The following is a 56410-nucleotide window of genomic DNA, read 5'->3' on the forward strand; positions in this document are numbered from 1 at the left end:
CGTCTTCGCTTGCCCATCAAACACCTCTCCTTAGCGAGTATTCTCGCCTAAATTGGTACCCGGATTCATTAAATCACTACAGAGGGGGCGTACGACCGGGTCGCTGCCTTTGTTCGCCAGTGGCGACCGGATCAACAGGATAGGGTCAACTTCGCAAGTAAAGAAACAGAAAAAGGCAACGCTGATGGAAGGGATTTTATAGTGTTCATGAACACTATAAGTGATCATGGATTCAATAAATCAATTAATTACAGGCACTTAGAAGTGCGAATGAACAAAATAAGTCGACATAACGGCGGGCTGCATCTATTGCTTCGCCCGGCCTTCCCATAGCTACCTGGGCTTGTCGCCCGGGCTGGATTTCGAGAGCCGGATCTTTGCCAAGGTGAACGCGCCGGAATTGCTGCTCAGGGAGCTGGCCAAACCTTCTTATGCCGCCGAGCCGATCGCGCTCGGCATCAATACCGACGCCTACCAGCCCTGCGAGCGCGACCTGAAGCTGACGCGGCGCATCCTGCAGGTGCTGTACGATTGCGAACACCCGCTGGCCCTGATCACCAAGTCGTCGCTGATCGAGCGCGATATCGACCTGCTGGCCGGCATGGCTGCCAAGCGGCAGGTGGTGGCGGCGGTCACCATCGCGACGCTGGACGCGACCATCGCCCGCACGCTGGAGCCGCGCGCGGCGACGCCGTCGCGGCGCCTGCGCACCATCCGCACGCTGGCGCAGGCGGGCATCCCGGTCAGCGTCAGCATTGCGCCGATGATCCCGTTTATCACCGAACCGGACCTGGAGCGCGTGATGGAAGCGGCAGCCGAGGCTGGCGCGGTGCGCGCCGGTTATACCGTATTGCGCCTGCCGTGGGAAGTGAATCCGCTGTTCCAGAACTGGCTGCAGGCGCATTTTCCGGAACGCGCCAACCGTGTGATGAACCGTATCCGCGAAATGCGCGGCGGCGCCGACTATGACGCCGATTTCGCCACCCGCATGCGCGGCGAGGGCGTATGGGCGGATCTGTTGCGGCAGCGTTTTGAAAAGGCCGTGCTCAGGTTCGGCCTGTGGCATGGCGGCTCGTTCGGGACCCTGGACGCCAGCCGTTTCCGGCGGCCGTACGTGCAGCCGGAAAAGGACCGGCTGTCAGGCCAGCTGGGCTTGTTTTAGCAGGCGCCGCAGATGGATCGTCATGCGGCGACCTGGCCCTTGAGCAGGACCAGCAAGGCGCCGGAACCGCCTTCGGCGGCGGTGGCCTGGCAGAAGGCCAGCACTTCTTCCTTCTGCACCAGCCAGTTGCGGACTTTGGATTTCAGCACCGGTTCCTTGTTGATGGAGCCCAGTCCCTTGCCGTGGATGATGCGCACGCAGCGCCAGCCGCGCTTGGCCGCCAGGCGCAGGAATTCGGCCAGGGCTTCGCGCGCTTCCTCGCGCCGCAAGCCATGCAGGTCGAGCTGCTGCTGGATGGTCCAGTGGCCGCGCCGCAGCTTGCGCATGACATCGGGGCCGATGCCGTTGCGGGCAAAGCTGAGCGTTTCATCGGTGTCGAGCAAGGTTTCGATGTTGAAATCGTCCGACAGCGATTCTTCCAGCGCGGCCTGTTCGTCGGCCAGGTGCTGGCGCGCGATCGGCAGCGGGCGCGGGATGGCCGGCGTGAATTTGGGCGGCACCGCCAGCGGCTTGACGTTGCCGATGCTGCTGCGGAAGATGTCGGCGTCGCGCCGCGCTTCCTGCTCGCGGCGTTTGGTTTCCGCTGCCGCGGCCTGGCGTGCTTCGTCCTGCGCCTTGATTTCCTTGCGCAGCGATTTGAGGGCGCTGAAGTCTTTGATCGGGCCGGCCATGATGTACGTATGTGCTAGGGATGAAGGGCGGCGCTGCGCGGCAGGCCGGCGGCCGCGGCGACAACGCTGCCGCCACGGCTGCCGGGCAGGGCCTTAGTCTTCCAGGAAGCGCTGGGCGTCGAGCGCCGCCATGCAGCCGGTGCCGGCGCTGGTGATGGCCTGGCGGTAGATATGGTCCTGGACGTCGCCGGCGGCGAACACGCCCGGCACGCTGGTGGCGGTAGCCATGCCTTCCAGCCCGGTCCGGGTCTTGATGTAGCCGTTGCGCATGTCCAGCTGGCCGTCGAAAATGCCGGTGTTGGGCTTGTGGCCGATGGCGATGAAGACGCCGTGCAGCGTGATCGGCGTGATGCTGCCGTCGGCCACCGACTTGATGTTGATGCCGGTGACGCCGCTGTCGTCGCCCGTGACTGCATCCAGCGTGTGGTTGTACTTGATGACGATCTTGCCTTCCGCCACCTTGGCGTTGAGGCGGTCCACCAGGATCGGCTCGGCGCGGAACTTGTCGCGGCGGTGGATCAGGGTCACCTTGCTGGCGATGTTGGACAGGTACAGCGCTTCTTCAACCGCCGTATTGCCGCCGCCGACCACCGCGACTTCCTGGCCGCGGTAGAAGAAACCGTCGCAGGTGGCGCAGGCCGAGACGCCTTTGCCCATGAACGCTTCTTCCGACGGCAAGCCCAGGTACTGGGCCGAGGCGCCGGTGGCGATGATCAGGGCGTCGCAAGTGTATTCGCCAGAATCGCCGATCAGGCGAAATGGTTTTTCAGACAACTTTGTGGTGTGGATATGGTCGAAAATGATTTCTGTGTTGAATTCTTCTGCGTGTTTGAGCAGGCGCTGCATCAGTTCCGGACCTTGCACGCCGTGCGGGTCGCCGGGCCAGTTCTCGACGTCGGTGGTGGTCATCAGCTGGCCGCCTTGCTCGACGCCGGTGATCAGGACCGGCTTCAGGTTGGCGCGGGCGGCGTAGACAGCGGCGCTGTAGCCGGCAGGCCCTGAGCCCAGGATCAGGACGTGGGCGTGCTTGGCGGGTTTGGTAGTGGTCATGTAAGCCTCAGGTAACAGATATCAAGCAACGATCATGAGTACGCGTCCATGGCCGCGGGCGGCCGGTGAACAGGCGGATAAATATTGTCAGGATCATCAAATTGCGCGTAAAAACTCGGTAAGATTATAGTCTACCCATGTGCGGCGCATCAGAACTCCGTGGCCGCCGCGCCGGGTTTTTTAGCAATGTTTCAAATGGAAACATCAAACACTGGTTATATATATAGGTATTGGGTGCATAATTTCAACTGTGAGAGCACTCTGGCCACCCTGTAAAGCAACAGCGAAGCAACACCAACCGGATTTATGACTAGAACAAGCCAAGCCTATACCCGCAACACCAAGCCGCAAGAGGCGCAGCCGCTGCCGAGCCGTCTGGTCCGGCTGCTGTATGAAGCGCGCTGGATCATCTATGCGGTCGTCACAGCCTACCTGATCATCATTTTCGCCAGCTACTCGAAATCCGATCCGGGCTGGTCGCACGCCAACGTGGTGCCGCACCTGCATAACTGGGGCGGCCGCATCGGCGCCTGGCTGTCCGACCTGATGCTGTTCGTATTCGGCGCCTCGGCCTGGTGGTGGTGCGCGTTGCTGCTGCGCACCTTGTGGCAGGGCTACCGGCGCATTTCCCAGCGTTTCCTGGTGGAAAAAACGGCCGAGCCCGAACATCACCAGGAAGGCCTGATCCGCGGCGCCGGCTTTGCCTTGATCCTGGTCGGCAGCATGGGCATCGAATACACCCGCATGTCGTCGCTGCACATGCAGCTGCCGCGCGCGCCCGGCGGCGTGCTGGGCCAGCTGATCGGCAGCAGTGCGCAAACCGCGCTCGGCTTCACCGGCTCCACCTTGTTCCTGCTGCTGCTGTTTGCGCTGGGCATCAGCCTGTTTTTCCACGTATCGTGGCTGACGGTGGCTGAGCGCATCGGCGCCGGCATCGAAAACGGGCTGCTGTGGCTGAAGAATTTCTATGTCGCCCGCGAAGACCGCAAGGCAGGGCAGGTGGCTGCGGTCAAGCGCGAAGAAGTGGTCGTGCAGGAGCGCGCCAAGATCGTGGTGGCGTCGCCGATCCGGATCGAGCCGCAAGTGGTGGCGGTGCCGAAATCGGAACGTGTCGAGAAAGAACGGCAAAGCACCTTGTTCACCGATTTGCCCGACACCAACCTGCCGCCGCTGTCGCTGCTGGACGAAGCGCCGCCGCAGCAGCAGACCGTGAGCGTCGAGACGCTGGAATTCACCAGCCGCCTGATCGAGAAAAAACTTTCCGATTTCGGCGTGCAGGTGAAGGTGGTGGCAGCTTATCCCGGTCCGGTGATCACCCGCTACGAAATCGAACCGGCGACCGGCGTCAAGGGCAGCCAGATCGTCGGCCTGGCGCGCGACCTGGCGCGTTCGCTGTCGCTGACTTCGATCCGCGTGGTGGAAGTAATTCCCGGCAAGATGTTCATGGGCCTGGAATTGCCGAATCCGAAACGACAGATTGTGCGCCTGACCGAGATCCTCGGCTCCAAGGTCTACAACGACGGCGTCTCCAGCCTCACCATCGCGCTCGGCAAGGACATCGCCGGCCATCCGGTGGTGGCCGACCTGGCGAAGATGCCGCACTTGCTGGTGGCCGGCACGACCGGCTCGGGCAAGTCGGTGGGCATCAACGCCACCATCCTGTCCCTGCTGTATAAATCCGATCCGAACCAGGTGCGCCTGATCCTGATCGATCCGAAAATGCTGGAACTGTCGATCTACGAAGGCATCCCGCACCTGCTGGCGCCGGTGGTCACCGACATGCGCCAGGCCGGCCATGCGCTGAACTGGGCGGTCAACGAAATGGAGCGCCGCTACAAGCTGATGTCGAAGATGGGCGTGCGCAACCTGACCGGCTACAACCAGAAGATCACCGAAGCCGACAAGCGCGAAGAGAAGATCCCGAATCCGTTCAGCCTGACGCCGGATGCGCCGGAGCCGCTGGAAAAGCTGCCGACCATCGTCGTCATCATCGACGAGCTGGCCGACCTGATGATGGTGGTCGGCAAGAAGGTGGAAGAACTGATCGCGCGCATCGCGCAAAAGGCGCGCGCGGCCGGCATCCACTTGATCCTGGCGACGCAGCGCCCATCTGTAGACGTGATCACCGGCCTGATCAAGGCCAACGTGCCGACCCGCATCGCATTCCAGGTCAGCAGCAAGATCGATTCGCGCACCATCCTCGACCAGATGGGAGCGGAAGCGCTGCTCGGCATGGGCGACATGCTGTACATGCCGCCCGGCACCGGCTTGCCGATCCGGGTCCACGGCGCGTTCGTCTCGGATGAGGAAGTGCACCGGGTGGTCGACTACCTGAAGGAACAAGGCGAGCCGAACTACATCGAAGGAATACTGGAAGGCGGCGTGCTGGAAGACGGCGCCGATGGCGCAGCGGGCGGCGGCGCTGCGGCCGGCGGCACCGAGGGCGACGAACTGTACGACCAGGCGGTGGCGGTGGTGCTGAAAAACCGGCGCGCCTCGATTTCGCTGGTGCAGCGCCATCTGCGCATCGGCTACAACCGCGCGGCACGCTTGCTGGAACAGATGGAAACAAGCGGGCTGGTTTCAACCATGCAATCCAACGGCAACCGGGAAATCCTGGTGCCGGCGGGAAATAGCAATACGGAGCAATAAGATATGCAAAAGAAAATCATCGCCAGCTTGACCGGCAAGAGCAACATGTTCGCCCAGTTCAAGTCGGGCCGCCTGATTGTCGGCCTGTCCCTGAGCATGGCGCTGTTGCCGTCGCTGGCCCATGCCAGCGCGCTGGAACAGTTCAAGTCCTTCGTCAGCAGCACGCAGTCGGCCAAGGGCGAGTTCTCGCAGCAGCTGGTGAAAATCGACGCCGGCAAGGCGCCCAAGGTAACCAGCACGTCCAGCGGCATCTTTATCTTTGCCCGGCCGGGCAAGTTCATCTGGACTTACCAGAAGCCGTACGAACAGGTGCTGCAAGCCGACGGCGACAGGCTGTACATCTACGACAAGGATTTGAACCAGGTGACCACCAAGAGCCTCGGCAACGCGCTGGGTTCTTCACCGGCGGCGATCCTGTTCGGCAGCAATGACCTGGAAAAGAATTTTATCCTGAAGGAAGGCCAGGCCAAGGATGGCATGGAATGGCTGGAAGCGACGCCGAAAGCCAAGGACACCACCTTCGACCATATCGGCATCGGCTTGAAGGATGGCTTGCCGCACGCGATGGAATTGCGCGATTCGTTCGGCCAGGTATCGCTGCTGACCTTCAAGAATTTCGTCAAGAATCCGCCGCTGTCGGCAGGACAGTTCCAGTTTGTCGTGCCCAAGGGCGCGGATGTGCTCAATCAGTAGTCGACACCGGACGGGGGGCGGGAACGATGCCGGGCGGCTAAGCCTGTTCCAGGAATTCCAGCTTGTTGGCGACGTCGCGCCAGGCCTCATGGCCGGGCAAGGGCGGCTGCGAGCGGGTGATCGGCTTCCAGTCCGGATGGGCGGCCAGGCGGGCGTTGATTTCGGCAAAGTGGCGTTGTTCGCCGGGCAGGTCGGTTTCGTTGTAGATCGCGCCGACCGGGCATTCCGGCACGCACATCGAGCAGTCTATGCAATCCTCCGGCGCGATCACCAGGAAATTCGGCCCTTGCCGGAAGCAATCCATAGGACAGACGTCGACGCAGTCGGTGTATTTGCAACGGATGCAGGAATCGGTGACGACAAAGGGCATGGCGGGCAGGATATGTGCGGGTCAAAATCGACTGGGATTCTCTCACAATCGCGGTTTTCGCGCAGGGCGCCGCCGCCGGCAGGTTTCCGTTCCCGCCGTTAAGATGCTGCATGACATTTGATTTTCCAGACAAAGACCATTTCCACTGAACCATGTCCGATCTCTTCAAAGTAGAACCTACACCGCCTTTAGCCGAAGCCCTGCGTCCGGCGACCCTGGACGAAGTGATCGGGCAGAGCCACCTGCTGGGGCCGGGCAAGCCGCTGCGGCTGGCGTTTGAGTCAGGCAAGCCGCATTCGATGATCCTGTGGGGCCCGCCCGGGGTCGGCAAGACCACGTTGGCGCGCTTGACCGCCAATGCCTTCGACTGTGAATTCATCCCGCTGTCGGCGGTGTTCTCCGGCGTCAAGGATATCCGGGCGGCGATGGAGCAGGCCCAGCAGAACCTGGCGCAAGGCAAGCATACGATCTTGTTCGTCGACGAAATCCATCGCTTCAACAAGTCGCAGCAGGACGCCTTGCTGCCGTATGCCGAATCGGGCCTGGTGACCTTCATCGGCGCGACCACTGAAAACCCCTCGTTTGAAGTCAATTCCGCTTTGCTGTCGCGGGCGCAGGTGTATGTGCTGCAAGCCCTGACCGAGGATGAACTGAAGCTGCTGCTGGCGCGCGCGCAGGAGCGGGTATTGTCGCACCTGCAGTTCGACGCCGCCGCGGTCGACACCCTGATCGGTTATGCCGACGGCGATGCGCGCCGGCTGCTCAACCTGCTGGAGCAAAGCGGCAGCGCCATCAAGGCTTCCGGCGTGACCCAGGTCACCAGCGAGTTCCTGCAAAATGCGCTGACCTTGAATGCGCGCCGCTTCGACAAGGGCGGCGACAATTTCTACGACCAGATTTCAGCCCTGCACAAATCGGTGCGCGGCTCCAGTCCGGACGGCGCGCTGTACTGGCTGTGCCGCATGCTGGACGGCGGCGCCGATCCCAGGTACCTGTCGCGCCGGATTGTGCGCATGGCCTGGGAAGACATCGGCCTGGCCGATCCGCGCGCGATGCAGGTCGCCAACGACGCCGCGGCCACCTATGAGCGGCTGGGTTCGCCGGAGGGCGAGCTGGCGCTGGGCCAGGCCGTCATCTACCTGGCGGTGGCGGCCAAGAGCAACGCCGGCTACAACGCGTTCAACCAGGCCATGGCGTTTGTCAGGAAAGACAAATCGCGGGAAGTGCCGGTACATCTCAGAAATGCACCGACCAAGCTGATGAAGGAACTCGGCTACGGCCACGAATACCGTTATGCGCACGACGAGCCGCATGCCTATGCGGCCGGCGAAACCTACCTGCCCGACGGCATAGGCGATCCCGGCTGGTACCGGCCGGTGCCGCGCGGCGTGGAGTCCAAGATCGGCGAGAAAATGCAGTTCCTGAAAAGCCTGGACGACCAGGCCAACGCCGATAAAGGCTAGGCGCGGAGTAAAAACAGGTAGGGAAGTCAGGCCGCCCGCACCGGCGCAAACAGCTTGGCGAAATCGACTTCCTTGGGCTGGCCGGTTTCGGTCAGCAGCGCCGAGGCATATTCGCCCAGGTGGTGCTCCATCAGCCTGGCCGCCCGCTCGGTATCGCCCTGTTCGATCGCATCCAGTATGCCGCTGTGCTCGTCGGCCGAACAGCTGTTGCGTTTCGGCGTTTCATACAAGCCTATCAGCAGGGAAGTGCGCGCTATCAGGGTGCGCAGGTAGGCGCTCACGATATTGTTCTGGTTGGCTTCGCTGAGCTTGATATGGAATTCGCCCGAGAGGCGTATCCATTCTCCCCAGTTGCCTTGCTCGCGCAATGCATGTTCTCTTGTCACCAGCGCCCGCAATTCCGGCAGGACCTTGCGTTTGGCGGCCAGGCTCTTGACCGAGCCGCCTTCGAGGATGGCGCGGGCCTCGAACACCTCGCGCGCCTCCTTCACGTCATGCATGGCGATCACGGCGCCGCGGTTCGGCTGCAGGTCGATCACGCGCTCATGCGCCAGTTTCACAAAGACCCGCCTTAAGGTGCCGCGCGTAACGCCGAACGCTTCGCACAGCGGCGCTTCGACCAGGCGTGTCCCGGGCGGCAGCTGGTGGTCGAGGATGGCGTCGATGATGGCGAGGTGGATGCGGGCATCGATTTCATCGTTGCTCAATTCGGCCGGGCTGCCTTTGGGAACTGCGCTCATACCGCGGCCCCCGCTGTCGATCCTGGCGCTGCCTGAAGGATGTCTTGTTTCGATATTGTGCACAATTTGTCCATGGATCGCTGCATCCTGCCAATGATATGGCGACAGTATAAGTCCGAAGCCTGCCGCTTGCACGCCTGGCTTGACTTGTCGTCGTCAGTCGTCCGTAAATTGCATCATTGCGAGGCGGGTGCACATAAATGGCGGGTTTTTGCACCAGTTTGTGCACGCTTGGAACACCCGTAACCATATTGCCGCAGCTTGTTTTTTAGTCAAAAAATCCCTCCGCTTTCGACTGTCGCGCCCCTGTCCGAGCTGTCCTGGGCGTCGCTTGGCACGATTCTGGCTTATGTGAAGATTACGATTGTGCGCAATCTTGCGCATGATTGTCGATGATTATTGCGATTTCAATATCGGCCGGTTTTGCCAATCAAAGCCAGACCCCGGCGATGCTCCGCCCGGTTTGATTTTCAACATCCTGGAATAGGAGTCACGATGGAACAGCACAATGCCATTATCAAGCCCTCGTACGACGACCGGCTGACCAACGACGACCTGGCGCCGCTGAAAAAACAGACCTGGGGCAGCTACAACATTTTTGCGTTCTGGATGTCGGATGTGCACAGCGTCGGCGGTTATGTCACCGCCGGCAGCCTGTTCGCGCTCGGCCTGGGCAGCTGGCAAGTGCTGGTGGCGCTGCTTGCCGGCATCACGATCGTGCAGTTCTTCGCCAACCTGGTGGCCAAGCCCAGCCAGCTCACAAGCGCGCCTTACCCAGTCATCTGCCGCACCACCTTCGGCGTGCTGGGCGCGAACATTCCGGCGATCATCCGCGGACTGATTGCCGTGGCCTGGTACGGCATCCAGACTTACCTGGCGTCCGGCGCCTTCCTCCTGATCGTACTGAAATTCTTCCCGCAGCTGGCGCTCTACGCAGACCTCAGGCAATACGGTTTTGCCGGCTTGTCTTACCTCGGCTGGCTGGGTTTCATGGTGATGTGGGTGCTGCAGGCGATCGTGTTCTGGACCGGCATGGACGCCATCCGCCGATTCATCGACTGGGCCGGGCCGGCGGTGTACGTGGTGATGTTCCTGCTGGCGGCCTGGCTGATCAGCAAAGCCGGCTGGAGCAATATCGACCTGAACCTGGGCGGCATCAAATACAGCGGCGCGGCGGCGATCCCGGTGATGGTCAACGCCACGGCGCTGGTGGTGTCCTACTTCTCGGGGCCGATGCTCAATTTCGGCGACTTTTCGCGCTACGGCAAGGATTTCAAATCGGTGAAGCGCGGGAATTTCTGGGGCTTGCCGGTCAATTTCCTCGGCTTCTCGTTGTTGACCGTAGTCTGCATCGCCGCCACCTTGCCGCTGTACGGCAAGCTGATCACCGATCCGGTGGAGATGGTGAGCCATATCGACAATACCTTCGCGGTGGTGCTGGGCGGCCTGACTTTCATGATCGCCACGGTCGGCATCAACATCGTCGCCAACTTCGTGTCGCCGGCTTTCGATTTTTCCAACGTGGCGCCGAAGCTGGTCAGCTGGCGCATGGGCGGCATGATCGCCGCGGTCGCCTCGATTTTCATCACACCCTGGAACCTGTTCAACAATCCGCATGTGATCCACTACACGCTCGATATCCTGGGTTCGTTCATCGGCCCCTTGTTCGGCATCCTGATCGCCGACTTCTACCTGGTGAAGAAGCAGCAGGTGATCGTCGACGACCTGTACACCATGGACCGCAAGGGCGCTTACTGGTACAGCAACGGCTATAACCCCAAGGCCATCATCGCGCTGGTTCCGGCGGCCGCGATTCCGGTCCTGTGCGTATTGCTGCCGTCCCTCGGCAGCCTGGCCAACTTCAGCTGGTTCATCGGCATGGCATGCGGCCTGGCGATCTACTGGACCATCAGCGATAAGCAGCCGGCGCCGAAGACGGCAGGAGCAGCGAGCGCCTGACCTTGAAAATCAAAATCATCAATCCCAACACGACCTGGAGCATGACCGAGAAGATCGGCCTTTGCGCGCGCCGGGTTGCGGCTGCCGGCACCGAGGTGATTGCGGTCAGTCCGGACATGGGGCCGGCGTCGATCGAGAGCCACTACGACGAAGCGCTGAGCGTGCCGGGCATCCTCGATGAAATCAGGAAGGGCGAGGCTGCCGGCGTCGATGCCTATGTGATCGCCTGTTTCGGCGACCCCGGCCTGTACGCCGCACGCGAAGCCGCACGCGGACCGGTGATCGGCATCGCCGAAGCGGCGATGCATGCAGCCAGCCTGGTCGGCGGCAGTTTCAGCGTGGTCACTACGCTGGCGCGGACCAGCGGCATCGCCTGGCACCTGGCGGAGAGGTACGGCATGCAGCGCTTTTGCCGCAAGGTGCGCGCCTGCGAACTGAACGTGCTGGACCTGGAACGGCCCGGCTCGGACGCCTACCGCACCATCCTCGCCGAATGCCGGCAGGCGATGGAGCAGGACAGGATCGACAGCATCGTGCTCGGCTGCGCCGGCATGAGCGACCTGTGCCAGGCGATTGCAGAGGAACTGGGCATCGCCGTGGTCGACGGCGTGGCGGTGGCGCTGAAGCTGGCCGAAAGCCTGGTGCAGCTGGGCCTGAAGACCGGCAAGCGCGGCGACCTGGCGTTTCCCCTGGCGAAGCCTTATACCGGTTCGCTGGAAAAGTTCGCCTGGGACCCGCGATAAGGCGCCGCCCGGGGACTGGGCTGCACGGGTAACAGTCGCTCGTCCTTGCGGGGCCGCATTTCCGCCGCGCACCCGCCGGCGAAGCAAACGCCGTGCGCGATGCACCGAACATGCGCTTGCGGTGAGCCAATCGCAATGATTGTTTAGCGAATTCTGTCAACTTCCGCCGGAGATTCCTCTTCGCACATTAAGGCTTGCTCATATGCGTTGCCACTTGAGACAAAAAAAAGTGCCATTATTTTTTTAAATTTCCATATTTATTTTTCGACCTGCAAACAGGAGCAATCGGCTGTATCTTGGCCTCGATATTGCTTCATCTGCGGGGAGGGCTGCGCCGCGCGCAATCCATGCGACGCATTTCTGTACAGATGCTTCCACCAGGCGCTGTGCGAATGTCCAATAAGTCGAAGGTAACAATCGGACGCCGCTGGTTAGAATCGCTGAACGCAAATGGAAAAATGCTCAAATAATTAAATGTTTAGTGATGATTGTGTTGTTTTGTCCCTGTCGTCTTGTTGACGATCAACGCACATTGGTCATACATTTTGGTCTTGGATTGAGTAGAGGAAAAGCGCAATGCACCCTTGCGATGTTTTTCTTTTGCGTGGAAAAGCGGCGGCCGGCAAAGGCTGGCCGCTTGCATGCAACTGTCAGCATCGCTGATTTTTTCTTGGCTTTGAAAGAAGCACATTGTTAGGAGAGCCGCTCATGCCCAAGGTGGAGGCCACGCCGATGCAGTCGCTGTACATTGATCACCACAACTGGCTGGTGGGATGGTTGCGCAGGCGCCTCGGCAATATCGACCACGCTGCGGATATCGCGCAAGACACTTTTGTACGGGTCTTGCTGAAGCCTGCGATCGAGGTGATCGAAGAGCCGCGTGCCTACCTGACGGTCATCGCCAAAGGCCTGGTGGCCAATGCCTACCGGCGCGAAGCGCTCGAGCGCGCCTACCTGGAAACGCTGGCCCTGTTGCCCGAAGCGCAGGCGCCATCGCAAGAATACCGCGCCATCCTGCTGGAAACCCTGTTTGAAATCGACGCCATGCTGGACCGCCTGCCGCCCAAGGCGCGCAGCACTTTCCTGCTGTCGCAGCTGGAGGGCCTGACTTACGCCGAGATCGCCGAGCAGCTCAATATTTCCGTCAGGACCGTGAAGCGCCACATGGTGCTGGGATTTGAACAGTGCCTGATGTTTTCCCTGCCATGACAGAGACCTCGATCAATCCGGCGATCATTCGCGAAGCCGCCACCTGGCTGATGAAACTGCACAGCGACGACGCCACCGAGGCCGACCAGCAAGCCTGGCAGCACTGGCGTTCGCGCAGCCCCGAGCACCAGCGCGCGTGGCAATGCGCGCAACGGCTTACCGATGCATTCAGCGACATTCCGCCCGAGCTGGGCATGCCGGTGCTCGACCGCCCCGTGGCATGCCCGCAGCGGCGCCGCGCGGCGCTCAAGGCCTTGGCCCTGCTGCTGACTACAGCGCCGGTGGCATGGCTGGCCGCCAAGCTGCCGTGGGAGGATTGGAGCGCGGACTACCAGACCGCAACCGGCGAGCGCAGCACGATTGCACTGGCGGACGGCACGCAGCTGGTCCTCAATACCGCCAGTTCGGTCGACGTCAGGTTCGACAGCCGCCAGCGGCTGGTCCAGCTTTACACCGGCGAAGTGCTGGTGACCACCGCCGCCGACAAGATGCTGCCGGCGCGCCCGTTCAGGGTGCAGACGCGGCATGGCATGCTGCGCGCGCTCGGCACGCGTTTCGATGTCAGGCACGAAGGCATGCGCAGCCATGTAGCGGTGTTTGAAGGAGCGGTCGAGCTGACGCCTTTGAAAGCGCCGGGCGTGGTGGTGCAAGCCGGCCAGCAGTGCAGCTTTACCGCGAACCGGGCCGGGCCGGTGCAGGCGGCCGACGACAGCCAGGCGCTATGGTCGCAAGGCGTGCTGTTTGCCGACAAGATGCGCCTGGCCGATTTTGTCGACGAACTCTCGCGTTACCGCCATGGCCGGCTCAGCTGCGATCCGGCGGTCGCGGACCAGCGCGTCTCGGGCGCTTTCCAGCTGAAGGATACCGACCAGGCGCTGCTCCTGCTTAGCAAGGTGCTGCCGGTGCGGATAGAGAGAATCACCCAGTACTGGGTCACTGTAAGGGCTGCCTAGGGTGCAAGGGTTCCTGGCAGGGACGGCTGCCGGCCCGGCGCCGGCGCGGTCGACCGAGAAAGCAATTCGCATGGCGCTGCACAACTCTCGGCGACGGATTTCCGCAACCACACTGCCGCTGTCGGCGGCAATCCGCATGCATGTCGCGTGCTGTTGCCTGGTCTCGGCCGGCGTGGCGGTCCCGCAGCCAGCCTTGGCGCAAGCGCTGCAGCCGGCAAAAGATTATTCGATCGCCGGCGGCAAGCTGAACCAGGCGCTGGCGGTGTTCGCCGTCAAGGCCGGCATTTCGCTGGCCTACGATGCGGCCCTGGTGCAAGACAAATACAGTCCGGGGCTGGCAGGACGTTATCCGGTCGCCGAAGCGCTGGCTCGCCTGCTGGACGGCACCGGGCTGGAAGCCGCCGCCAAGGCCGAGGGTGGATACCTGCTGCGAGCCGTGGCGCCGGCGCCGCCTGCGGTTCCTGCCGCCGCCGCGGTGGCAGCGGGAGCCGCGGCAAGGGAGGATGCGATCCTGATGGCAATGACGGTCACCGGGACTGCGGAGGCGCCCGGACCGGCGCAAGGATTTGCCGCCGCCGCCAGCAGCAGCGCGACGCGCAACGATGCGTCGCTGTCCGAGATTGCGCAATCGGTGCAGGTGGTGACCAAGGATGTCATGGCAAGCCAGCAGGCGCAGTCGCTGCTGGATGTCTTGCATGACGTCAGCGGCGTCAACATCTACAACCGCGGCGTGGATTCGGCAATCTATATCCGCGGGTTTGCCGCGCCGTCCCGCATCAACGGCCTGGAGCAGGGTCCTTCTCCCATCGACAACGCCAGCTCGCCGCTGCATACGCCGCTGGCAGCCATCGAGCGCATCGACGTGCTCAAGGGCGCCGATTCGATCATCGCCAACGGCCAGATGGAGCCGGGCGGCCTGGCGAATATCGTCACCAAGCGTCCGCAAGCCGAACCGGTGCGCGAGCTGACGCTGGAGGCCGGCAGCTATGGCCACCAGCGGATGACGCTCGACCTCGCCGGCGCGCTGTCGGACGATCAAGCGTGGACGCACCGGCTGGTCCTGTCCGGCAACCGCGATCCGAACGCAACCGGCCGATATGACAGCGCCCGCGAGGTGTATGCCGCGCCGTCGATCGGTTACCGCCACGGCGACACGACGGCGGTGGCCGGCCTGAGCTACCAGCGCAACCAGCATGCAAGCGGCGGCTTCGGTCCGTTAGGAACAGTTGACGGCGGCACCCGCAGCACCAGCGCCGGCGCCAACTACGACTGGCAGCAGAAACTGGGAGGCGGCTGGAGCTGGCAGAGCAAGGGCAACTACATGAGGACGCAGCTGTCCTTCCAGTCCTACTCTTGCTGGCAAAGCGGGGCCGACAGCGCAGGTGCGGCGATGCGAGGTTGCCAGCCGCAGGCGGGAGAGTCGACATCTTATGGCTGGAATGTCGAAAATAGCTTGCGTGGCAGTTTTTTCACCGGCCCGGTAAAACATGTCGTGCTGGGCGGGGTGGCGCTTCACCATAGCTGGCGTGCGGCGCCGCTGATCGAAGTCGGCAATTCTGTGCTGGCCTCCTTGTCGGCGGACAGCCTGCCGGAAGTTTCCCAGTCCGGCCTGGCCCCGTGGCAAGGCTCGTCTTCACAGAGCTACCACACCACTAACTGGTTCCTGCAAGACCAGCTGAGCTGGGGGCGCTGGCATTTGCTGGCCAATCTCGGCTATACCAAGGCCTGGTCCCACAGCATCGATGCGCAGGCCGGCGAGGACACCGCGCTGCATCCGCGCAGCAAGCCGGTCTACAACATCGGCCTGGCATATCAGTTGACCGATAGCATGATGGTGTACGTCAACCAGCAAAAGAGTTTTGTGCTGCAAGCGCAGGCTTCGGGACCAGGTCCCAACGGCGGCCCTGCAGGCATCTATAATTTCCCGCCGACCGAAGGTAAATCGATCGAAGCGGGATTGAAGCTCAACCTGTTCGACGAGCGGCTGCTGCTTACGGCATCGGTGTTTCGCGCGACCCATTCCAAAGTCCTGTACGGCGAGGTGGACGATGCCGGCGTCACCCGGCTGCTGGGAGCGCTGCCGCCTACCGTCAGCCACGGCGCGGAGCTGGATGTGGCCGGGAGTCCGGCGCCGGGCTGGAATCTGATTGCATCTTATAGCTACACCGGATTCCAGGCCGGGCAGCCGTCCGATTTTTCTTTTGCGGTAAACCGCGTGGCGCGCCACCAGGCCAGTTTCTGGAGCACCTATGATCTGCAGAGCCCCGGCTGGCGAGGCTGGGGCTATGGCCTGGGCATGAGCAGCCGCGGCGGCTACCGCAACATCAACGACGCCTACATGGGAGGCCAGTTCAGCACTGACGCCAACCTGCGCTATAAATCCAGGCTGTGGTCGCTTACCCTCGGCGTGAGAAACATCTTCGATCGCAGGCTGTATGGCAGCTTCGCCAGCATCCCGGAAGGCAGCGGCTTTGAGCAGGGGCGCACCATCGTGCTGACCGGTCGCTACAATTTCTGAGTTCGAAGGCCTTGGCCTTTTTTCCTGTTTCGCGGGGCAATCAAGTAAGGGTGCTTTAGCGATGGGAAAACAAGGGACTGCATGGCATGGCCTGCGCACGACATGTGACTGTCAAAGTATGGTGTTTGCTGCTGGCGGCAGCGTTGTCGCTGCACGTGGCCAGCGTGCTGCCGGCGTCGGGCGCCGGCGCTGAAGCAGGGCGCAGCTATGCCATCACCGCCGGGCCGTTGAGCCAGAAGCTTGCCCTGTTTGCCGCGACGGCAGGCATTTCGATCATCTATGAACCGGAGTCGGTGCATAACAAATGCAGTCCAGGCCTGGAAGGGAATTTTCCGCTGGTCGAAGCATTTGCCAGGTTGTTGCAGGGCACCGGCCTGGAAAGCGTGGCGAAAGCGGAACAGGGATACCTGTTGCGAGGGATGCAGCCGGCAGCTGCGCGCGCTGCGCCATACAGCCAAGAAACGCCCGCTACCGTGCCGGCCGGGATTCGGCCGTCTGAATAGGCGGTGGCAAGTCTTGCCGGGGTTCGACTGTCGTTGCATCGTCCCCGGCATGGCTGGTCGCTGTTTAGTGCGATTCCTGTGCCGGCATGATCGTCAGGTTTTCTCCTTGCGGCGTGCGCATGGCCTTGCCTGCAGCTTTCTTCACAGGCTTGGCGTTGCCCACGGTGACGGGAATCGATACGGCCCGGGTGCGGTCGCCAATCGTGACGAATACATTCAAGTCGTATACACCGTCGGCCGCCGCCCGCACGTTCGGCGTATCGGTGACGATCCCTTGCTGGTTGCTGACCAGCGTAGCGGTGCCGAGAGTGACAAGCGACAAGCCGTCGTTGGCGCGGTATTCCACCTGCAGGGCGGTATTCGGCTGGCCGGTCTTGAATTGCAGCTGCACCGGCAAAGTGACGTTCTTGCCGGTGGCGGCGCCGGATATCAATTCAACGCTCACCGGCGCACCGATTTTGCCTTCGGGCTGCTGGCTTTTCGCCGCTGCCTTGCCAGGGTCGGCAGGCTGCAGCGGTTTGGCCGCACTGTATTGCGCATGGCCGGCAATGGCTGCAAAAACCAGCATGCCGTTGCCCAGGATATTTTTGATTTTCATGATTGTTCTCCCTTTCATTTGACTTGGGTCAGCAGGAGCTTGAAGCATCCTGGAGCATCGCCCACGGTGGTCAGCGAGGCGGTGTAGTCATTTTGCGCCGGCAAATCGTAGTTTGCATAATAAGTGCCGGGATGGTCCGGATCTTCGCTGAGCTGATGCTTGACAGTATCGCCGGCCAGCTCAGTTCCCTTGCTGTAAAGCTGGAAATAAGGCGCCAAGCCTTGGTCGGGAACGATGCGCAGCCGGTATTTGCCTTTTTCCGCGACACTGAAACGCAAATAGCGATAGATGCCGAGCTTATTGTAATTGTTGCCTGCGTCGTATGCCGTCGTGTTGCAGGCCGTGCTTTCCTTGCCGGTTATCTGGGCCGCGGTTTGCAAGCCGACGTCAAGCAGGCTGTAGACCGGCAGCACAAAATCCTTGTTGGCCGCGATAACAGACGGCGGCAGGTCCGTTTGCCTGGCGCCGAACATGTCCAGGTTGTCCTTGTTGACCGTATTGACTTCGGTCAGCAAACGGTCCAGCGTGGCTTGGCCGGCGGCATTGATTTTCCCGCGCAGCGAGGCTGCGAATGAAAACAGGCTGGTGAAAGCCGGCGATGTCTTCTGGGCTGCCATGGCCTGGTAGATGGGGCCGAAGCCGATATCCGGCGACTGGTGCAGGCGATACAGCACGGACTGTACCGCTGTTTCGCTGAACCAGGCTTTCGGATCGTCCGCCGGGATGTCGTCGACCTTGAACACTACCGCGCGCTTGCCCTGGCCCTTGCCATTGGTATCGACATACATGGGATCATTGCGCGCCATGCTGGAAAACGAATTGCCCCAGCCTTCGCTGAACGCCAGGCGCATGTCGAGCAGGTCGCCCTGTCCGTGCTGGCCGCCGGTGCTGTCGTCGCGCGAGAAGCTGGCCTGGAAATAGTGTCCCCACTCATGCGCAATCACGCCGGCGTCGTACTCGTCGGTATCGACGTCTGCCTGGCCAAGGATGTGCAAGCCCTTGGAATAGGATTTGCCATTCTCGCTGCCGAAGTAAGTGCCGTCCGTATCGCCCGGACTCCAGAAAACGTTAAGAGGCGGGAAAGCCAGGTTTTTATCGGCTTCCAATACTTTGCGGCTGGCGTTGTAGACCGTGTCAAGGATTGCGAACGGCCCGGCTGTGCGCGAGCTTGCATAGGCCGATTTGGTGGAGTCCCATCCCGAAGCGGCGTTCAAGTCATGGACGCTGGCTTGTTTGCCGCTGTTGAAGGCGGCGCTTTCCATGGCAAACAGGGAGGCGCCGTTGGTCGAAACGCCGTAGCCGGCCGACGAGTGGTCGCGGATCGCGAAATTCCAGCTTGGCCCTGCGGAGGCGGCGCCGGTGCGCAGCATTTGCGCTTTTGCGCGCACGCGCACGGCGGTATTGAGAGGCGCCTGGAAGGCATAGCTGCCCTGGGCGTCGGTTTCGGCCGACAGCAATGTCTTGCCGGTCTTGTCGTCAATCAGTTCGACCACGATGTTGCGGGCCGGTTTTTTCACGGTTTTTGCGTAATCGAGCTTGGCTTGCCAGCGCCCCTGCAGGTCCTTGCTGGCGACCGCGGGTACAAAGTCGTAGGTGATTTTGCCGGAGACGGCGGCTGTGGTTGCCGAGCCCTGGTTTTGTTTTGCCAGGACATCGGCCGTTCCGGCATTGCTGCCGTCGCCGCAGCCGGCTACCAGGAATAGCGCGGCAAGCGTGGCCGCTGCCAGCTTGCCTCTCGGTTGAATATGTTCTGTCATGGTTATCCTTGATAGTGAAAAGAATCATTCATTCCAGCTCCCGGCGCTTTGCCGCCGGGTTCAAAGACGTGTCTCGCCGGATCCGGCAATTCCCTGTTTCCGCACATGCGCATGACTCCTTATTGGTAGTTGAGAAGTGAGCAGTCAGTCGCCGCGGAATTTGTCTTGTGGAGGATTTCCCCGGCAGGCCTTGTTAACCTGCCCCGCGAGATAGAAAAAAGGGCCAGACCCGCACATTTTTTGTAGCCATCTCGCAACCGGCGTGCGCTTGCGTGGCCCCTTTTTTATTTTCGACGGGCATCTCTAGTGGAGGCGCCACAGCGCCGGAATTCACATGAGGAAGGGGAGCGTATGAAGTACAAGCTGTTGCTGGCCGTCTTTGGAGTGTTGAGCATGGAAGGGCTGGCGCCGCATGCCCGTGCGATGGATATGCATGTACATGGGAACCAGGTGTTCTTGTCGGGCGACGTGGTGTTTTCGGATGGTTATGTGCTGGCCGACTACCTGGCTCGCTTGCGCGCCCAGGGGCGCACCATCGATACGCTGGTGATGCGCAATTCGAACGGCGGCGCCGTCACCGGCGGTTACGACATTGGCGACCTGGCGCGGCGCCAGGGCTTGAAGACGGTCGTGTCCGGTTACTGCATCTCGGCCTGCACCATGATGTTTGCCGGCGGCGCCGTGCGCGCCTTTTCGAACCTCGACCAGCCTAATCCCGGCGATATCAGTACCGGCCACTTCCTCGGCATCCATGGCATGACCGCCGGCGATGGCAAGAGCTATGCGGATTCCAGCCGGCCCACGCCGTTCTACCAGTACTTCCTGAAAGCGATTGCCAACGGCAACCTCGCCGCCACCGACGCCCAGCTGCTGGACGACGCGTTCAGCGACCATGGCAGCGCCTATGCCCGGCTGTTCGATCCGGCCGCCGGCAACAATCCGTCCGTGTTCTGGTGCCATCCGGACTGCGCCAACCCGAAGCAATACAAGGCCTATCCAAAGGACGATGTCTACAATACCGGATTCATCACCCAGCGCACGCCCGAAACGACCACGGACGCGGTAACGCTGACCGGCCAGGCGCTGAGCGGCAATATCAATCCGAACTACGCCAACAAGTATGACCCCGCCGCCAAAAAGATGGATACGACACTGGTCGGATGGCTGGCGAACTGGAATCTGCTGGGAGCCTATCTGCCCAAGGGGGCCGCTCCCGTCCTGTCAAACGTGCCGTACCTGATCGACCTGGTTGACCAGGAGCGCAGCGCATATAACGCGATGAGTCCCGCCGACCGGGTAAAGGCGCTCACGCAGGGCCTGAACGCCGTCTACGACGACCCCAGCCAATACGACCCCGCCGAAGCCAAGAGCCAGCGCGCCGACCCGAATTCAGATTTCAACAAGGCGATCCGCGCCTTCGTAAAATACAGCAACGCGCCGCTGATCAATACCTCGGGCATATCGACCGGCGACTCTTTCGGTTTCATGACTTTGGTGAATTCCCAATGGACCTTGCCGGCGGGCATACATACCGCGATGGATGCGCTGGTGATGCAGGACAGCAGCCTGCGCCTGCGCGGCGGCGTGGTTGACATCCCTGTCAATACGCTGGCCGGCCGCAGCATGGTCGAGGGAGAAGGGCGGCTCGGCGAATCCCAGCTGTGGGCACGCATGAATTTCATGGACTACGCAGTCTTGCACCCGACCGGGAAGGGGATCGACTGGACCGGCAATCCTCGCTTGAACGACCATTCGGCGCTGGCCTTCGACATCGCGCCCAACCAGGCCGGGCAGCCTGCCTTCTTGCGGTTCGGCCTGTACGATGGCGGCAGCTATACGTCCACCAGCGGATTGAGCATCCGTTCCAAAACCGCCCGGCTTGCCTTGCACGTCACGCCCGGCTTTTACCGCGCTGCCGAATCGTACGCGCTGGTTGGTTATTCTCCCGACTTCTCCGCCCAGCTGCAGCAAGCGGTAAAGAACGGCCAGGCTCCAGCCGACGTGAGCATCGTGATCAACCGCTTCATCCACCTGGTCCGCGCCGATGCCCAAGGCCAGCCCATCGCCGGCTACGATGTCGATCCCGCCAAGGACGCCTTCCATCCTTTCGACGATTCGCTGGTCAGCTTTCGCGTATCGCAAAGGAATGACGGCATTTCACTCAGCGCCAACGAGGCATTCCTCGATAATCCGGCATTCTGCAACCGCGCCGGCTGCGGTTTAGCTACGGCCCTCAGCAATGCTTCCCGGCAAAGCGGTTCCGCCCCGGCATCGTTGCTGGGCGCACTGCAGTTTTCCAGCAACGCGCAAGCGGCGCAAGCCCGGCAGCAGATCGAAGGCGCCGGTTATGCCGCCCAGCGGACCGCATCGCTGTACCTGATCAATGACTTCAGCACGGCGCTGACGCAGCACCTTCGTTCCACCGACCGCAGCGCCGAACGACAGGGCACGGCTGCCATCGCCGCAGCGATGCCGCTCAATTCAGGCGGACCCGGCCACACGGTCGACACCGCCGGCATGCTGAATTACCTGGTGGGCAGCGACGATTCCACGGCGAAACCGGAGCAGCCGGCGAGCGACACCAGCCTCTGGGGTCGCGTGTTCGGCCACTACGGGCACCTGAACGGACAAGACCGGATGTCGGCATGGCGCCAAGACAGCGCCGGCCTGGTCCTGGGCCTGGACCGGCGCGCCGGCGGACAGCTGACCTGGGGCGGCTCCCTCGGTTACGGCACGCTTGCGGTGAACGGTGTCGGCAACGGCTATCGCGGGCAAATCAATGCCATCGACGGCCGCCTTTACCTGCGCTACGCAAGCGAGCGCCATTACCTGGATGCATTTGCCGGAGCGACGCACCTGACCAGCAGCGCCACACGCTCGGTCGACCTCGGCATGTCGCAGCTGCCCTTCAGCGCGCAAGCCCAGGCGCGTTATGCCGGCAACGCGCTGTCGCTGCATGTGGAGCACGGCTGGACACTGCAAGACCAGCGCGGATGGACATGGCAGCCGATCCTGCCGGCGGTCGACGTGGTGCGTTTGCCGAGTGTCGATTTCCGCGACCAGGCCAGCGATCCGGGCATCGCACTGTCGGCGCACGCCGACCAGGTGTTCGATACCCGGGTGGGCGCCGGACTGCAGGTAGCCAAGACTTTCACCGTGGCCTCCAAAGATTCCGCGCAGCCCGTCAATTGGACGCCGCATGCGCGGGTCCTGGTACAGCGCGCATTCGGCAACCGCGAGGGCTATTTCACCAATCATTTCGCCAACGCTCCCCAGGCCGGGACATTCGAGGTGCGCGGCCCGCAGGTCGGACCCAACCATCTCCAGCTCAACCTGGGAGTGGTGGCGCACCAGTCTGGCGCCTGGGCTTTCCTGGCCGACTATACCGGCGACATTGCAGCGCACGGCCAGGACCATGGGCTGAGCGTAGGAGCACGGTACAGCTGGTAAAGATGAATGCGCGATGCGGCCGGGGCAACGGAAATCATGTTTGGCGCCGGTCGCTGAAAAAGTTTTGGCCTTGGCCCGGGTACGGCTCCGCGCAAGCGGTCAGTGCCCGCAGGATTAGTCGGCGAGTGCCTGCACATGCAAAACCCCGACAACCGGCAGCAATCCAGCCTTATGGCGTCTCCCGTTTTTGCGTGGCCGGTACTGCGTCAACGGTTTGCCAGTCATTGGGCCGCAATTTGGCCCTTTTTTCATTTTGGACGGGCAAGTCTAATGGAGAGACTGCAAGAGCCGGCGCAATGCAGCAAAGCCGGATGGCAGAGCGGGATTTGTTTGACGTTTTTGAAAGGAATGCGCAATGAGTGCATATTCACAGCGCACGGACCGGCCGGCATTGGTCACCGAAGCAGCCGCGAACGCCACCGGCAAGCGGTTTTGCGCGCATCACCAAGGGGAGGTGGCTGCTACCGACGGAAGTTTCATCGAGTGCAGCAAGACCCGGCGCTGGATTTGCTACCGCTGCCAGGAAAACCGCCGGCGCCAGCGCCTGGCGCTGGAAAAGCGCACTAAATAGGAACGGCGCGAGGCTGTCTTTGTCATGAAACTGCGAAATGCACAATGGGAAAAGCTGGAGCCGCTGATGACGGGGAAGGTCGGCGACAGCGGCGCCAGGGCGCACAACAATCGCCTGTTTATCGAGGCTGTCTTGTGGGTTTCGGCCGGGCACCGGCTCTGGCACGATTTGCCGTCCCGGTTCGGCAGGTGGAACACCACCTACATGCGCTTCGTGCGCTGGAACAAAAACGCCGTCTGGCGCCGCCTGGCGGCGCAAACGCAAGATGACCGGGAATTGTGCGCGATGCTTGAACACATCGCTGCCTACGGCGATGCGTGGAGCATGAGGATCGCGCACCGATCCCAGAGGGCCGATAGCCGGGACAGCTTTGCAGCAGCCATGCAGCACGTCGGCGGCCCCAAGCCGGTACTGTCGGCGGAGGACGACACGACCCTGCACTGGCTGCGCCTGGTGAGCGAGTGACATCCGCCGGCAGCCAGGATCGAGGCTACAGGTAGCCGTGCGTAAAATTGGGCGACACCACTGCGGAATGAAGCAGGTTGACGACATGGTAGATGCCGAAGATGGGCAGCCCTGTGGCGGCCTGCACAGCCGTCGCGTATGGCTGCAGGTTGGTGCATTCGAACAGGAAGGCTCCCAGGTCCGGCGCGTCGGCTTGCATCGCCTGGCACGCCGCCACGACATCGCGCCTGGCCTGGTCGACGTCAAGCGCATGATCGGGGTCGTTGCCGGTGCCCAGGATGGTCCCGAAAGACGGGCTGGACTGCATGCCCCGGACCAGCAGCTGCCAGCCCGGCTCGATGCCGGCGGCGCGCAGGTGTGTGTCCGACAGGCTTTGCGCATCAGCGGTAACCACGCCGATGGTGCGTTTGGGGCCGAGCATGCGCCGCAGCAGCGGAACCAGGAACAGGCTTGAGGTAATGACCGGCACGCTGACGGCTTCGGCAATTTCATCCTGGACTACCGTCAGGAAACCGCAGGTGGTGGTGATGGCGCGCACGCCGTCGCGCTCCAGCTCTGTGGCCGCTTCGATAAACGACGGCAGCAGCGCGCGTGCGCGGTCGGGGGCGGCGACGATCTGTTCCGGCGTGGCGCCAGGCACGACCTTGTAGCGCACCGGGAAGTCGAAGGTGGTGGCGTTGCCGATATCGCCTGGGATGCGTGGAAATTTCGTATCCAGCACCAGGATGCCGACACTTTCCCCATAGATGGCGCGTCCGCCGCGAACGATCATGATGTCCCCTTAATTTAATGCAAGTTTAAGCTAGAAGCGTGTCACCGAATACGGCGCCGGATCGACCACAGTTGGCCGGCCTGATATGAGGTCGGCCACCAGCCGGCCTGAAACCGGTCCCGACGCCAGGCCGACATGGCCATGTCCGAACGCATGGATCACGTCCTGGCAGCCGGATGCCGGACCAAGCACCGGGCGGCCATCGGTGGTGGATGGCCGGTGTCCCATCCAGCGCTGGACGGCGGCAGTCCCGATTGACGCGGCGAGCGCCGGATAGGTTGCCGCGGCGTGGCGCAGCAAGGTGTCGGCGCGGCGCCAGTCCGGCTCCGCCTGCAGCCTGGTCAGTTCCACCTGGCCGGCAATGCGCAGGCCGCCCAGGGTCGATGTGTTGCCGGTCTTGGCGTCCGCCGGCATGACCGGCAATGCCAGTTCGACCGGCGGATTTTCGAGGACGATATGATAGCCGCGCTCGCTTTCCATGCAGACCTTGTCGCCCACCGACCTGGCCAGGAGCTTGGAGTGAATGCCGGCCGCGATGACGGCACGCTCGCAGGCGAGTTCGCCGCGATCGGTAAGGACGGCGCGCAGGCGGCCGCCTTGCAGGGCGAACCCGGTCGCCGTGGCGCGCTGCAGGACGGCTCCCTGGCTTTGCGCGTGGCGCACCAACGCTGCCACATAGGCGCCCGGGTCGACGCAGTTGGCGCCTTGCTCGACCAGGATGGCGAATTGATAGCGGTGGTCGAGCGCGGGAACCAGTTCGCGTATCGCCGGCGCCTCCAGCTCCTTCCAGCGCACCGCATTGTCGCGCCGCAAACGCCAGGCCAGCGCTTCCGCCTCGAAGGCGGCGCGATCGGGATAGGCATACAGCAGGCCGCGGCTCACTATCAGCTCCGGCACCCCGGCTTCCTGCGCCAACGCGCGGTGCCGTGACGGCGCGTCGTGGAGCAGGGCGGACAGTGCGCGCGCGGTGGCTTCGACACGGGCCACGCTGGCGCCGGCCCAGACGAACCTGGTCAGCCAGGGCAGCAGCGACGGCAGGGCGCTCCAGCGGATGGTCAAGGGGCTGTTTTTGTCGAAAAGATACTTGGGCAGTTTTTTCCATAGGCCGGGCATCGACATCGGCACCACCGAAGCCGGGCTCAGCCATGCGGCGTTGCCGTAGCTGGCGGCCTGGGTGCCGCCCGGTTCGCCTGGATCAAGCAGGGTGACATGGTGGCCGTCGCGCAGCAACTCGATGGCGCAGGCAGCGCCGACAATGCCGGCGCCGATGACCACCACGCGCAAGGGGGTGGGCAGCTTCGCGGGCCGGTTTTCAATGGGATTCAAGCTGTTTCCTCGGGGCCGGGCGCTGCACTCAGCCCCCGCTATTCTTGAAGCGCGACAGGAAGCTGCGTGTCGCTTCCTGTGCCGGATTGTCGATGACGACAGCTGGCGGCCCGGATTCGACCACGACGCCGTCGCGCATGAAAATCACCTGGTCGGCGACTTCCTTGGCAAACGCGATTTCATGCGTCACCAGGATCATGGTCATGCCGTCCGCCGCCAGCGACCGGATGACGTTCAGCACTTCGCCCACCAGTTCAGGATCGAGCGCGGAAGTCGCTTCGTCGAACAGCATCACGTCGGGCTTCATGGCCAACGCCCTGGCGATCGCGACGCGCTGCTTTTGTCCGCCCGACAGCATGCCGGGATAGGCATCCGCGCGATCGCCCAGGCCAACCCGCTGCAGCAGGGCGTCGGCTGCGGCGCGCGCTTCCTGTTTCGGTATCTTCAGCACCGTCACCATGCCTTCCATCACATTCTGCTGCACGGTCATGTGCGGAAACAGGTTGAAGTGCTGGAACACCATGCCGGTCTTGGAGCGGAATTTGGCCAGGTCGCGCGCTTTCGGCAGCGCCGTCTTCTTGCCGTCGAAGACGATCGACTGGCCGCCGACATCGACTACGCCGGAGTCGGGGACCGTGAGCAGGTTGATGCAGCGTAGCAGGGTCGACTTGCCGGAGCCGGAGGGGCCGATCATCGCGACCACGGAACCTTTGCTGACCTGCAGGGAGATATCTTTCAGGACAACGTTATCGCCGAAACATTTCTTCAGGTTGCTGATGGAAATCATTGCGCCGTCCATTGTCACGCCTCCCGTCCGTCGGACATTTTTACTTCAAGCCGCTTGGCCAGGATCGTTGCCGGCAGCAAGATGATGAAATACAGGACGGCGATCAGCGAATAGATTTCCAGCGGGCGATAGGTATCGTGGGCGATGATCTGGCCCTGGTAGAGCAGGTCGGGCACCGCCAGCACCGACAGCAGCGAGGTGTTCTTCAGCTGCATGATGGACTGGCTGACCAGGGGCGGCGTCATGCGCTTGAATGCCTGCGGCAGCACCACGCGCCGCATCAGCTGGAACTGGGTCATGCCCAATGCCATGCCGGCCTCGGACTGCCCGGCATCGATGGAAATCACGCCGCCGCGGATGATTTCGGAGTAGAAGGCGCCGCCGTACAAGGTCAACGACAGCACCGCCGCCATGCCGGGCGTCAGTTCGATGCCGGTCAGGATCGGCAGCGCGTAATAGAACCAGATCAGCTGCACCAGCACCGGCGTGCACCTGAACAGTTCCACGTATGCCCGGAACGGTCCCGATATCCATGCCTTCGGCGACAGCCGGCACAAGCCTGTAATCAATCCGACCAGCAACCCCAATACGACGACGATGACGGTGTAGCCTAACGTGTAGCCAAAGCCTATGAAAATGATGTTCCTGTACTGCCAAAGCGTATGGAAATCCCACTGGTACATGCCTGCCTCACAGCTTAAAAGTGAACCTGGGGTGGAAAAGCGGTCGGAGGTACGCCGACCAGGGTTTGCATATTGGAAATGATGGTGCTTTTCACTTTGCCTGAGGCCCTGGCTTCTTCCAGCCAGGCATTCACCGATTTGGTGAATGCCTGGTCGGTCTGCTTGCGGATGCCGACATTGGTCGGGTTGGTTTCATCGGGAGACGGGAATACGATATGGCCGATGTTGGGCAGCTTGGTCAGCAAGGCGGTCGACAGGAGGATCACCAGCACCTGGCAATCGACGCGGCCGGATTGCAGCGCCATGGTGGCGGCAGCCGAAGTTTCAAACCGCAGCACGGTAGCCTTCGGCAATATCCTGGTGACCAGCTGGTCGTGGCTGGAGCCGACATCCACCGCAACCTTGACGGCAGGCGAATTGAGCTGCTCCCAGCGTTCAAAGTTAAACCCCTTCCTGGCGACGACCGTGTTGTAGTTCTGGAAAATGGGGACGGAAAAGTCGACCACTTCGCGCCGCGCCGGCGAGGGCGCCATGCCGAGCTGGCAATCGATCTTGTTGGTCTGGACGTCGAGCACGGCATTGCCCCAGGTTGTTTCCACCCACTCGGCCTCGACCTTGAGATATTTGGCAAGGTCGCGCCCCAGGTCCACCATGAAACCCCGCCATTCGCCGCTTGCCAGGTCCTTGGTGAAATACGGCGAAGCGCCGTTGATGGCGCCCATGCGCAGCTTGCCGGTGCGCTTGATCCTGGCGGCGGTCGATTCCGGTTCCTGCGAAAACGCCGGGCCGACTGCGGCCAGCGAGCCGATGGCAATGGTCTGGGCGATGAAATTGCGTCGATTGATTTGCATGTCTGCCTTCTGAAGGAGGATTGGCTGAAAAGGGTGTATCTGAAAAAGGGCGTATCTGAAAATACCCCGTTTGCAGCTGAAAGTCATCCGAAAATGCGCTTGCCGCTCCGCATCCATAAGCAAGATCAAGGCCCGTCGCCGCCGGCCTTCTTATCCATGTTTTATCCGTGTACTAAGATAATCTGAAAAAGATCCTTGACTCAAATTGTAGTGTGACTATAATTTCCGACGCCTGACCGGCGACAGCGCGGCTGCGATGCCGGCCGCGGCGCTGGCGCTGAATATTAAAAAGTTACTCTTGGGCCAACGCCTTGCGTTGTCCGATATTGAAGTAATAAATAGCAAATACCGCAGATACAGCAGGTACGACCAGGTACAGGCCGGAGACAGGAACAATGGAAATGCCACAGCTGGGGAGTTCGATCCGCGCGCGGCGTCATGCTATCAAGAAGACGCTGGTGCAAGTCGCGGCCGAAACCGGATTGACCGCGGGCTTCATTTCGCAGCTTGAACGCGGCCAGACCAGTCCTTCCATCACCTCGCTGGTGGTGATCGCCAAGGCGCTCGGCGTGGCGATCGGCGACCTGATCAAACAACCCGTGCAATTGCGGCCGGACACCTACCGCAGCCTGCGGCAGCCGTACTCGGTGGCCAGCGGCCGCGTCAAGTACGAACGGCTGTCGACGGTCTTCCCCGGCAGCCAGGTGCATTCGGTGAAGTTCACCATGCCGGCCGGCTACAAATCGGAAATGGTGTCGCACGAAGGCGATGAAATGATCTTCGTGCTGAGCGGCCAGGTCGGCTACACGGTAGGTAAAGACAATTATGTGCTGAATGTCGGCGACAGCCTGCATTTCGACGCCAATATCCCGCACAGCATCGAATCGCTGCCGCACGAGAACCGGGTGGCGGAAGTGATCTGGGTCGGCACCGTGGCGCTGTTCGACAGTCCGCAATCACCGGCGTGCCAGGAGCAGGAGCGGTTATTGCGCGGCACCGAATTTTTTTGAAGCGCAGGGCAAGCCTGTGGCACGGTTTTTGCAATTGCAAATTGATCTATTGCCCGGCTGCAGGCGCCTGGCAAGAGGCCGGCAACGATGCCGGCAATGACAGCGGAATGGAGTGACGATGTACCCAGAACCAAGCAAGCAGATATCCGGCGCCGTGCAGGCGCGAGGCCGCCGTGTTTAAGCCGGCCGTCTACAGCCGGCGCCGGCAGCAGCTGAAACAGCGGTTTTCCTCCGGCCTGCTGCTGTTGCCGGGCAATACCGACGTCTCCATGAACTACCTGCATAACCATTACTGGTTCCGCCAGGACTCGTCGTTTTCCTATTTCTTCGGCCTCGGCCAGCCGGACCTGGCGGCGCTGATCGATATCGACGCCGGCAGCGAGATACTGTTCGGCGACGATCCGAGCCTGGACGACGTGATCTGGGTCGGGCCGCAAACATCTTCCTTTGCGCAGCGCGCCGAAACGGTCGGCGTGGCTGCGGCGCAGCCGTACTCGCAGCTGGCCGGCGTGCTGGCGCAGGCGCGCCGCCAGGGCCGCACGATCCATTACTTGCCGCCTTATCGCGGCGAAACCGTACTCGAACTGGCGCGCCTGCTCGATTGCACTCCCGAGCAATGCAAGGCCGGCGCTTCCGAAAGCCTGATGGCGGCCGTGATCGCCTTGCGCGAAATCAAGGGCGACGAGGAAATCGCAGAAATAGAAAACGCCCTGGGCGTCACGCGCGACATGCACCTGGCCGCCATGCGGCAGGCCAAGGCCGGCGCCTATGAATACCAGGTGGTGGCGGCGATGGAAGGCATCATGCGCAGCCACGACCTGCAGAACGCCTACCCGATGATTTTTTCCCGCAGCGGCGAGATCCTGCATAACCGCGACCACAAGAATCTGTTGCAGGCGGGCGACCTGGTGGTCAACGATTCCGGCGCCTCCAGCGCCTTGGGTTACGCCAGCGACATCACGCGCACCTTCCCGGTCGGCGGCCGCTTCAGCGAGCGCCAGCGCAGCCTGTACGACATCGTGCTGGCCGCGCAGCAGTGCGCCATCGACGCCATGCGGCCGGGAGTCTCTTACCTGGAAGTGCACAAGCTGGCTGCCCGCCACATGGCGGCGGCGATGGCGGCGCTCGGGTTTTTCAACGGCACGCCGGAGCAGGTGGTGGAATCGGGCGCCTATGCCATCTGTTTCCCGCACGGCCTGGGCCATCAGCTGGGGCTGGATGTGCACGATATGGAAGGCCTGGGCGAGACCCGGGTCGGCTACGACGCCAGCGTCAGCCGCAGCGAACTGTTCGGCCTGCGCAACCTGCGCCTGGCCAAGCCGCTGCAGGCAGGCATGGTGGTGACGGTGGAGCCGGGCATGTATTTCATCCCGGCCCTGATCCAGCGCTGGCAGGCGGAGGCGCGCCACGGCACACTGATCAACTATGGCAAATTCATCGAGCACATCGATTTTGGCGGCATCCGCATCGAAGACGATGTGCTGGTGACCGGATCCGGGGCGCGGGTGCTGGGCCCGGCCATTCCTAAAACCTGCGCCGAGATCGAAGCGCTGATGGCGGCATGAAGGTGCTAGGAAGTTGCAGGCATGCGTTGTACATTGATTGAGCTTGTGTTTCTCTCGTGAATTATTGTTAAATACGCCAGTTTCACCATAACCTAAGGAAAGAGACCTATGATGAAAAGAAAACTGATCGCCAAGGCGGCGCTGCTCGCTGTCCTGTGCGCCACTGCCGGTTATGCGGCTGCGGCCAAGACCCTGGTGTTCTGCTCGGAGGGCAGCCCGGAGGGCTTTAACCCGCAGCTGTTCACCACCGGCACCACCTTCGATGCGTCGTCGGTGCCGATGTACAACCGCCTGGTCGAATTCGAGCTGGGCACCACCAAGCCGATTCCTGGCCTGGCTGAATCGTGGACCGTGTCGGAAGACGGCCTGACCTACACCTTCAAGCTGCGCAAGGGCGTCAAGTTCCACAGCAGCGCCAAGTTCAAGCCGACCCGCGATTTCAACGCCGACGACGTGCTGTTCTCGTTCAACCGCATGGGCGATCCCAGCCACCCGTACCACAAGCTGGCCGCCGGCCAGAGCTTCGGCTACTACCTGGACATGGGCATGGACAAGATCATCGACAAGGTGGAAAAGGTCGACGACAGCACCGTGGTGTTCAAGCTGAAGCATCCTGAAGCGCCGTTCATCGCCGACCTCGGCATGGATTTCGCCTCGATCCTGTCGGCCGAATATGCCGACAACATGAAGAAAGCCGGCACGCCTGAAGTGATCGACCGCGAGCCTATCGGCACCGGGCCGTTCCAGTTCGTGTCCTATCAAAAAGACGCGGTGATCCGTTACAAGGCCAACGACGCTTTCTGGGGCGGCCGGCCGAAGCTGGACAACCTGATCTATGCCATCACCCCCGATGCTTCGGTGCGTTACGCCAAGCTCAAGGCCAACGAGTGCCAGGTCATGGCGTATCCGAAACCGGCTGACATCGAATTGATGAAAGCCGATCCGGCCGTCACCATGATGACCAAGCCCGGCTTGAACATCGGCTACATCTCGTTCAATGTCGAGAAAAAGCCGTTCGACAACAAGCTGGTGCGCCAGGCGCTGAACATGGCGGTCGACAAGCAGACCATCCTCAAGACCGTCTACCAAGGCGCCGGCGTCCCAGCCAAGAACCCGATCCCGCCGACGCTGTGGGGTTATAACGACAAGATCAAGGATTACACCTACGATCCGGCCAAGGCCAAGGAATTGCTGGCCAAGGCCGGCTACCCGAACGGCGTCGAAGTCGAGATGTGGTACCTGCCGGTCACCCGCCCATACAACCCCGACGGCAAGCGCATGGCCGAACTGATCCAGGCCGACTGGGCCAAGATCGGCGTCAAGACCAAGCTCACCACCTACGAATGGACCGAATACCTGAAGCGCAGCAAGCAGGGCGACCAGCATTCGATGATGTTCGGCTGGTCCGGCGACAACGGCGATCCTGACAATTTCTTCGCGCCGCTGCTGGGCTGCGAAGGCGTCAAGGGCGGCGGCAATACCGCGCGCTGGTGCAACAAGGACTACGAAGCGCTGATCCAGAAAGCCAAGCTGACGCCGAAGCAGGACGAACGCGCCAAGCTGTACGAACAGGCCCAGGTGATCCTGCATGACGAAGCGCCATGGATTGACCTGGCCCACTCGGTGCGCTTCACGCCGGTGCGCAAGGAAGTGATCGGCTTCAAGATGGCCGTGTTCGCCCATCACCACTTCGAGAAGGTCGACCTGGCCAAGTAAGCCAGGCCGTGGTTTTGTTCTGATTAAGCCGCTCGCTATACGAAGTAGCGAGCGGCTTAAATTTACCGCTAGCATCAGACAGCACTGTTGCTGTCATCTTTCATCGAACAGGTAACGCCAATGTTTGGATTTCTCCTGCGCCGTGTCGGTTTGGTCATCCCGACCTTCCTCGGCATCACGCTGCTGGTGTTTTTACTGATACACCTCATACCAGGCAACGCCGTCGAAGCCATGACCGGCGAACGCGGCATGGACCCGGCCCGCTACGCGCAAATGGCGCACGACCTGGGCCTCGACCAGCCAATCTACATGCAATACCTGAATTACCTCGGCAACCTGTTCAAGGGCGACCTGGGCATGTCCATCATGACGCATACGTCAGTGCTGAGCGAATTCAAGACACTGTTTCCGGCGACGCTGGAACTGTCTTTCTGCGCCATCCTGTTTGCGCTGGTCGTCGGTTTGCCGGCCGGCATACTGGCCGCCCTGAAACGCAATACCGTGCTGGACTACTCGGTGATGGGCGCCTCCCTGACCGGCTATTCGATGCCGGTGTTCTGGTGGGCGCTGCTGCTGATCCTGCTGTTTTCCGTGACCCTGGGCTGGACCCCGGTCTCGGGCCGCATCGATATCCTGTTCGACGTGCCGCCGGTCACCGGCTTCATGCTGATCGACAGCCTGCTGTCGGACGATAGCGGCGCCTTCAAATCCGCGCTGTCGCACCTGATCCTTCCCACCATCGCCCTCGGCACCATCCCGCTGGCCGTGATTGCGCGCATGACGCGCTCCGCCATGCTGGAAGTCCTGCGCGAGGATTATGTACGCACCGCGCGCGCCAAAGGGCTGTCGCGGGCGCGGGTGGTGGCGGTGCATGCGCTGCGCAACGCCCTGATCCCGGTGGTGACGGTGGTCGGCCTGCAGGTCGGCACCTTGCTGGCCGGCGCGATCCTGACGGAAACCATCTTTTCCTGGCCCGGCATCGGCAAATGGCTGGTGGCGGCAATCCAGCGCCGCGATTATCCGGTGGTGCAGGGCGGCATCCTGCTGTCGGCGATCACCATCATCCTCGTCAATCTTGCCGTCGACCTGCTGTACGGCGTGATTAACCCACGTATCCGCCATCGCTCATGAACAACGTTAACGCAACGCCCGTCAGTGCGCCGCAAACTGATTCTCCACCGAAGGCAGGCGCCATCGCGCCGCCGCATCCGCTGCGCGAATTCTGGGGTTATTTCAGCCAGAACCGCGGCGCCGTGATCGGCCTTGCCATCATCATCGCCATGGTGCTGGCAGCCTTGTTCGCCGACGTCATCGCGCCGCATTCGCCGATCGAGCAGTTCCGCCAATCGACCCTGGTGCCGCCGGTCTGGCAAGCGGGCGGCAGCAGCCAGTTCCTGCTTGGCACCGATCCGGTCGGGCGCGACATGCTGTCGCGCCTGATCCACGGCGTGCGGCTGTCGCTGCTGATCGGCCTGGTGTCGATTTCGCTGTCGCTCACCACCGGCGTGCTGCTGGGCCTGCTGGCCGGTTATTTCCGCGGCCTGGTGGAAGTCGCCGTCATGCGCCTGATGGACATCATGCTGGCCTTGCCGAGCCTGCTGCTGGCCATTGCCGTGGTCGCCATCCTCGGACCGGGTTTGATGAATGCGATGTACGCGATTGCCGTCGTGATGCTGCCGCACTATGCGCGGCAGACGCGCGCCGCGGTGATCGGCGAGATGTCGCGCGATTATGTCAGCGCCTCGCGCATCGCCGGCGCCGGCACCTTGCGCATCATGTTCAACTGCGTCCTGCCCAACTGCCTGGCGCCCTTGATCGTGCAAGCCACGCTCGGCTTCTCGTCCGCCATCCTGGATGCGGCGGCGCTGGGTTTCCTCGGCATGGGCGCGCAGCCGCCGACGCCGGAATGGGGCTCGATGCTGGCCAGCGCCATGGAATTCATCCAGAGCGCCTGGTGGGTGGTGGCTTTCCCCGGCCTGGCGATCCTGATCTCGGTACTGGCGTTCAACCTGATGGGGGACGGCTTGCGCGATGCGCTCGACCCCAAACTGAAACGATAAGGCAGGACTATGGCACTGTTGGAAATTAAGCAGCTGCGAGTCGAATTCGGCTCGGCAGCATCGCCGTTCACCGCGGTCGACGGCCTCGACCTGAGCATCGAAGCCGGCGAAGTGGTCGGCATCGTCGGCGAATCCGGTTCCGGCAAGAGCGTCACCTCGCTGGCGCTGATGGGGCTGATCGACTACCCGGGCCGGGTCAAGGGCGAGCGCATGGCGTTCGACGGCCGCGACCTGCTGAAGATGCCTGAAAAGGAAAGGCGCGGCATGCTGGGCAAGGACATCGCCATGATCTTCCAGGATCCGATGACCAGCCTCAACCCGTCTTTTACGGTGGCGTACCAGTTGATCGAAACCTTGCGCGTGCACCAGGGCGGCTCCAGCAAGGAATTGCGCGCCAAGGCGCTGGCCCTGCTCAAGCAGGTCGACATTCCCGACCCGGAACGGCGCCTGGACGCCTACCCGCACCAGCTTTCCGGCGGCATGAGCCAGCGCGTGATGGTGGCGATTGCGATCGCCTGCAATCCGCGTTTGCTGATCGCCGACGAACCGACCACGGCGCTGGACGTCACGGTGCAGGCGCAGATGCTGGAATTGCTGCTGCAGCTGCAGCGCGACCGCGGCATGGCCCTGATGCTGATCACCCATGACCTGAGCGTGGTGGCCCAGACCGCGCAGCGGGTGGTGGTGATGTACGCCGGGCAGGTAGTGGAAACCGGTCGCGTGCCGGATATCTTCAATGCGCCGAAGCATCCCTACACCCAGGCGCTGTTGGCGGCGCTGCCGGAACACAATATCGGCCGCGCACGCTTGCAAACCATTCCCGGCGTAGTGCCCGGCCAGTACGACCGGCCCGCCGGCTGCCTGCTGAGCCCGCGCTGCGCCTATGCGCAAGACCGCTGCAGCCAGGTCCGGCCCGAGCTGGCGGGCGCGCCGCATGAGCAGGTGCGCTGCCATTTTCCGCTGGATGCGGGTGGCCGGCCGACTAACGGCTGGTCGGAAATATCCCGCAAGACACCCGATTTGACGCTGAGCAGTGGGGCCGCATGATGATGAACGCCAATATGAACGTGATCGCCAACCCGGTCACCTTGCTGGAAGCAAAAAACCTGGTCAAGCACTACAGCGTATCGCAAGGCTTGTTTAAACCGAAAGCGACGGCGCGCGCGCTGGACGGCGTGTCGTTCAGCCTGCAGCCCGGCAAGACGCTGGCGGTGGTGGGCGAATCCGGTTGCGGCAAGTCGACCCTGGCGCGCCAGATCACCATGATCGAACCGCCTACCGGCGGCGAGCTGTGGATGGACGGCGCCAATATCGCCGATGCCGACCGCGCCACCCTGAAGCGGGTGCGGCCGCTGGTGCAGATGGTGTTCCAGAATCCCTACGCCAGCCTGAACCCGCGCAAGAAGGTCGGGCAGATGCTGGAAGAGCCGCTGATCATCAATACCGGCCTGAACGCCGGCGAGCGCGCCGACAAGGCGCGCGCCATGATGGCCAAGGTCGGCCTGCGGCCGGAACACTACAGCCGCTATCCGCACATGTTTTCCGGCGGCCAGCGGCAACGGGTGGCGATTGCGCGCGCGCTGATGCTGGATCCGAAGGTGATCGTCGCCGATGAACCTGTATCCGCGCTCGACGTCTCGATCCAGGCGCAGGTGCTGAACCTGCTGATGGACCTGCAGCAGGCCAGCGGCGTTGCCTACCTGTTCATCTCGCATAACCTGTCGGTGGTCGAGCATATCGCCGACGACGTGCTGGTGATGTACCTTGGTAAAACCGTGGAGCACGGCAGCAAGCAGCAGGTGTTCAGCCGGCCGCTGCATCCCTATACCCGGGCGCTACTGGCCAGCACCCCGCGCATCGATCCGGCCCAGCGCCAGCAAAAGATGATGCTGCCGGGCGAACTGCCGTCGCCGCTGGCGCCGCCGCCGGGCTGCAGTTTCAACAACCGTTGCCCGTATGCGGTCGAACGCTGCCGGCAGGAAGTACCGGTCTTGCGCGAGTTTGGCGGCAGCATGGTGGCATGCCACCGGGTGGAAGAAATTCATTGACAGGACATGGCATGCTAAAGGCAAGGAAGCAGGGCGCGAAGCGGGGTAAGAAGCTGAAACTGGCGGCGGCAATCGGCGCGGCCGCGCTGCTGTGCGGCACGGCCAATATCGCGTTCGCGGCCAAGACGCTGGTGTTTTGCTCGGAAGGCAGCCCGGAGGGATTCAATCCGCAGCTGTTTACTACCGGCACCACTTTCGATGCGTCCTCGGTGCCTTTGTACAACCGCCTGGTGGCGTTTGAACTGGGCACCACCAAGATCGTCCCGGCGCTGGCGGAATCCTGGACGGTGTCGGATGACGGCCTGACCTACACCTTCAAACTGCGCAAGGGTGTCAAGTTCCACAGCAGCGCCAGGTTCAAGCCGACCCGCGATTTCAACGCCGACGACGTGCTGTTCTCGTTCAACCGCATGGCCGACGCCAGCCACCCGTTCCATCAGCTTGCTACCGGCGCCAGCTTCAGCTATTTCCTCGACATGGGCATGGACAAGATCGTCGACAAGGTCAGCAAGGCCGACGCCTACACCGTGGTCTTCAAGCTCAAGCATCCGGAAGCGCCGTTCATCGCCAACCTCGGCATGGACTTCGCCTCTATCCTGTCGGCCGAATATGCCGACAAGATGAAGGCGGCAGGCACGCCCGAGGTGATCGACCGCGAGCCTGTCGGCACCGGCCCGTTCCAGTTCGTGTCCTACCAAAAGGACGCGGTGATCCGCTACAAGGCTTTCGACGCCTATTGGGACGGCCGGCCGAAGCTGGACAACCTGGTTTTTGCGATCACGCCGGACGCCTCGGTGCGTTACGCCAAGCTGAAGGCCAATGAATGCCAGGTGATGGCGTTTCCCAAGCCGGCCGACATCGAACTGATGAAAGTCGATCCGGCCATCACCCTGCTGAGCAAGGAAGGCTTGAACGTCGGTTATATCTCGTTCAATGTCGAGAAAAAGCCGTTCGACAACAAGCTGGTGCGGCAAGCCCTGAACCTGGCCACCGACAAGCAGACGATCCTGAAGACGGTGTACCAGGGCGCCGGCCAGGTCGCCAAGAATCCGATCCCGCCCACGCTCTGGTCTTACGACAACAAGATCCAGGATTATGCCTACGATCCGGCCAAGGCCAAGGCTTTGCTGGCCAAGGCCGGTTATCCCAACGGCGTCGCGGTCGAACTGTGGTACCTGCCGGTGACCCGTCCCTACAATCCGGACGGCAAGCGCATGGCCGAGCTGATCCAGGCCGACTGGGCAAAGATCGGCGTCAAGGCCACGCTCGCCACCTACGAATGGACCGAGTACCTGAAGCGCAGCAAGCAGGGTGTCCAGCAGGCGATGATGTTCGGCTGGTCGGGCGACAACGGCGATCCCGACAATTTCCTTGCAACCTTGCTGGGCTGCGAATCGGTGCGCAGCGGCGGCAACACCGCGCGCTGGTGCGACAAGAATTTCGAGGCATTGATCCAGAAAGCCAAGCTGACGCCGAAGCAGGATGAGCGCGCCAAGCTGTATCAGCAAGCGCAGGCGATGGTGCATGAAGAAGCGCCATGGATACCGCTGGCGCACTCGCTGACGCATACGCCGATCCGCAAGCAGGTGATCGGCTTCAAGATGTCGGCGTTCGCGCTGCATGATTTCAGCAAGGTCGACCTCGGCAAGTAAAGTTGCCGTATTGCCGCTGTACAGCGGCAGGGCGCAATGCCTTGTTCCGTACCGACTGCCGGGTTATTGTGCATATTGCAATCCCGGCCGCTGAGATTGGCTGGCCGGGGACTGGCCGGGCTTGGTACAATGGCAGCTTATTCCTTCCCCTATCTATTCCAAGTCCATGATCGACATCCAACTTCTTCGCAAAGACATCGCTAGCGCCGCCGACCGCCTGGCCACGCGCAAATTCAAGCTCGACGTCAATAGCTTCAACGCCTTGGAAGCCGAACGCAAGCAAATCCAGACCCGTACCGAAGAGCTGCAGGGCCAGCGCAATTCGCTGTCCAAGCAGATCGGCATGCTGAAAGGCAAGGGCGAAGACGCCTCCGCCGTGATGGCTGAAGTCGCCGGCATCGGCGATGAATTGAAGGCGTCGGCAACCCGGCTCGACCAGGTGCAGGAACAGGTCAGCGCATTCTTGCTGGCGGTCCCGAACCTGCCGCACGAATCGGTGCCGGTCGGCGCCGATGAAGCCGGCAATGTCGAGGTGCGCAAAGTCGGCACGCCGCGCAGCTTCGATTTCGAAGCACGCGACCACGTCGATGTCGGCGCCGCGCTCGGCCTGGATTTCGACGTCGCCGCCAAGATCACCGGCTCGCGCTTTTCCGTCATGAAGGGCGGCATCGCCCGCCTGCACCGCGCGCTGGGCCAGTTCATGCTCGATACGCAAACCGCCGAGCACGGCTACACCGAGTGCTATACGCCTTACATCGTAAACGCCGATTCGCTGCGCGGCACCGGCCAGCTGCCAAAATTTGAAGAAGACCTGTTTGCGGTCAAGAAGGGCGGCCAGGAAGGCGAGCAGGCCGCCGACGCCGCGGCGCTGTACCTGATCCCGACGGCGGAAGTGCCGCTGACCAATATCGTGCGCGACGAAATCCTCGCCGGCGACACGCTGCCGCTCAAGATGGTTGCGCATTCGCCGTGCTTCCGCTCGGAAGCCGGCAGCTATGGCCGCGACACGCGCGGCATGATCCGCCAGCACCAGTTCGACAAGGTCGAAATGGTGCAGATCGTGCATCCGGAAAAATCCTATGAAGTGCTGGAGGAAATGGTCGGCCACGCAGAAAACATCCTGAAGAAGCTCGGCCTGCCGTATCGCGTGGTGTCCTTGTGCACCGGCGATATCGGTTTCGGCTCAGCCAAGACCTATGACCTGGAAGTATGGCTGCCGGCGCAAAACACCTACCGCGAAATTTCCTCTGTCTCCAACTTCGAGGCATTCCAGGCGCGCCGCATGCAAGCGCGATTCCGCAATGCGCAGGGCAAGACCGAACTGGTGCACACCCTGAACGGTTCCGGCCTGGCGGTCGGACGGACGCTGGTGGCGATACTGGAGAACTTCCAGCAGGCGGACGGCAGCGTGGAGATCCCCGCGGTGCTGCATCCGTACATGGGCGGCATCACCAGGTTGAGCGCTAAGTAATTGATTTGACAGGGCTATTTTGCATTGTTCAAACGCTGGATCCGGCAGTGGAATGGCTTGAATAAAAAGTCATTCCATAGTCAAAAAGAGTCTGCTATAATCTTGCGCTTTGCTGCATTAAACACAGCAAGTCGACCGAAAACCGGAGAGGTGGCAGAGTGGTCGAATGTACTTGACTCGAAATCAAGCGTACGTTAAATCGTACCGTGGGTTCGAATCCCACCCTCTCCGCCAAAACACTGAAGACCCCTTGATTTTATTGATAAATCAAGGGGTTTTTCATTTCAACTATCAAATCAGCACAAATTGAATTCCCTCTGTTTTGTTCGCATTGCGTATGTGTCTATTGGCTGGTCCTGACTGCCCGTAATTCATCCGAAATGTTCAATCAATAATTCAGTGAGGACCCGTATCTTTCGCGCGGGGTGGCGCCCTGGCGGCCGAACGACGAAGATGCCGGCTTCGGGGAGCGGGTAGCGACTCATCACGGGAACCAGCGCGCCTGACGCCACAGCCTTTTCAGTCAAAAAATCCGGTAGTGCGGCTATGCCGAGCCCTGCGACGGCGGCCGCCGCAAGGGCTGCTCCGTTGTCCGCCTTGAAGCGGCCCTGAGGATGGACGGCGATCGTCTTATCGCCGTCGATGAAACGCCATGTCTCGGTGCCTTGCATGAGGATCTGGTGTGTGTGGAGTTCGTCAGGCGTGTCCGGAGCTCCATGCTCCTTGATGTAGCCAGGGCTGGCGACGAGCCTTCCCCAGATCGGCCCGATGCGCCGCGCGATCAGATTGGAGTCGTTCAGGTAACCCACCCGAACGGCACAGTCGAAACCTTCTCCAACGATGTCGACGAAATGATCGCTGTAGCAAGTATGCACATGGAGGAGCGGATGCCTCCGTGCCAACTCTGCCAGCACTGGCGCCAGATGTGTCGTGCCGAATGACAGTGGCGCTGCGATCCGCAGATTGCCGCGCAGATCGCCTGCGGGCAGGATCGTTTCTCGCGCAACGTCGATCTCGGCGCAAATCCGCGCGGCGTGCTCGCGGAACGTGACACCTGCCTCCGTGAGCGCGGCGCCACGGGTCGTTCGGGCGAGGAGTTGGACGCCGAGATCCGCTTCCAGCCGGAACAGCCGCCGACTGACGATGGACTTGGAAACGCCGAGGCGCCGGGCCGCCGATGAAACGCCACCAGAGTCGGCAACCTCAACAAAGGTTTGCAGGTCTTCAATATCTAGCATGTGTGTTCCATTTTTTGCGACACAGATTACCAAAAATCAACACTAGCACACTATATATAGGAACGATATCCTTGGTTTCGTTGGAGGACAAGGATCCTTGCCTAACGCTGATTCACGAGTCCGGGAGTCCGCCCCATGATCGAGCACCGACCTTTTGCAGAGATAGGGAGTCTGGACATCGGCTGGCTGAATGCGAAGCGCCATTTGCCGTATGCGAATCCGTGCCATCGGCGCTGGAATTCTTCGCTGGCGAAATCTGGTCGGGCGGCGGTTCGCTGACCTTTACCGGAGCCTCCGTTTTCTCCGCGGCACACGAGCTGCCGATCGTAGGGGCCGTCGCGTTCTACAACTCGGCATTCCGCTTGCGCCGACCAACGGCGACCTATCCCTTCGCCGACTGATTGGCACTTGCCACAAAAGACAAATCTTTACTTCAAATCGAAAGGATACGTACGATGACACTCCCAACCAAACAGTCAGGCCGATCTGCGGCGGTTACCGGGGCCGGTGGCGGCCTCGGTCGAGATATCGCACTCGGACTTGCCGCCAAAGGCTATAACGTTTTTGGCACGGCCATGTCGATAGCAGAAGTGCAGGATTTGAAGGACGCCTCGGGCGGGCGCGTCAGCCTGACTGTCTGCGACATGACCAAAGAAGAGGCCGTGAAAGCATGGGCCGGCAATGTGTCCGATGCGCTCGGCAATGCCGGCCTTGATCTCTTGATCAACAACGCAGGCATTCTTACCCCGGGACCGATTGAAGTTTTGTCGCTTGACGCTATCCGGCGCGAGTTCGACGTCAATGTTTTCGGCGCCCTTTCAGTCATGAATGCCTTCCTGCCGGCACTGCGCAAGACGCGCGGCCGCATCGTCCAGGTCAGCACCTGGACGGCGAGCGTACCGCTCCCCTTCAATGGGCCGTCTGGCGCGTCGAAGGCGGCCATGGAGGTGTTTGCGGACGTCTACCGCGCCGAACTGAAGTCCTTTGGGATAGATGTCGTCATAGCGGCTGCGGGCAATATGAGAACAGGCGGGCCGGCGAAAACCGCAGCGGCGCTTGCACGCGTCGCCGATGAAATGACGTCCGGACAACGCGAACTGTACGGACAGTCCTTCGGCACGTTCGCGACTACGCTCAACGCCATGCAAAACAGCGGTCTCGACTCCGCCTCGGCCGCCGCACGCGTGATCGAGCTGGCCGAGCAGGTGCCTGCGCCGAGCCTGGCTCCGGTAGGTGATGACGCCGCCGAAATGCTACGGGCCGCACGAGAGAAATCCTACGCTGAACTGGATGCGCTGCGCCTCCACGTTGTCGGCCTGGATTAGAGTCATCCGGCAGATCCACATTTTACGAGGCAGTCGAAGCTTCTCGGCCTCGACCGTCCTGAGCACTTTTAAACAACGAAGGAGAAATGAAATGACTCTCAATAACACCCTTCATCGAGGACTCTGGGCTGCTGTTTTTGCGATCAATGCTGCCATGCTCGTCTCGCCTCAAACCGCACAGGCTAAGGATGCTCAAGCGAAAGCCGATATCGTGCTGGTCGATTCGCGCGATAAGCATGCCGTTCGCAACGTCAACAACGTTCTCACGCTCTATCAAATGATGATCAATGAGAACAGGGCGGAAGAAGGCACGGCCAGGTTTCTTGTTCCAGGTTATGTCCAGCACAATCCGTTGATTGCTGACGGCTCCGTGGCACTTGGCAAATATTTCGCCAGCGTCAAATCGGCGCACCCAAGTGCTCATGTTGTTGTTCACAAGATCATCGCCGTCGGGGATTACGTGTTTGCGCATGTGAATTTTGTTAACCTGCTCACGGATGACCCCAACGACACTGGGGTCGCTGGCGTCGATATCTACAAGATGAACGCCGAAGGAAAGGCTGTTGAGCATTGGGACACGCTGCAGGTTGTCGGCGATCCGAAAAATTCGGCTCCCTGGGCCAGCCCGAATATCCCCCGCGCCAATTCGCAAGGCATGTTCTGACATAGAGGCGGCGCGGAGATTGCCTTCAGGATCACGGGCAAGCTCTTCGGAGTGGGAGCACGGATCCGGCAACTCAGCGAGCAGGGAGGGGGAAATGTTTGATTGCATTGATTAGCGCGCGTAAGCCCGCCGAAACGTGCCGATGCCCAGGGTAGTAGAGGCAGACGCCAGGAAATGCGGGGCACCAATCCTCCAGGACGCGTTCGAGTATGCCGCTCTTGAGCGAATCGATAACCAGGAAATCGGGGATAAACGCGATCCCGATGCCGTCGATGGCGGCATCCACCATCAATACCTGATCGGTCAGGGTGAGCGGCCCTTTGACGTCAATTGTTTCGACGATGCCATGGCGTTCAAATTCCCAGCGATAGATCAAGCCGCTGTCAAATCGAAAGCAAATGCAATCGTGCCGATGTAAATCCTGAGGAACCTGTGGCCGGCCGTGCGCGGCAAGATAGCCGGGGGAAGCCACAGCGGCGAAGCTGACGGTTTCTGTCAGGTGCACCGCGACCATGTCTTGCGGTACCGCTTCCGCCAGGCGAATGCCGGCGTCGAAGCCTTCGGCAACGATGTCGCCAAGTCTGCCGTCGGTGACAATGTCAAGGTGCATCAGCGGATGATCGCGCAGGAAGCCTGCGAGTATCGGTCGCAGGATCATGCGTATCGCCACATCGCTGGCGTTGATCCTTACAGTTCCGCTCGGCGTATTCCGCAAATCTTCGACTTCGTGCATCGCGTCCGCGACAGACGCAATCGCATGACGCAGTTTCGCGGCGAGCCGTTCTCCCGCATCCGTCAATGCGATGCTACGGGTAGTCCGGTTGAACAGACGTACGCCAATGCGTTCTTCCAGGTTTCTGATCGAATGACTGATCGCCGAGGGTGTTACATCAAATTCGATGGCCGTTGCGCGAAAGCTGCGATTCTTTGCCGCTGACAGGAACACAGTCATGGCGAAGAGATCGTGACCTTTTAATTGGTGAAATTCATTCATCAGTGTATAAAATTTAACGAGATAGTATCAATAATGATGATCCCATAGAATTAAGACAAGATCAAAAGGAGAACCATCTTGGCTTAACACGGTACCTACACCCCTGGAAAAGTCACGATCCCATCGCTTGAGGAAGATGTTGTCGGCGTCCTGTATCGCTCTGGGGCGTGTTGACATTTACTTCAGCCACAGCGCCGAAGCCGATGTTTCTTTCTGAATGTCATATTGTTTTTATATCAAATGCTCTACAAAGTAGTCTGACCACCAACCATAAGGAGTACCCATGTCACAGAAAATCCTGATCACAGGCGCTAGTTCCGGCTTCGGCCGCGGCGCGGCGATTGAGCTTGCGCGTCTCGGCCACAAGGTGGTGGCCACGGCCGAAACCTGGCCGCAGGTTCGCAGCTTGCGCGCCGACGCCGCCGAGGCGGGGGTCACCCTTGAGGTGATCAAGCTGAACCTGCTCGACGCTATCGACATTGCCCACGCCGGCTCCTTTGACCCCGACGTGCTGGTGCTCAACGCCGGCGTCATGGAGGGTGGTTCCATGGTCGACATTCCCATGCAGCGGGTGCGAGAGTCGTTCGATATCAACGTGTTCGGGCACCTGCAGCTGGTCCAGGCCATCGTACCGAAGATGGTGGCCCGCAAGGCTGGGAAGATCGTGTGGACCTCGTCGATGGGCGGCGTCCTGGTGGTCCCTTTCCTTGGCGCATACTGCGCAACCAAGCACGCGATCGAGGCTATCGCTGGCTCGATGAAGGCCGAGCTCGCACCCTACGGCGTCAAAGTCGCTACCGTCAACCCCGGTGTCTTCGGCACCGGCTTCAACGACACCGGTGCCGAGAGTTACGTCCAGTGGTACGACGCTGACTCCGCCGTTGTACCGATGCCTGACTTCGGCGGCAGCTTGGCCGGGCAGGCCGACCCGCAGGAAATGATCGATGCCATGGTTGAGATCATCCCCGCCGACAAGCATCTGTATCGCACCATGCGTCCGCTCGCGACAATCGATGCGGCGAAGCAGTGGCAAGAGACGGAGTGGACCCAAAATGCCTGATCTGAGACTCGACTACGCGTGCCGGATCGTAGCTCAGGGCCGTGCTGCTGCCAAGGAAGCCGGTCTGAAAGCGGTCTTCGCGATTCTCGACACCGGCGCGCATCTGGTGATGTTCTCGCGGATGGACGGCGCGTGGCTGGCATCCAACGAGCTAGCTATCGCCAAGGCGCGTACATCCGTGATGTTCCAGGCACCGAGCGAGGCACTGAACTCCCCGCTGCAAGTGGGCGAGCCACTTTCGCATTTCGATCACATTCATGCGGGGGGGCTGCTGTTGATGGGAGGCGGTCTCCCGCTGTTTGACGGCGATGGCGTGCTGATTGGCGCGCTCGGCGTGTCTGGCGGGACTCCGGAACAGGACGCGGCACTGGCATGCGCGGCTGCCGCCTGATGCGTGTCACGCATTCGCCGCGGTCGCCGAGGGAGAGTGGACGAGCATGATCGACACCTACCGCCAGACACTTGGGCATCTCCAGAAACACCGTTCGGCGCTATCTCTGCTCGGCAATCACCGAGCCATCCTGTGCAGATCGGTGTACGCCCAGCGCAATCGATAAATACGCGTTTCAACTTTCGGCGTTGCTCAAGACCGAAGCGACAAAGTCACGCGGGGATTTGCCCTGAATGCCTCCAATTTTTACACGCTCGATCAGTCCCGTACTTATGGCGATGCGATCAATGCCGCACTATCTTCTGAGTACGGCTGTACAAAATCCATTCTTGTCAATACGAGCCGGAGCGGCAACTGGCCAATCCCGGCGACTGGTGCAAGCAAAACGCAAAAGGCCACTTCACCGCGTCCTGAATTCCGGGAGATAAAAAATCATGGTGAATCAGAGTTGATCTATGTCAAAGCGTGAACCGGACCCCCACGATACTCTGTGTTGAATGAATGTGGTCAGTCCCGAGTATTGACACATCCGATCACCGGAGGCTGTACATGTTTTCTTCCAGAAAATCCTTGCCCTCAATTGATGCAGTCAGTTTCGATGCCCCTTTGCTGCGCAAGCTGAACCAGCTTGGACCGCGTTATACCTCCTACCCCACGGTAGACCGGTTTTCAACAGATTTCGGTTCCGAGGACTATCTCCAGGCGGTTGCCAACAGGCGTGACATGGGTGCGCGCCATGCCTTGTCGTTGTATATGCATATCCCGTTCTGCGAAACGATTTGCTACTACTGCGCCTGCAATAAGGTCGCCAGCAAGAGTCTTGGCAAGGCGGCGCTCTACCTGACCTACCTGAAGCGCGAGATCTCGATGCAGGCGGAATTGTTTCAAGGCATGAACCAGGTCGAGCAATTGCATTTCGGCGGCGGCACGCCGACCTTCCTGACGGACTTGCAGATGACGGATCTGCTTGCGCATCTACACCGGAATTTTCAGTTTGCACCGGACGGGCAGGGGGAATATTCGATAGAGGTCGATCCGCGCACGGTTACGCCGAAACGCATCGTCACATTGCGGCGCCAGGGCTTTAATCGCCTTAGCCTCGGTGTGCAAGATTTCGATCCTGTGGTGCAGAAAGCCGTTAACCGGGTCCAGCCTGAGGAAGATACGCTCAGGATCATTGATGCTGCCCGTTATGCCGGCTTTCGCTCAGTCAGCATAGATCTGATTTACGGTTTGCCGAAACAGAATGTGATATCGATGGCGCAAACGCTGAGCAAGGTGATCGCAGCGGCGCCGGACCGGATCGCCGTTTTCAGCTATGCGCACATGCCGCATATATTCAAGCCGCAACGCCGCATCGCCGACGTCGACTTGCCGACGCCGGAAGCCAAGATAGACATGTTGTTCCTCTGCATAAAGCGGCTGACCGACGCTGGTTACGTGTACATCGGCATGGACCATTTCGCCAAGCCTGACGACGATTTAGCGGTCGCCCAGCGACAAGGGCGCCTACATCGCAATTTTCAAGGTTATTCGACGCACGCTGAGGCTGATCTGGTCTCATGCGGCGTGTCTGCCATCAGTGCCGTCGGCGCCAGCTATAGCCAGAACGAAAAAACCTTGGATGCCTATTATCAACGCCTCGACCAGCACGCATTGCCGATTGCGCGCGGGGCCAAGCTGAGCATGGATGACTTGCTGCGACGGCTGATCATTCAACGCCTGATGTGCAATTTCGAGTTATCGCTTGCATCGATCGAGATCGCCTATCCTATCAAGTTCTCTGAATACTTTTCCACCGAGTTGACGCAACTGGAATTACTGGCGGCAGACGGCTTGCTCAAACTGGATGACGAATGGATCACCGTGACCATGAAAGGGCGCTTGCTGATCCGTAATATCTGCATGGTGTTTGATCGCTACCTGGCCTTGGCGCAAAGTCCGTTGCGTTATTCGAAAACCATTTAGGCGCCTGCATGCCGCCTGGAACTGGCATGGGATTAGAACCGCTGGTGATGAAGCTGGCAGGCGATCGAACGGCTTCGAATCAGTTGCAGGTGCCGGCTCCCAATGCCAATGTTTTCAATGCCTGGAAATCGACCAGTTCGATATCCCGTTTACTGACCTTCAATATGCCGCCCTTCTTGAGCCTGGACAGCAGGCGGCTGATGCTTTCGATCGTCAGGCCAAGATAATTGCCGATATCCTCGCGCGTCATGCGTAACTGGAAATTGGTAGGTGAATAGCCGCGCGCAGCGTAACGCGACGACAGGTTCACCAGGAACGCCGCAAAACGCTGCTCGGCACGCATATTGCCCAGCAACAGGATCACGCTTTGCTCGCGCGTGATTTCCTTGCTCATCATGCGGTGGAAATGCCGTAGCAGCGTCGGGATGTCGCCGAACAGCTCTCCCAGCCGGGTGAACGGAATATCGCATACCTCGCTATCTTCCAAGGCCACCGCATCGCATTGATGGGTGTCGGTACTGATCGCATCCATGCCTAGCACTTCGCCGCTCATCTGGAAGCCGGTGATTTGCCGGGCGCCGTCAGGGTTGGCTTGATGGGTCTTGAATTGTCCTACCCGTACTGCGTACAGGGAGCCGAACTTGTCGCCGATCCGATACAGCGTATCGTTCCGGCGCACACGGCGGCGGCCGATGATGCTGTCGAGACGTAGCATGTCGGACTCATCCAGCCCCATCGGCAAGCACAATTGATGCATGCTGCACGAAGAGCAACTGCTGCGCAAAGCGGTGATGTCGAGCAACGGCGCTGCGTGTGGGGAAGGCTGGTGCATGGCGAAATCCGGTGGTAGATAGGGCATTGCGGTTCGTCGCAACACGCTATTTTACCGCCGGACATCGACTGACGACAGTATTCCGGGCTGGATCAGATGGCCTGTGCCGGCGCGCTGGTGGGCATGCCGGAAAAATCGGTCCAGCAGCGGCGCTGAAAATCGTAGAGTTTGCAGCGGCGCGCCGTATCAAAATACCAGCGCCAGGAAAATTTCTGAATCACGATGCGCGACGGTAGCATGGTTTCCAGAATCTGCTGTGCTTTTTTCAGGCGATAGAGCGGGATACTCATGTCGACATGGTGGGCGGTGTGCTCCATGATGTGATGCAATAAAGCACCGATGCGGCAGCGAAATGTCAGGTGGACCGTGGTGGAGACAAATGGCTGTGCTGCCGCCCACACGGTTTTTTGCTCGTACCAGGCGACGCCGGTATGGGTATGGTGGACATACACCACAAAACCGATCATCGCGTTCCAGAACAGGAACGGCGTCACAAAGCCAGCCAGCAAGATCAGCCACATCGATTGTCCGGTAGCGAGCGCGGCAGCGGCAAGCGCAGCAATCCAGGACAGTGCTGCGATCGTAACCAGCACGCCATCCCAGACGAATACCGAGCGCCGGGTGGGCATTTTCTTCCGGCTGGGAAAATACATGCGTTGCCACCACATTTCAACCAGGTAGTACAACCAAGGTCCCCACCCGCTGCGATAGATGCGTTCCAGCCATTGGCGCCAACGCGGCAGGGCGCGGAATTCCTCCAGCGATAGCGGATGCCAGACAAAGTCGAAACCTTTCAGGTTGGTGTAGCCGTGATGCACCACGTTATGGCCGGCATCCCACAGGCTATATGGCGTCAGCGACGGCAGGAAAACCAGGCGGCCGAGCCAGCGATTGAGGCGCCGGTGCGGCGTGAAGCTTTGATGGCAGGCATCGTGGCCGAGAATGAACAGGCGGCCAATGATAAAGCCGGCGGCCATGCCCAGCAATAATTTGGCTACGGCATTGTGCAGCCAGACGGTGGCGGCAATCGCCAGCGAGAACAGGATCAAGTCGAGCAAGACTAACGCCAGCGCACGGCCGGTGCTGCGCTGTGCGACCGGCAGCAGCCATGAACGGATTACTTTACGATGCGGCATGGGAGCCGACGGCGATACCGGATCGGGTAAGCGGACGGGGATCATTTGGCAGGCCTTTGACAAAGAGATAAAATTTCGCCTGATCTTAGGCGATATAGAAAGGCCTGGTGTTGATTTCGATCAAAGACTTGCGGGTTTCTTCGTCTGTTTTCCGTCTTGGCACTGCCTGGCAGATGGCCGTGCTGGTTCAAGTTGCAATCGGCCAGAAAGGACATTTGTCCTACATCAAATCAAGAGAAGCCAACGGATGAAAAAAAATCTTAAAATGCTACCTGCACGCACATTTTTTTTGCGCATTTTTTTCGGCGCATGGGTACTTGTGCTGGTATTCATATCGCCTGTTGCGTCCGCCGAAGTCGAATGCACGGATCGTCCTGAGTGCTGGCCGGAAGGAAGCTCCATGCACACAGGGCTTCTACTGGTTCAGCAACAGAAGGCGGTTGAGAAACGTTTGGCTAGCAAGCACGATCAGCTGATTAAGCTTGTTTCCTCTTCATCGAGCACTGGAATGCCAGTGGATGGACGGCTTTTGGCGGCACTCAAAACCCAGCAAGCCGCGTGGCTGAAATACCGAGCCGAAGAGTGTGAGTTAATTGGTTCTCTGACTGGCGCCGGCGGTACATGGCCTTCGACCTATGCCAACAAATGCGAGCTCAACCATTCCGAGCAACGTCTGCGCCGAGTCCGCTCGGCGATGCGGTGCATCGAGAAAATTCCTTTGGAAAAGCGGCCGTTCGAACAAAACAGTTGTTTGCAGCAGCTTGCTCCGCTTACGAACAACTAGGCCTGGCACGTCATTCAGCAGACCTGCCGCGGCTAGCCGCGACAGTCTGCTGAATGCAGCGTTGAACGTCCGGTTTCAACTTACGGACATTCCCGCATGATCTCTTCGAAAAAACAGGCACCCGCCAGGCAGTTGTACCTTCATCTAGCAAGGTTCCAGATGGAACACGCCGTCAAAGTCGAGTAACAGGATCATCGGTGCTTGCAAGATCAGGGTAGGCGTGTTTGGGCGAAGGGGGGCGCCGTGCATCTAAACTGTCGGGAAGCATGGTGTCGATACAATCGGCCAACGCTTCAACTCTCTCGCCCAGAATTCTTCCCCGTGGAGTCAAGGAATATTCCACGTGGGGCGGTACAGTCCCATAAGACTTCCGATGAACCAACCCGTGTGCTTCCAGGCGCTTCAAGGTTTGGGACAACATTTTTTCGCTCACGCCGCCGACCATCCTGCGCAGCTCGCTGAAACGTCGCACTTCGCCCATCAGCACGATAAGCAGCAGTATGCCCCAAGGACTTGTGACGTCTTTAAGCATCTCACGGCATGGGCATTCAGTTGACGGGAGCCCCTCGCGTCGGACTTGTTCGGAAAAGGACTCAGATGCGATCAGTTTGGTTTGCGTTGCCATCTCTACACTAACCTTTCGGTGCGTACTTACGGAAAGTAAGGTAATGCCTTATTGTAAGTGCCTTACTCAACCAAACCAAGGAATTTGTCATGATAGTTGTTACAGGAGCCACAGGGCAGCTCGGGCGTCTGGTAATTGAAAACCTTTTACGCACCGAATCTGCATCAAGCATCGTCGCTGTAGTTCGCGATCCAGCGAAGGCAAGCGATTTATCGAATCGCGGCGTTCAAGTCCGTCAGGCTGATTACACGCAGCCAGCGTCGCTTAGGACAGCGTTTGCCGGTGCGGATAAGCTGTTGCTTATATCTTCGAGCGAGCTCGAGCCCGGACAGCGCGCCACTCACCACCGCGCCGTAATTGATGCGGCGATTGATTGTGAAGTCAAGCTGATCGGGTACACGAGCGTTCTACACGCCAGCACATCTCCGTTGGGGTTGGCGGCTGACCACGTTCAAACCGAGGCGATGCTTAAAGCTTCAGCCATCCCATTCGTTGTCTTGCGCAATGGCTGGTACACCGAAAATTACACGATTTCAATTCCAACGGCGCTGGCTCACGGTGCGCTGATGGGTAGCGCCGGCGATGGACGAATTGCTTCGGCTGCGCGGGCAGACTATGCCGCCGCGGCCGCTTTGGCGATGACGCTTCCCGATCAAGCCGGACGGGTCTACGAACTGGCGGGGGATACTGCCTACACCTTGTCGGAGTTCGCGGCCGAAATCTCGCGGCAGTCAGGCAAGGCAGTCAACTACATGAACCTGCCGCGCGCGGATTACAAAGCGGCGCTCGTGGGCTTTGGTTTGCCCGGACCAGTCGCGGATCTGCTGGCAGATTCTGATGGCGGCGCCTCGCAAGGTGGCCTTTTCGACGATAAGCGCCAGCTCAGTGCATTGATCGGCCGACCAACAACGCCGATGGCTGAAACGATTGCAGCGGAACTTAAGGTATAGATAATTGTTGGCACATTGGCGCCAAGCCCACGCTTTGTCAACCAACGTGATGCGCTGTATTGCGCTGAGCTGTTGGCTGACTCAGCCTCTGTAGCGTCGAGGTTTGGCGGATGACCAATTGTTTAATTTAGCTGGCCGTGTCAGTGATCAGTTGTTTGTTTTTTACAGGAGGTTCCAATGGGTATTCGATTTCTCAAGATCGCAGTAATCTATCTATTAATCGGCGCGTTACTTGGCGGCTATATGGGAGCGACCGAAAATTTTGCTTTGGCTCCAGTCCATGCGCATCTCGCTTTGCTAGGCTGGGCTTCGCTCGCGCTTGCGGGTTTGATTTATCAACTTTACCCGGCCGCAGCGTCGACGCTGCTCGCGCGGATTCATTTCTGGTTGCACAACATCGGCCTGCCATTTTTCATGCTCGGGCTCTGCTTGGTGCTTACAGGGCATACTGCTGCAGTTCCCATCGTATCCATCTCTGCCGCCGGCGTCATTATTGGCTTGGCAGCGTTCACCGCAAATGTTCTGATGAACGTGAAAGCTAATGCTGGTCGAGAGTAATCTGGTAAGCGCGCCTGAAGAAATTTTCGATATGGAAGTTGATGTTTGAATTGCCATGCTAATGCCATTTGTATAAATATCAAGATCGAGCAACGCAGCATGTGTATTGCGAAGGCGAAACCTGTCAAAATCGAAAGGTTTTCTTTTCATATTTATGTTTCAAATCCGCGAAAGAGGCGAATTGTCAAACACCAAATTGAGTATCGGTTTTAGGGAAGCTTGACAGGCAGTTTTAGGGCGAAATCAACCTGTCGCGACCGCCTCAAAACGGCCAAAAGCGGACGTGTAATCGCCATCGAAAAAAATGTTGGCGCACACGGCCTTGCAGACAATCAAGGAAATTAAGAAATGCCAATCAAAGAACAGCGCTTACCGATAGAAAGGTTCGACCGTGCCTTTTACTTTGGTCATTAAGGGATTGCCCTTCCGATCCAGCGCCTTTCCGGCCGGGATTTTAATCCATCCCTCGCTGATGCAATATTCCTCGACTTCGAAGCGCTCTTTATCGTTAAGTTTAATGCCGACATCATGTTCAAATATGGCGGCATTATAGTAAGGGCTACGAGGATCGACTGAGAGCCGGTCAGGAAGTGGGGGGCGGTTTTGGATATCGTTCATGGCTACAATTATCAACTATAAGATTAACCAAAACAAATTTTTTGCGTGGGTTCGCTAAATCGCTTGCTTGACCGCATTCAGCCAGGAGCGGACGTTCGGACAACCTGCAAAAGAAGTAGTTATTGTAAGAAAAGGAGGCGCAACGTGAGCGTGCAGCTAAACCATACTATCGTCTGGTGCCGCGACAAGCAGAAATCAGCAACATTCTTCACGGAAGTGCTGGGCCTGCAATCCGCCACACGATTCGGACCAATGCTGGTTGTTCAGCTCAACAATAACGTTTCACTCGACTTCTACGAGAACGATGGCGAGATTTCGTCTCAGCATTATGCCTTCTTGATAGGCGAAGACGACTTCGATCAAACCTTCGCCCGCATCCATGATCGAGGGCTGCGGTATTGGGCAGACCCTGGCAGGCGCCGGACTGGAGAAATCAATCGGAACGACGGTGGCCGCGGGGTGTATTTTGAGGACCCGGATGGCCATCTCCTTGAGGTCATTACTCGACCTTATGGGAGCGGCGAGTAGATCGCCGGCGGGATGAGGTGGGCGTGAGTATTGAATGGCCGACTCGTGTTGATGTGACCGACGGCAATGGAGCGAATTGAGCTTGTCACAACCGGCTCAAAACGGCCATGAGCGGTCCGTGGCGCACTCCGCGAATTTGACGGTGTTATTGTAATCCGCATGGCAACTTACCCAATATCCGACAGGTGGGTACATTGAGGCGAACTACTACAGGAGGGAATATGTCTGAGCGTGACACCAGGCTCCACGGTTGCTGGCGGTTGGTTTCTTTTGATACTGAGCATCAGGATTCAAAGGAGCGCACTCAACCGTGGGGCGCCGACCCCAATGGATACCTTATTTTCGACTCTGGTGGACGAATGATGGTGCTAATTACCGCAAAGGTGCGGGAGCCAGGGAATACAGATGAGAAACTGGTGGCGCTTTTCCGTACTGTGATGGCCTATACAGGACGGTATCGGATAGATGGGGATAGGTTCATCACAAAGGTTGACGCATCTTGGAATGAAGCCTGGAACGGCAGTGAGCAGGAACGATCCTACAAGCTTGATGGAGACACGCTCGTCGTCTTTACGGCCTGGATGCCGAATCCGTTAGTAACGGGAAATCCAATAGGAAGGGCTATTCTCGGTTTTAGACGCGAGTAATTTTCCCTGCGCCGGGTTCGCAACTGGCCGCTAGTTTGCAGGTCATTGCGGGGCGTTGACAACCAGCGCGCACATCGCTGTCATTTTTTCAGTTGAGTGCCAAACCAAGCCAGACTGCAATTGCCACCGGCAGCAGCCCGGGAAAGACTTGCATCGCAAAGCGCCGGTTGCCGCTGGTGAAAGCAATCACGCACTTGGAAAAGGTGTTGGCGGTAAATCCGGCGCCGATCAGCAAGCCGATGCCGGCGGCGACCGCTAAGGCTTCTGCCAGGTCAGCTGTCATTGTCGTCCGTTCGATGCCGTTCCTGCTTCAGGACTTGACGATCAATACCGGGCGGTCGGCGATGCGCAGGTAATGCTCGGCAACGCTGCCCAGCATAAACCGTTGCATGCCTTGCAATCCGTGCGATCCCATCACGACAGCGCTGGCGTTCCAGCGCTTGCCAACTTCCCTGACGAGGTCGGCAACGCGCTTCTCGCGTGTCTCCAGGTCTAATATCTGGACATCGCCTCGGATGCCGAAGGTGTCGAACACATCCAGGGCAGCCTTCCTGATGTTTGCCGCCTGTTCCGCCGCTGCCTGCAGCATCGGTTCGCGCTGGAAATACACGACGCCGAGCAGGGGGAAGGCAAGAAACGGGTCGACATTGACATACAGCGCGCGAATCTCGCAACCGTGCTCCTTGGCCAGTGCGCTAGCCTGGCGCAAAGCGCTTTGCGCAAGTTCGCTGCCGTCTACCGCTACCAGGATGCGCTTGAGCATGCCGGTTTGCGCCGGCGCTGCGGGAGGCGCATGGCCAAGCCTTCCAGCCGCTTGCTCAATCGGGTGGACCAGCAGCACCGGGCGCTCTGAAATACGTACGAAATGTTCGGCCACGCTGCCCAGCAACATGCGCCGTACGCCGCGCCGGCCATGGGTGCCGAGCACTGCCATGTCGGCGTCCCATGCTTCGCCTTCCGCCTTGAGGGCTGCTGGAATGTCGCCGCCCAGCTCACGCAGGTCGGGCAGGCTGGTTTGCACCGCATAGCCTTGCGCACGCAAGGCCGCTTCCGCTTGCGCCAGCAATTTCTTTCCTTCAGCCATGTTAACTTCGCGCAGCAGCTCGATATAGGTGAAGTCTTCATTGATCATCGGATAGATGGTCAGCGGATCTTCCAGCACATGCACGATGCGCACGGCGGCGCCAGGCGTAGCGAAACTGGCAATCTTTGCCATTGCCTGACTGGATGCCTGGCTGCCGTCGATAGCGAGCAGGATTTTTTTGCATATGGCCATGATGTGTCTCAAAAAGAGAAGCGTGGACGATTGCCTGATCCGCGCATCCTTGGATTCATGGCGTCAGCGCAGTCCGGCCGGCAGTCTCGGCATGAGCGGTCCGGTGCTGATGCAAGCCCATGCCTTGAGAATCATTGTATGTCCTGGCGGTAAGCCGGCAAGCGCAATTGAAGCAATGATTGACGTAGATCAAACACATCGTCGCCGGCTGGCGCGGCAGCCGCTTGCCGGATGCCATTGCCTCCTTGATCCGGCCAGCCTTGGCGCCGCAGTCCGGCCGCCCGCGCTCAGTTCTTGAACGGCAGCATGCGCCGCAATGTCGTATCGCGGACCACGTAGTGATGAAACAGCCCGGCCGCGGCATGCAAGCCAATGAGAAAGTAGCCGACGGTGGCGCAGGTTTCATGCACGTCTTTTATTTGCGACGCCAGTTCCTTGTCCGGGCTGAGCAGCGCGGGCAGGTGCAGGCCGAAAAAAGGAATCGGCTTGCCGGCAGCGCTCAGCGTCAGCCAGCCGAGGATCGGCATGCCCATCATCAAAGCGTACAGCGCTACATGCATGGCGTTGGCAAACCACATTTGCCAGCGCGGCGGCGGCGGCTGGATCGGCGGCGCCGCACTGGAAAACCGCACCACCAAGCGTAACGCGACGATCGCCAGGACTGTCAGGCCAAGCATGTAATGCCACGTCATCATGCCGTTGCGGCCATCGCTGCCTTTAGGGAAAATGCCGTGCAGCTCCATCGTTGCATAGACGGCGACGAGCAGCAGCAGGGTCAGCCAATGAATCCCTATGGCGAGCGAACCATATTTGGCGGAGTCGTTGTTGTGCGTTACGTGCATGGCGGGAGGCCCTCATTTTAGCTAGAAGTTTGTGGCTCGGTCTGGCTTGGACCACTGCGAATCACCCAGTTTCCCCTGCACCTTATATCAGCTCGGAATTAGGATCAACTTAGGAACGCAGTCCAGGCAGCGATCCATGCATGGTAGCCTTATCGAGGGCGACGATGCCGTCGCAGGTTAACGGGCGGAGCGGTAAATATGTATGCCCGCACTGCCATGGAAATGGGGCGCTTCGAGTTTGCGTACGTTGACTTTCTCTTTGTCCTGCTCGAAACCTTTCAAGAATAATTTCAAAACAGACTGAAGGAGAGGGGCGGTAAATGAATGTGTTCATTTCTCGAGATCGAAGAATCGGATATTTTACGGGAGATTATTCAAGCTCACCGGTTATACGATCGGTACGCGGACCATTCCGCTTTCTGCGATGGCGGTCGTCTTGTTTCAAACCGGCAGCGTCTTCCTGGCATGAAAAGTCACATGACAATGTCGGCGCGTTTGTACAATGG

52 protein-coding genes, 1 tRNA gene and 1 pseudogene are annotated in these 56410 nt (G+C 60.3%); 34 read left to right on the forward strand and 20 right to left on the reverse strand.

The features are described 5' to 3' along the window. Positions 1 to 298 precede the first annotated feature (298 nt). A pseudogene (locus AC07RZ_RS04460) lies at positions 299 to 1162 on the forward strand (PA0069 family radical SAM protein); the annotation flags it as partial. 20 nt (positions 1163 to 1182) lie between these two features. Here the strand turns inward: AC07RZ_RS04460 and AC07RZ_RS04465 are convergent. Next, positions 1183 to 1833, reverse strand: coding sequence for a Smr/MutS family protein (locus AC07RZ_RS04465; protein WP_144742662.1), 651 nt, complete (start codon positions 1831 to 1833; stop codon positions 1183 to 1185). A gap of 93 nt (positions 1834 to 1926) precedes the next feature. Beyond that, positions 1927 to 2883: a thioredoxin-disulfide reductase gene (gene trxB, locus AC07RZ_RS04470; RefSeq protein ID WP_494667044.1), complete on the reverse strand. Its 957-nt coding sequence runs from the start codon at positions 2881 to 2883 to the stop codon at positions 1927 to 1929. Positions 2884 to 3189: 306 nt separating this feature from the next. Here trxB and AC07RZ_RS04475 point away from each other — a divergent pair, with 306 nt between their 5' ends. Both AC07RZ_RS04475 and lolA read left to right on the forward strand, forming a co-directional pair. Further along, positions 3190 to 5535, forward strand: coding sequence for a DNA translocase FtsK (locus AC07RZ_RS04475; protein ID WP_494667045.1), 2346 nt, complete (start codon positions 3190 to 3192; stop codon positions 5533 to 5535). 3 nt (positions 5536 to 5538) lie between these two features. Next, positions 5539 to 6228, forward strand: coding sequence for an outer membrane lipoprotein chaperone LolA (lolA, locus tag AC07RZ_RS04480; RefSeq protein WP_144742665.1), 690 nt, complete (start codon positions 5539 to 5541; stop codon positions 6226 to 6228). Positions 6229 to 6265: 37 nt separating this feature from the next. On the opposite strand, the gene fdxA is transcribed toward lolA, so the two are convergent. Next, a complete protein-coding gene (fdxA, locus tag AC07RZ_RS04485; RefSeq protein ID WP_494667046.1) occupies positions 6266 to 6598 on the reverse strand; it encodes a ferredoxin FdxA in 333 nt (110 codons plus the stop codon). Between the two features lie 152 nt (positions 6599 to 6750). Between fdxA and AC07RZ_RS04490 the strand changes: the two genes are divergently transcribed. Next, positions 6751 to 8061, forward strand: a complete 1311-nt coding sequence (locus tag AC07RZ_RS04490) for a replication-associated recombination protein A (RefSeq protein WP_144742667.1) — start codon at positions 6751 to 6753, stop codon at positions 8059 to 8061. 26 nt (positions 8062 to 8087) lie between these two features. Here AC07RZ_RS04490 and AC07RZ_RS04495 read toward each other — a convergent pair whose 3' ends face one another. After that, positions 8088 to 8801, reverse strand: a complete 714-nt coding sequence (locus tag AC07RZ_RS04495) for a GntR family transcriptional regulator (protein WP_494667047.1) — start codon at positions 8799 to 8801, stop codon at positions 8088 to 8090. A 495-nt stretch (positions 8802 to 9296) separates the two neighbouring features. Between AC07RZ_RS04495 and AC07RZ_RS04500 the strand changes: the two genes are divergently transcribed. From AC07RZ_RS04500 to AC07RZ_RS04525, 6 genes are all read left to right on the forward strand, one after another. After that, complete coding sequence (locus AC07RZ_RS04500) at positions 9297 to 10760, forward strand: NCS1 family nucleobase:cation symporter-1 (protein ID WP_494667048.1); 1464 nt, start codon at positions 9297 to 9299, stop codon at positions 10758 to 10760. 2 nt (positions 10761 to 10762) lie between these two features. After that, positions 10763 to 11503, forward strand: a complete 741-nt coding sequence (locus tag AC07RZ_RS04505; protein ID WP_494667049.1) for an aspartate/glutamate racemase family protein — start codon at positions 10763 to 10765, stop codon at positions 11501 to 11503. A gap of 708 nt (positions 11504 to 12211) precedes the next feature. Continuing rightward, complete coding sequence (locus AC07RZ_RS04510; protein WP_144742670.1) at positions 12212 to 12712, forward strand: sigma-70 family RNA polymerase sigma factor; 501 nt, start codon at positions 12212 to 12214, stop codon at positions 12710 to 12712. Next, entirely contained in the window at positions 12709 to 13665 is a 957-nt protein-coding gene (locus AC07RZ_RS04515; RefSeq protein ID WP_494667050.1) for a FecR domain-containing protein, read from the forward strand. Before AC07RZ_RS04510 ends, AC07RZ_RS04515 begins: the two co-directional genes overlap by 4 nt. Before the next feature lie 70 nt (positions 13666 to 13735). Further along, a complete protein-coding gene (locus tag AC07RZ_RS04520) occupies positions 13736 to 16183 on the forward strand; it encodes a TonB-dependent siderophore receptor (RefSeq protein WP_494667051.1) in 2448 nt (815 codons plus the stop codon). A gap of 104 nt (positions 16184 to 16287) precedes the next feature. Continuing rightward, a complete protein-coding gene (locus AC07RZ_RS04525; RefSeq protein ID WP_494667052.1) occupies positions 16288 to 16686 on the forward strand; it encodes an STN domain-containing protein in 399 nt (132 codons plus the stop codon). Positions 16687 to 16750: 64 nt separating this feature from the next. On the opposite strand, the gene AC07RZ_RS04530 is transcribed toward AC07RZ_RS04525, so the two are convergent. Together AC07RZ_RS04530 and AC07RZ_RS04535 are read right to left on the reverse strand one after the other, a co-directional pair. Further along, complete coding sequence (locus tag AC07RZ_RS04530) at positions 16751 to 17284, reverse strand: hypothetical protein (RefSeq protein WP_494667053.1); 534 nt, start codon at positions 17282 to 17284, stop codon at positions 16751 to 16753. Positions 17285 to 17298: 14 nt separating this feature from the next. After that, entirely contained in the window at positions 17299 to 19041 is a 1743-nt protein-coding gene (locus tag AC07RZ_RS04535) for a hypothetical protein (RefSeq protein ID WP_494667054.1), read from the reverse strand. 351 nt (positions 19042 to 19392) lie between these two features. Here AC07RZ_RS04535 and AC07RZ_RS04540 point away from each other — a divergent pair, with 351 nt between their 5' ends. From AC07RZ_RS04540 to AC07RZ_RS04550, 3 genes are all read left to right on the forward strand, one after another. Beyond that, positions 19393 to 22491, forward strand: a complete 3099-nt coding sequence (locus AC07RZ_RS04540) for an autotransporter domain-containing protein (protein WP_494667055.1) — start codon at positions 19393 to 19395, stop codon at positions 22489 to 22491. 355 nt (positions 22492 to 22846) lie between these two features. Next, complete coding sequence (locus AC07RZ_RS04545; protein WP_494667056.1) at positions 22847 to 23062, forward strand: hypothetical protein; 216 nt, start codon at positions 22847 to 22849, stop codon at positions 23060 to 23062. 24 nt (positions 23063 to 23086) lie between these two features. After that, positions 23087 to 23527 carry a transposase gene (locus AC07RZ_RS04550; RefSeq protein ID WP_494667057.1) on the forward strand — a complete coding sequence of 147 codons (441 nt, stop codon included), beginning with the start codon at positions 23087 to 23089 and terminating at the stop codon, positions 23525 to 23527. 25 nt (positions 23528 to 23552) lie between these two features. On the opposite strand, the gene AC07RZ_RS04555 is transcribed toward AC07RZ_RS04550, so the two are convergent. The 5 genes from AC07RZ_RS04555 to AC07RZ_RS04575 are packed head-to-tail and all read right to left on the reverse strand — an operon-like array spanning position 23553 to position 27946. Beyond that, on the reverse strand, positions 23553 to 24299 hold the full coding sequence (locus AC07RZ_RS04555; RefSeq protein WP_494667058.1) for an aspartate/glutamate racemase family protein: 747 nt from the start codon (positions 24297 to 24299) through the stop codon (positions 23553 to 23555). A gap of 30 nt (positions 24300 to 24329) precedes the next feature. After that, positions 24330 to 25625: an NAD(P)/FAD-dependent oxidoreductase gene (locus AC07RZ_RS04560; RefSeq protein ID WP_494667059.1), complete on the reverse strand. Its 1296-nt coding sequence runs from the start codon at positions 25623 to 25625 to the stop codon at positions 24330 to 24332. Between the two features lie 28 nt (positions 25626 to 25653). Continuing rightward, positions 25654 to 26412 (reverse strand): amino acid ABC transporter ATP-binding protein, encoded by a 759-nt coding sequence (locus tag AC07RZ_RS04565; RefSeq protein ID WP_494667060.1) that lies wholly within the window; start codon positions 26410 to 26412, stop codon positions 25654 to 25656. A gap of 14 nt (positions 26413 to 26426) precedes the next feature. Continuing rightward, positions 26427 to 27095: an amino acid ABC transporter permease gene (locus AC07RZ_RS04570; RefSeq protein ID WP_494667061.1), complete on the reverse strand. Its 669-nt coding sequence runs from the start codon at positions 27093 to 27095 to the stop codon at positions 26427 to 26429. A 14-nt stretch (positions 27096 to 27109) separates the two neighbouring features. Beyond that, positions 27110 to 27946 carry a transporter substrate-binding domain-containing protein gene (locus AC07RZ_RS04575; protein WP_494667062.1) on the reverse strand — a complete coding sequence of 279 codons (837 nt, stop codon included), beginning with the start codon at positions 27944 to 27946 and terminating at the stop codon, positions 27110 to 27112. 395 nt (positions 27947 to 28341) lie between these two features. On the opposite strand from AC07RZ_RS04575, the gene AC07RZ_RS04580 reads away from it, so the two are divergent. The 10 genes from AC07RZ_RS04580 to AC07RZ_RS04625 all read left to right on the forward strand — a co-directional run bounded on the left by AC07RZ_RS04580 (position 28342) and on the right by AC07RZ_RS04625 (position 39702). After that, positions 28342 to 28956, forward strand: coding sequence for a helix-turn-helix domain-containing protein (locus tag AC07RZ_RS04580; RefSeq protein ID WP_494667063.1), 615 nt, complete (start codon positions 28342 to 28344; stop codon positions 28954 to 28956). Between the two features lie 173 nt (positions 28957 to 29129). Next, positions 29130 to 30521 carry an aminopeptidase P family protein gene (locus AC07RZ_RS04585; RefSeq protein WP_494667064.1) on the forward strand — a complete coding sequence of 464 codons (1392 nt, stop codon included), beginning with the start codon at positions 29130 to 29132 and terminating at the stop codon, positions 30519 to 30521. 108 nt (positions 30522 to 30629) lie between these two features. Then, the gene (locus AC07RZ_RS04590) at positions 30630 to 32237 is read left to right on the forward strand and encodes an ABC transporter substrate-binding protein (protein WP_494667065.1); all 1608 of its coding nucleotides are present in this window, start codon (positions 30630 to 30632) and stop codon (positions 32235 to 32237) included. A gap of 120 nt (positions 32238 to 32357) precedes the next feature. Further along, on the forward strand, positions 32358 to 33368 hold the full coding sequence (locus AC07RZ_RS04595; protein ID WP_494667066.1) for an ABC transporter permease subunit: 1011 nt from the start codon (positions 32358 to 32360) through the stop codon (positions 33366 to 33368). Then, entirely contained in the window at positions 33365 to 34297 is a 933-nt protein-coding gene (locus tag AC07RZ_RS04600) for an ABC transporter permease subunit (RefSeq protein WP_494667067.1), read from the forward strand. Before AC07RZ_RS04595 ends, AC07RZ_RS04600 begins: the two co-directional genes overlap by 4 nt. A gap of 9 nt (positions 34298 to 34306) precedes the next feature. Continuing rightward, complete coding sequence (locus tag AC07RZ_RS04605; RefSeq protein WP_494667068.1) at positions 34307 to 35344, forward strand: oligopeptide/dipeptide ABC transporter ATP-binding protein; 1038 nt, start codon at positions 34307 to 34309, stop codon at positions 35342 to 35344. Continuing rightward, a complete protein-coding gene (locus AC07RZ_RS04610) occupies positions 35341 to 36345 on the forward strand; it encodes a peptide ABC transporter ATP-binding protein (RefSeq protein WP_494667069.1) in 1005 nt (334 codons plus the stop codon). Before AC07RZ_RS04605 ends, AC07RZ_RS04610 begins: the two co-directional genes overlap by 4 nt. A gap of 11 nt (positions 36346 to 36356) precedes the next feature. Continuing rightward, complete coding sequence (locus AC07RZ_RS04615) at positions 36357 to 37997, forward strand: ABC transporter substrate-binding protein (RefSeq protein ID WP_494667070.1); 1641 nt, start codon at positions 36357 to 36359, stop codon at positions 37995 to 37997. 166 nt (positions 37998 to 38163) lie between these two features. Next, a complete protein-coding gene (gene serS, locus AC07RZ_RS04620; RefSeq protein WP_092393503.1) occupies positions 38164 to 39468 on the forward strand; it encodes a serine--tRNA ligase in 1305 nt (434 codons plus the stop codon). 144 nt (positions 39469 to 39612) lie between these two features. Further along, positions 39613 to 39702: transfer RNA gene (locus tag AC07RZ_RS04625), tRNA-Ser, on the forward strand. 137 nt (positions 39703 to 39839) lie between these two features. Here the strand turns inward: AC07RZ_RS04625 and AC07RZ_RS04630 are convergent. Next, entirely contained in the window at positions 39840 to 40706 is an 867-nt protein-coding gene (locus AC07RZ_RS04630; protein WP_494667071.1) for a LysR family transcriptional regulator, read from the reverse strand. Positions 40707 to 40927: 221 nt separating this feature from the next. On the opposite strand from AC07RZ_RS04630, the gene AC07RZ_RS04635 reads away from it, so the two are divergent. The 3 genes from AC07RZ_RS04635 (at position 40928) to AC07RZ_RS04645 (ending at position 42695) form a co-directional block, all read left to right on the forward strand. Then, the gene (locus tag AC07RZ_RS04635; RefSeq protein ID WP_494667072.1) at positions 40928 to 41107 is read left to right on the forward strand and encodes a hypothetical protein; all 180 of its coding nucleotides are present in this window, start codon (positions 40928 to 40930) and stop codon (positions 41105 to 41107) included. Positions 41108 to 41161: 54 nt separating this feature from the next. Beyond that, on the forward strand, positions 41162 to 42031 hold the full coding sequence (locus AC07RZ_RS04640) for an SDR family NAD(P)-dependent oxidoreductase (protein ID WP_494667073.1): 870 nt from the start codon (positions 41162 to 41164) through the stop codon (positions 42029 to 42031). Between the two features lie 91 nt (positions 42032 to 42122). Then, a complete protein-coding gene (locus AC07RZ_RS04645; RefSeq protein WP_494667074.1) occupies positions 42123 to 42695 on the forward strand; it encodes a nuclear transport factor 2 family protein in 573 nt (190 codons plus the stop codon). A gap of 73 nt (positions 42696 to 42768) precedes the next feature. Here the strand turns inward: AC07RZ_RS04645 and AC07RZ_RS04650 are convergent, their stop codons facing one another. Beyond that, positions 42769 to 43689, reverse strand: coding sequence for a LysR family transcriptional regulator (locus AC07RZ_RS04650; RefSeq protein WP_494667075.1), 921 nt, complete (start codon positions 43687 to 43689; stop codon positions 42769 to 42771). Positions 43690 to 43972: 283 nt separating this feature from the next. On the opposite strand from AC07RZ_RS04650, the gene AC07RZ_RS04655 reads away from it, so the two are divergent. The 3 genes from AC07RZ_RS04655 to hemN all read left to right on the forward strand — a co-directional run bounded on the left by AC07RZ_RS04655 (position 43973) and on the right by hemN (position 47108). Continuing rightward, the gene (locus AC07RZ_RS04655) at positions 43973 to 44749 is read left to right on the forward strand and encodes an SDR family oxidoreductase (RefSeq protein ID WP_494667076.1); all 777 of its coding nucleotides are present in this window, start codon (positions 43973 to 43975) and stop codon (positions 44747 to 44749) included. Beyond that, a complete protein-coding gene (locus AC07RZ_RS04660) occupies positions 44742 to 45140 on the forward strand; it encodes a GlcG/HbpS family heme-binding protein (RefSeq protein ID WP_494667077.1) in 399 nt (132 codons plus the stop codon). The genes AC07RZ_RS04655 and AC07RZ_RS04660 overlap by 8 nt, the downstream gene beginning before the upstream one ends. Positions 45141 to 45689: 549 nt before the next feature. Further along, the gene (gene hemN / locus AC07RZ_RS04665) at positions 45690 to 47108 is read left to right on the forward strand and encodes an oxygen-independent coproporphyrinogen III oxidase (protein WP_494667078.1); all 1419 of its coding nucleotides are present in this window, start codon (positions 45690 to 45692) and stop codon (positions 47106 to 47108) included. Positions 47109 to 47187: 79 nt separating this feature from the next. Here hemN and fnr read toward each other — a convergent pair whose 3' ends face one another. Both fnr and AC07RZ_RS04675 read right to left on the reverse strand, forming a co-directional pair. Further along, on the reverse strand, positions 47188 to 47940 hold the full coding sequence (fnr, locus tag AC07RZ_RS04670; protein ID WP_494667267.1) for a fumarate/nitrate reduction transcriptional regulator Fnr: 753 nt from the start codon (positions 47938 to 47940) through the stop codon (positions 47188 to 47190). A 92-nt stretch (positions 47941 to 48032) separates the two neighbouring features. Next, a complete protein-coding gene (locus tag AC07RZ_RS04675) occupies positions 48033 to 49121 on the reverse strand; it encodes a fatty acid desaturase (RefSeq protein WP_494667079.1) in 1089 nt (362 codons plus the stop codon). On the opposite strand from AC07RZ_RS04675, the gene AC07RZ_RS04680 reads away from it, so the two are divergent. Then, positions 49075 to 49860 (forward strand): lysozyme inhibitor LprI family protein, encoded by a 786-nt coding sequence (locus AC07RZ_RS04680; RefSeq protein ID WP_494667080.1) that lies wholly within the window; start codon positions 49075 to 49077, stop codon positions 49858 to 49860. The two genes, AC07RZ_RS04675 and AC07RZ_RS04680, sit on opposite strands and share 47 nt — an antisense overlap. A 172-nt stretch (positions 49861 to 50032) precedes the next feature. Here AC07RZ_RS04680 and AC07RZ_RS04685 read toward each other — a convergent pair whose 3' ends face one another. Further along, positions 50033 to 50485: a winged helix-turn-helix transcriptional regulator gene (locus tag AC07RZ_RS04685; RefSeq protein ID WP_342831158.1), complete on the reverse strand. Its 453-nt coding sequence runs from the start codon at positions 50483 to 50485 to the stop codon at positions 50033 to 50035. An 89-nt stretch (positions 50486 to 50574) separates the two neighbouring features. Here AC07RZ_RS04685 and AC07RZ_RS04690 point away from each other — a divergent pair, with 89 nt between their 5' ends. Both AC07RZ_RS04690 and AC07RZ_RS04695 read left to right on the forward strand, forming a co-directional pair. After that, positions 50575 to 51435, forward strand: coding sequence for an SDR family oxidoreductase (locus AC07RZ_RS04690; RefSeq protein WP_494667081.1), 861 nt, complete (start codon positions 50575 to 50577; stop codon positions 51433 to 51435). Positions 51436 to 51612: 177 nt separating this feature from the next. Beyond that, a complete protein-coding gene (locus tag AC07RZ_RS04695; protein ID WP_494667082.1) occupies positions 51613 to 51993 on the forward strand; it encodes a hypothetical protein in 381 nt (126 codons plus the stop codon). Positions 51994 to 52362: 369 nt separating this feature from the next. Here the strand turns inward: AC07RZ_RS04695 and AC07RZ_RS04700 are convergent, their stop codons facing one another. Continuing rightward, positions 52363 to 52611: a DUF3297 family protein gene (locus AC07RZ_RS04700; RefSeq protein WP_098497462.1), complete on the reverse strand. Its 249-nt coding sequence runs from the start codon at positions 52609 to 52611 to the stop codon at positions 52363 to 52365. Between the two features lie 144 nt (positions 52612 to 52755). Here AC07RZ_RS04700 and AC07RZ_RS04705 point away from each other — a divergent pair, with 144 nt between their 5' ends. Further along, on the forward strand, positions 52756 to 53139 hold the full coding sequence (locus AC07RZ_RS04705; protein ID WP_494667083.1) for a VOC family protein: 384 nt from the start codon (positions 52756 to 52758) through the stop codon (positions 53137 to 53139). A 221-nt stretch (positions 53140 to 53360) separates the two neighbouring features. Further along, entirely contained in the window at positions 53361 to 53786 is a 426-nt protein-coding gene (locus AC07RZ_RS04710; RefSeq protein ID WP_494667084.1) for a lipocalin-like domain-containing protein, read from the forward strand. 88 nt (positions 53787 to 53874) lie between these two features. Here AC07RZ_RS04710 and AC07RZ_RS04715 read toward each other — a convergent pair whose 3' ends face one another. The 3 genes from AC07RZ_RS04715 to AC07RZ_RS04725 all read right to left on the reverse strand — a co-directional run bounded on the left by AC07RZ_RS04715 (position 53875) and on the right by AC07RZ_RS04725 (position 55904). Continuing rightward, the gene (locus tag AC07RZ_RS04715; RefSeq protein ID WP_494667085.1) at positions 53875 to 54069 is read right to left on the reverse strand and encodes a hypothetical protein; all 195 of its coding nucleotides are present in this window, start codon (positions 54067 to 54069) and stop codon (positions 53875 to 53877) included. Between the two features lie 27 nt (positions 54070 to 54096). Then, entirely contained in the window at positions 54097 to 55062 is a 966-nt protein-coding gene (locus AC07RZ_RS04720) for a universal stress protein (protein WP_494667086.1), read from the reverse strand. 287 nt (positions 55063 to 55349) lie between these two features. Continuing rightward, positions 55350 to 55904: a cytochrome b gene (locus AC07RZ_RS04725; protein ID WP_494667087.1), complete on the reverse strand. Its 555-nt coding sequence runs from the start codon at positions 55902 to 55904 to the stop codon at positions 55350 to 55352. Positions 55905 to 56410: the final 506 nt, after the last annotated feature.

The sequence above is a fragment of the Collimonas sp. GW821-FHT07E08 genome, assembly GCF_059418905.1.

What these genes read in the sequence shown, in the direction of transcription:
- AC07RZ_RS04465 (WP_144742662.1), bottom strand. Translation starts at nt 1,833, where the DNA reads ATGGCCGGCCCGATCAAAGACTTCAGCGCCCTCAAATCGCTGCGCAAG.
- trxB (WP_494667044.1), bottom strand. Translation starts at nt 2,883, where the DNA reads ATGACCACTACCAAACCCGCCAAGCACGCCCACGTCCTGATCCTGGGC.
- AC07RZ_RS04475 (WP_494667045.1), top strand. Translation starts at nt 3,190, where the DNA reads ATGACTAGAACAAGCCAAGCCTATACCCGCAACACCAAGCCGCAAGAG.
- lolA (WP_144742665.1), top strand. Translation starts at nt 5,539, where the DNA reads ATGCAAAAGAAAATCATCGCCAGCTTGACCGGCAAGAGCAACATGTTC.
- fdxA (WP_494667046.1), bottom strand. Translation starts at nt 6,598, where the DNA reads ATGCCCTTTGTCGTCACCGATTCCTGCATCCGTTGCAAATACACCGAC.
- AC07RZ_RS04490 (WP_144742667.1), top strand. Translation starts at nt 6,751, where the DNA reads ATGTCCGATCTCTTCAAAGTAGAACCTACACCGCCTTTAGCCGAAGCC.
- AC07RZ_RS04495 (WP_494667047.1), bottom strand. Translation starts at nt 8,801, where the DNA reads ATGAGCGCAGTTCCCAAAGGCAGCCCGGCCGAATTGAGCAACGATGAA.
- AC07RZ_RS04500 (WP_494667048.1), top strand. Translation starts at nt 9,297, where the DNA reads ATGGAACAGCACAATGCCATTATCAAGCCCTCGTACGACGACCGGCTG.
- AC07RZ_RS04510 (WP_144742670.1), top strand. Translation starts at nt 12,212, where the DNA reads ATGCCCAAGGTGGAGGCCACGCCGATGCAGTCGCTGTACATTGATCAC.
- AC07RZ_RS04515 (WP_494667050.1), top strand. Translation starts at nt 12,709, where the DNA reads ATGACAGAGACCTCGATCAATCCGGCGATCATTCGCGAAGCCGCCACC.
- AC07RZ_RS04520 (WP_494667051.1), top strand. Translation starts at nt 13,736, where the DNA reads ATGGCGCTGCACAACTCTCGGCGACGGATTTCCGCAACCACACTGCCG.
- AC07RZ_RS04530 (WP_494667053.1), bottom strand. Translation starts at nt 17,284, where the DNA reads ATGAAAATCAAAAATATCCTGGGCAACGGCATGCTGGTTTTTGCAGCC.
- AC07RZ_RS04535 (WP_494667054.1), bottom strand. Translation starts at nt 19,041, where the DNA reads ATGACAGAACATATTCAACCGAGAGGCAAGCTGGCAGCGGCCACGCTT.
- AC07RZ_RS04540 (WP_494667055.1), top strand. Translation starts at nt 19,393, where the DNA reads ATGAAGTACAAGCTGTTGCTGGCCGTCTTTGGAGTGTTGAGCATGGAA.
- AC07RZ_RS04545 (WP_494667056.1), top strand. Translation starts at nt 22,847, where the DNA reads ATGAGTGCATATTCACAGCGCACGGACCGGCCGGCATTGGTCACCGAA.
- AC07RZ_RS04550 (WP_494667057.1), top strand. Translation starts at nt 23,087, where the DNA reads ATGAAACTGCGAAATGCACAATGGGAAAAGCTGGAGCCGCTGATGACG.
- AC07RZ_RS04555 (WP_494667058.1), bottom strand. Translation starts at nt 24,299, where the DNA reads ATGATCGTTCGCGGCGGACGCGCCATCTATGGGGAAAGTGTCGGCATC.
- AC07RZ_RS04565 (WP_494667060.1), bottom strand. Translation starts at nt 26,412, where the DNA reads ATGATTTCCATCAGCAACCTGAAGAAATGTTTCGGCGATAACGTTGTC.
- AC07RZ_RS04570 (WP_494667061.1), bottom strand. Translation starts at nt 27,095, where the DNA reads ATGTACCAGTGGGATTTCCATACGCTTTGGCAGTACAGGAACATCATT.
- AC07RZ_RS04575 (WP_494667062.1), bottom strand. Translation starts at nt 27,946, where the DNA reads ATGCAAATCAATCGACGCAATTTCATCGCCCAGACCATTGCCATCGGC.
- AC07RZ_RS04580 (WP_494667063.1), top strand. Translation starts at nt 28,342, where the DNA reads ATGGAAATGCCACAGCTGGGGAGTTCGATCCGCGCGCGGCGTCATGCT.
- AC07RZ_RS04590 (WP_494667065.1), top strand. Translation starts at nt 30,630, where the DNA reads ATGATGAAAAGAAAACTGATCGCCAAGGCGGCGCTGCTCGCTGTCCTG.
- AC07RZ_RS04595 (WP_494667066.1), top strand. Translation starts at nt 32,358, where the DNA reads ATGTTTGGATTTCTCCTGCGCCGTGTCGGTTTGGTCATCCCGACCTTC.
- AC07RZ_RS04600 (WP_494667067.1), top strand. Translation starts at nt 33,365, where the DNA reads ATGAACAACGTTAACGCAACGCCCGTCAGTGCGCCGCAAACTGATTCT.
- AC07RZ_RS04605 (WP_494667068.1), top strand. Translation starts at nt 34,307, where the DNA reads ATGGCACTGTTGGAAATTAAGCAGCTGCGAGTCGAATTCGGCTCGGCA.
- AC07RZ_RS04610 (WP_494667069.1), top strand. Translation starts at nt 35,341, where the DNA reads ATGATGATGAACGCCAATATGAACGTGATCGCCAACCCGGTCACCTTG.
- AC07RZ_RS04615 (WP_494667070.1), top strand. Translation starts at nt 36,357, where the DNA reads ATGCTAAAGGCAAGGAAGCAGGGCGCGAAGCGGGGTAAGAAGCTGAAA.
- serS (WP_092393503.1), top strand. Translation starts at nt 38,164, where the DNA reads ATGATCGACATCCAACTTCTTCGCAAAGACATCGCTAGCGCCGCCGAC.
- AC07RZ_RS04630 (WP_494667071.1), bottom strand. Translation starts at nt 40,706, where the DNA reads ATGCTAGATATTGAAGACCTGCAAACCTTTGTTGAGGTTGCCGACTCT.
- AC07RZ_RS04640 (WP_494667073.1), top strand. Translation starts at nt 41,162, where the DNA reads ATGACACTCCCAACCAAACAGTCAGGCCGATCTGCGGCGGTTACCGGG.
- AC07RZ_RS04645 (WP_494667074.1), top strand. Translation starts at nt 42,123, where the DNA reads ATGACTCTCAATAACACCCTTCATCGAGGACTCTGGGCTGCTGTTTTT.
- AC07RZ_RS04650 (WP_494667075.1), bottom strand. Translation starts at nt 43,689, where the DNA reads ATGAATGAATTTCACCAATTAAAAGGTCACGATCTCTTCGCCATGACT.
- AC07RZ_RS04655 (WP_494667076.1), top strand. Translation starts at nt 43,973, where the DNA reads ATGTCACAGAAAATCCTGATCACAGGCGCTAGTTCCGGCTTCGGCCGC.
- AC07RZ_RS04660 (WP_494667077.1), top strand. Translation starts at nt 44,742, where the DNA reads ATGCCTGATCTGAGACTCGACTACGCGTGCCGGATCGTAGCTCAGGGC.
- hemN (WP_494667078.1), top strand. Translation starts at nt 45,690, where the DNA reads ATGTTTTCTTCCAGAAAATCCTTGCCCTCAATTGATGCAGTCAGTTTC.
- fnr (WP_494667267.1), bottom strand. Translation starts at nt 47,940, where the DNA reads ATGCACCAGCCTTCCCCACACGCAGCGCCGTTGCTCGACATCACCGCT.
- AC07RZ_RS04680 (WP_494667080.1), top strand. Translation starts at nt 49,075, where the DNA reads ATGGGAGCCGACGGCGATACCGGATCGGGTAAGCGGACGGGGATCATT.
- AC07RZ_RS04675 (WP_494667079.1), bottom strand. Translation starts at nt 49,121, where the DNA reads ATGATCCCCGTCCGCTTACCCGATCCGGTATCGCCGTCGGCTCCCATG.
- AC07RZ_RS04685 (WP_342831158.1), bottom strand. Translation starts at nt 50,485, where the DNA reads ATGGCAACGCAAACCAAACTGATCGCATCTGAGTCCTTTTCCGAACAA.
- AC07RZ_RS04690 (WP_494667081.1), top strand. Translation starts at nt 50,575, where the DNA reads ATGATAGTTGTTACAGGAGCCACAGGGCAGCTCGGGCGTCTGGTAATT.
- AC07RZ_RS04695 (WP_494667082.1), top strand. Translation starts at nt 51,613, where the DNA reads ATGGGTATTCGATTTCTCAAGATCGCAGTAATCTATCTATTAATCGGC.
- AC07RZ_RS04700 (WP_098497462.1), bottom strand. Translation starts at nt 52,611, where the DNA reads ATGAACGATATCCAAAACCGCCCCCCACTTCCTGACCGGCTCTCAGTC.
- AC07RZ_RS04710 (WP_494667084.1), top strand. Translation starts at nt 53,361, where the DNA reads ATGTCTGAGCGTGACACCAGGCTCCACGGTTGCTGGCGGTTGGTTTCT.
- AC07RZ_RS04715 (WP_494667085.1), bottom strand. Translation starts at nt 54,069, where the DNA reads ATGACAGCTGACCTGGCAGAAGCCTTAGCGGTCGCCGCCGGCATCGGC.
- AC07RZ_RS04720 (WP_494667086.1), bottom strand. Translation starts at nt 55,062, where the DNA reads ATGGCCATATGCAAAAAAATCCTGCTCGCTATCGACGGCAGCCAGGCA.
- AC07RZ_RS04725 (WP_494667087.1), bottom strand. Translation starts at nt 55,904, where the DNA reads ATGCACGTAACGCACAACAACGACTCCGCCAAATATGGTTCGCTCGCC.